54 protein-coding genes, 1 tRNA gene and 1 pseudogene are annotated in these 57,002 nt (G+C 70.8%); 34 read left to right on the top strand and 22 right to left on the bottom strand.

What is annotated here, in order from left to right; all coding sequences use genetic code 11:
* Window positions 1-2 precede the first annotated feature (2 nt).
* The 8 genes from ABD907_RS14195 to ABD907_RS14160 all read left to right on the top strand — a co-directional run bounded on the left by ABD907_RS14195 (window position 3) and on the right by ABD907_RS14160 (window position 4,270).
* Window positions 3-521, top strand: coding sequence for a gas vesicle protein (locus ABD907_RS14195; RefSeq protein WP_345216927.1), 519 nt, complete (start codon window positions 3-5; stop codon window positions 519-521).
* Entirely contained in the window at window positions 518-1,474 is a 957-nt protein-coding gene (locus ABD907_RS14190) for a gas vesicle protein (protein WP_345216926.1), read from the top strand. The genes ABD907_RS14195 and ABD907_RS14190 overlap by 4 nt, the downstream gene beginning before the upstream one ends.
* Complete coding sequence (locus ABD907_RS14185; protein ID WP_345216925.1) at window positions 1,471-1,794, top strand: gas vesicle protein K; 324 nt, start codon at window positions 1,471-1,473, stop codon at window positions 1,792-1,794. Before ABD907_RS14190 ends, ABD907_RS14185 begins: the two co-directional genes overlap by 4 nt.
* The gene (locus tag ABD907_RS14180; protein WP_345216924.1) at window positions 1,791-2,567 is read left to right on the top strand and encodes a GvpL/GvpF family gas vesicle protein; all 777 of its coding nucleotides are present in this window, start codon (window positions 1,791-1,793) and stop codon (window positions 2,565-2,567) included. Before ABD907_RS14185 ends, ABD907_RS14180 begins: the two co-directional genes overlap by 4 nt.
* Window positions 2,568-2,642: 75 nt before the next feature.
* Window positions 2,643-2,715 (top strand) — tRNA-Arg (locus tag ABD907_RS14175).
* A 219-nt stretch (window positions 2,716-2,934) separates the two neighbouring features.
* A complete protein-coding gene (locus tag ABD907_RS14170) occupies window positions 2,935-3,150 on the top strand; it encodes a PI-PLC domain-containing protein (protein ID WP_345216923.1) in 216 nt (71 codons plus the stop codon).
* A 220-nt stretch (window positions 3,151-3,370) separates the two neighbouring features.
* A complete protein-coding gene (locus tag ABD907_RS14165; protein ID WP_345216922.1) occupies window positions 3,371-4,024 on the top strand; it encodes a nucleoside hydrolase in 654 nt (217 codons plus the stop codon).
* A gap of 21 nt (window positions 4,025-4,045) precedes the next feature.
* The gene (locus ABD907_RS14160) at window positions 4,046-4,270 is read left to right on the top strand and encodes a hypothetical protein (RefSeq protein WP_345216921.1); all 225 of its coding nucleotides are present in this window, start codon (window positions 4,046-4,048) and stop codon (window positions 4,268-4,270) included.
* A 97-nt stretch (window positions 4,271-4,367) separates the two neighbouring features.
* Here ABD907_RS14160 and ABD907_RS14155 read toward each other — a convergent pair whose 3' ends face one another.
* The 5 genes and pseudogenes from ABD907_RS14155 to ABD907_RS14135 form a co-directional block, all read right to left on the bottom strand.
* Complete coding sequence (locus tag ABD907_RS14155; RefSeq protein ID WP_345216920.1) at window positions 4,368-5,510, bottom strand: LCP family protein; 1,143 nt, start codon at window positions 5,508-5,510, stop codon at window positions 4,368-4,370.
* Window positions 5,511-5,648: 138 nt separating this feature from the next.
* Complete coding sequence (locus ABD907_RS14150; protein ID WP_345216919.1) at window positions 5,649-5,978, bottom strand: cupin domain-containing protein; 330 nt, start codon at window positions 5,976-5,978, stop codon at window positions 5,649-5,651.
* A gap of 104 nt (window positions 5,979-6,082) precedes the next feature.
* Window positions 6,083-6,988, bottom strand: a complete 906-nt coding sequence (locus tag ABD907_RS14145; RefSeq protein ID WP_345216918.1) for a carbohydrate ABC transporter permease — start codon at window positions 6,986-6,988, stop codon at window positions 6,083-6,085.
* A pseudogene (locus ABD907_RS14140) lies at window positions 6,985-7,919 on the bottom strand (carbohydrate ABC transporter permease). Before ABD907_RS14140 ends, ABD907_RS14145 begins: the two are co-directional and overlap by 4 nt.
* Window positions 7,919-9,241 (bottom strand): extracellular solute-binding protein, encoded by a 1,323-nt coding sequence (locus tag ABD907_RS14135; protein ID WP_345216916.1) that lies wholly within the window; start codon window positions 9,239-9,241, stop codon window positions 7,919-7,921. The pseudogene ABD907_RS14140 and the gene ABD907_RS14135 overlap by 1 nt, the downstream one beginning before the upstream one ends.
* A 535-nt stretch (window positions 9,242-9,776) precedes the next feature.
* On the opposite strand from ABD907_RS14135, the gene ABD907_RS14130 reads away from it, so the two are divergent.
* The 6 genes from ABD907_RS14130 (at window position 9,777) to ABD907_RS14105 (ending at window position 15,618) form a co-directional block, all read left to right on the top strand.
* On the top strand, window positions 9,777-10,193 hold the full coding sequence (locus ABD907_RS14130) for an RbsD/FucU family protein (RefSeq protein ID WP_345216915.1): 417 nt from the start codon (window positions 9,777-9,779) through the stop codon (window positions 10,191-10,193).
* 485 nt (window positions 10,194-10,678) lie between these two features.
* Window positions 10,679-11,989 carry an extracellular solute-binding protein gene (locus ABD907_RS14125; protein ID WP_345216914.1) on the top strand — a complete coding sequence of 437 codons (1,311 nt, stop codon included), beginning with the start codon at window positions 10,679-10,681 and terminating at the stop codon, window positions 11,987-11,989.
* A gap of 49 nt (window positions 11,990-12,038) precedes the next feature.
* A complete protein-coding gene (locus tag ABD907_RS14120) occupies window positions 12,039-12,989 on the top strand; it encodes a carbohydrate ABC transporter permease (RefSeq protein ID WP_345216913.1) in 951 nt (316 codons plus the stop codon).
* Window positions 12,986-13,927: a carbohydrate ABC transporter permease gene (locus tag ABD907_RS14115; RefSeq protein WP_345216912.1), complete on the top strand. Its 942-nt coding sequence runs from the start codon at window positions 12,986-12,988 to the stop codon at window positions 13,925-13,927. Before ABD907_RS14120 ends, ABD907_RS14115 begins: the two co-directional genes overlap by 4 nt.
* 9 nt (window positions 13,928-13,936) lie before the next feature.
* Window positions 13,937-14,551, top strand: a complete 615-nt coding sequence (locus ABD907_RS14110; protein WP_345216911.1) for a hypothetical protein — start codon at window positions 13,937-13,939, stop codon at window positions 14,549-14,551.
* Window positions 14,548-15,618, top strand: coding sequence for a Gfo/Idh/MocA family protein (locus ABD907_RS14105; protein WP_345216910.1), 1,071 nt, complete (start codon window positions 14,548-14,550; stop codon window positions 15,616-15,618). Before ABD907_RS14110 ends, ABD907_RS14105 begins: the two co-directional genes overlap by 4 nt.
* Before the next feature lie 120 nt (window positions 15,619-15,738).
* Here the strand turns inward: ABD907_RS14105 and ABD907_RS14100 are convergent, their stop codons facing one another.
* Window positions 15,739-16,761, bottom strand: coding sequence for a LacI family DNA-binding transcriptional regulator (locus ABD907_RS14100; protein ID WP_345216909.1), 1,023 nt, complete (start codon window positions 16,759-16,761; stop codon window positions 15,739-15,741).
* 305 nt (window positions 16,762-17,066) lie between these two features.
* Here ABD907_RS14100 and ABD907_RS14095 point away from each other — a divergent pair, with 305 nt between their 5' ends.
* From ABD907_RS14095 to ABD907_RS14070, 6 genes are all read left to right on the top strand, one after another.
* Window positions 17,067-20,279: a rhamnogalacturonan lyase family protein gene (locus tag ABD907_RS14095; protein WP_345216908.1), complete on the top strand. Its 3,213-nt coding sequence runs from the start codon at window positions 17,067-17,069 to the stop codon at window positions 20,277-20,279.
* 184 nt (window positions 20,280-20,463) lie between these two features.
* Entirely contained in the window at window positions 20,464-20,841 is a 378-nt protein-coding gene (locus tag ABD907_RS14090; protein WP_345216907.1) for an L-rhamnose mutarotase, read from the top strand.
* Complete coding sequence (gene rhaI / locus ABD907_RS14085; RefSeq protein ID WP_345216906.1) at window positions 20,838-22,022, top strand: L-rhamnose isomerase; 1,185 nt, start codon at window positions 20,838-20,840, stop codon at window positions 22,020-22,022. Before ABD907_RS14090 ends, rhaI begins: the two co-directional genes overlap by 4 nt.
* A gap of 74 nt (window positions 22,023-22,096) precedes the next feature.
* On the top strand, window positions 22,097-24,154 hold the full coding sequence (locus ABD907_RS14080) for a bifunctional aldolase/short-chain dehydrogenase (RefSeq protein ID WP_345216905.1): 2,058 nt from the start codon (window positions 22,097-22,099) through the stop codon (window positions 24,152-24,154).
* A complete protein-coding gene (locus ABD907_RS14075; RefSeq protein ID WP_345216904.1) occupies window positions 24,151-25,692 on the top strand; it encodes a rhamnulokinase in 1,542 nt (513 codons plus the stop codon). The genes ABD907_RS14080 and ABD907_RS14075 overlap by 4 nt, the downstream gene beginning before the upstream one ends.
* Before the next feature lie 181 nt (window positions 25,693-25,873).
* Entirely contained in the window at window positions 25,874-26,533 is a 660-nt protein-coding gene (locus ABD907_RS14070) for a DUF1961 family protein (protein WP_345216903.1), read from the top strand.
* Between the two features lie 55 nt (window positions 26,534-26,588).
* Here ABD907_RS14070 and ABD907_RS14065 read toward each other — a convergent pair whose 3' ends face one another.
* Complete coding sequence (locus tag ABD907_RS14065) at window positions 26,589-27,419, bottom strand: alpha/beta fold hydrolase (RefSeq protein ID WP_345216902.1); 831 nt, start codon at window positions 27,417-27,419, stop codon at window positions 26,589-26,591.
* Between the two features lie 338 nt (window positions 27,420-27,757).
* On the opposite strand from ABD907_RS14065, the gene ABD907_RS14060 reads away from it, so the two are divergent.
* The 7 genes from ABD907_RS14060 (at window position 27,758) to ABD907_RS14030 (ending at window position 36,271) form a co-directional block, all read left to right on the top strand.
* Entirely contained in the window at window positions 27,758-28,480 is a 723-nt protein-coding gene (locus ABD907_RS14060) for a YesL family protein (protein WP_345216901.1), read from the top strand.
* Window positions 28,481-28,514: 34 nt separating this feature from the next.
* Window positions 28,515-30,056, top strand: a complete 1,542-nt coding sequence (locus ABD907_RS14055; RefSeq protein ID WP_345216900.1) for an extracellular solute-binding protein — start codon at window positions 28,515-28,517, stop codon at window positions 30,054-30,056.
* Window positions 30,057-30,117: 61 nt separating this feature from the next.
* Window positions 30,118-31,137 carry an ABC transporter permease gene (locus ABD907_RS14050; protein WP_345216899.1) on the top strand — a complete coding sequence of 340 codons (1,020 nt, stop codon included), beginning with the start codon at window positions 30,118-30,120 and terminating at the stop codon, window positions 31,135-31,137.
* A gap of 24 nt (window positions 31,138-31,161) precedes the next feature.
* The gene (locus ABD907_RS14045; protein WP_345216898.1) at window positions 31,162-32,040 is read left to right on the top strand and encodes a carbohydrate ABC transporter permease; all 879 of its coding nucleotides are present in this window, start codon (window positions 31,162-31,164) and stop codon (window positions 32,038-32,040) included.
* Window positions 32,040-32,690, top strand: a complete 651-nt coding sequence (locus tag ABD907_RS14040; RefSeq protein WP_345216897.1) for a rhamnogalacturonan acetylesterase — start codon at window positions 32,040-32,042, stop codon at window positions 32,688-32,690. Before ABD907_RS14045 ends, ABD907_RS14040 begins: the two co-directional genes overlap by 1 nt.
* Entirely contained in the window at window positions 32,687-35,503 is a 2,817-nt protein-coding gene (locus tag ABD907_RS14035) for an exo-rhamnogalacturonan lyase family protein (RefSeq protein WP_345216896.1), read from the top strand. Before ABD907_RS14040 ends, ABD907_RS14035 begins: the two co-directional genes overlap by 4 nt.
* Window positions 35,504-35,614: 111 nt before the next feature.
* Window positions 35,615-36,271, top strand: a complete 657-nt coding sequence (locus ABD907_RS14030; protein WP_345216895.1) for a ThuA domain-containing protein — start codon at window positions 35,615-35,617, stop codon at window positions 36,269-36,271.
* A gap of 445 nt (window positions 36,272-36,716) precedes the next feature.
* Here the strand turns inward: ABD907_RS14030 and ABD907_RS14025 are convergent, their stop codons facing one another.
* The 6 genes from ABD907_RS14025 to ABD907_RS14000 form a co-directional block, all read right to left on the bottom strand.
* The gene (locus tag ABD907_RS14025) at window positions 36,717-37,811 is read right to left on the bottom strand and encodes a sulfate/molybdate ABC transporter ATP-binding protein (protein WP_345216894.1); all 1,095 of its coding nucleotides are present in this window, start codon (window positions 37,809-37,811) and stop codon (window positions 36,717-36,719) included.
* Window positions 37,808-38,623, bottom strand: a complete 816-nt coding sequence (locus ABD907_RS14020; protein ID WP_345216893.1) for an ABC transporter permease — start codon at window positions 38,621-38,623, stop codon at window positions 37,808-37,810. The genes ABD907_RS14025 and ABD907_RS14020 overlap by 4 nt, the downstream gene beginning before the upstream one ends.
* Window positions 38,620-39,507 (bottom strand): molybdate ABC transporter substrate-binding protein, encoded by an 888-nt coding sequence (gene modA / locus ABD907_RS14015; protein ID WP_345216892.1) that lies wholly within the window; start codon window positions 39,505-39,507, stop codon window positions 38,620-38,622. The genes ABD907_RS14020 and modA overlap by 4 nt, the downstream gene beginning before the upstream one ends.
* A complete protein-coding gene (locus ABD907_RS14010) occupies window positions 39,452-40,270 on the bottom strand; it encodes an LLM class flavin-dependent oxidoreductase (RefSeq protein WP_345216891.1) in 819 nt (272 codons plus the stop codon). The genes modA and ABD907_RS14010 overlap by 56 nt, the downstream gene beginning before the upstream one ends.
* Window positions 40,267-40,677 carry a TOBE domain-containing protein gene (locus ABD907_RS14005; RefSeq protein ID WP_345216890.1) on the bottom strand — a complete coding sequence of 137 codons (411 nt, stop codon included), beginning with the start codon at window positions 40,675-40,677 and terminating at the stop codon, window positions 40,267-40,269. Before ABD907_RS14005 ends, ABD907_RS14010 begins: the two co-directional genes overlap by 4 nt.
* Window positions 40,678-40,755: 78 nt before the next feature.
* Window positions 40,756-41,877 carry a maleylacetate reductase gene (locus tag ABD907_RS14000; protein WP_345216889.1) on the bottom strand — a complete coding sequence of 374 codons (1,122 nt, stop codon included), beginning with the start codon at window positions 41,875-41,877 and terminating at the stop codon, window positions 40,756-40,758.
* A 141-nt stretch (window positions 41,878-42,018) separates the two neighbouring features.
* On the opposite strand from ABD907_RS14000, the gene ABD907_RS13995 reads away from it, so the two are divergent.
* On the top strand, window positions 42,019-42,516 hold the full coding sequence (locus ABD907_RS13995; RefSeq protein ID WP_345216888.1) for a MogA/MoaB family molybdenum cofactor biosynthesis protein: 498 nt from the start codon (window positions 42,019-42,021) through the stop codon (window positions 42,514-42,516).
* 63 nt (window positions 42,517-42,579) lie between these two features.
* Here ABD907_RS13995 and mobA read toward each other — a convergent pair whose 3' ends face one another.
* The 5 genes from mobA to manD form a co-directional block, all read right to left on the bottom strand.
* Complete coding sequence (gene mobA / locus ABD907_RS13990; protein WP_345216887.1) at window positions 42,580-43,188, bottom strand: molybdenum cofactor guanylyltransferase; 609 nt, start codon at window positions 43,186-43,188, stop codon at window positions 42,580-42,582.
* 7 nt (window positions 43,189-43,195) lie between these two features.
* Entirely contained in the window at window positions 43,196-43,666 is a 471-nt protein-coding gene (moaC, locus tag ABD907_RS13985; RefSeq protein ID WP_345217285.1) for a cyclic pyranopterin monophosphate synthase MoaC, read from the bottom strand.
* 2 nt (window positions 43,667-43,668) lie between these two features.
* Window positions 43,669-44,979, bottom strand: coding sequence for a molybdopterin molybdotransferase MoeA (locus ABD907_RS13980; RefSeq protein ID WP_345216886.1), 1,311 nt, complete (start codon window positions 44,977-44,979; stop codon window positions 43,669-43,671).
* 79 nt (window positions 44,980-45,058) lie between these two features.
* Window positions 45,059-46,471, bottom strand: coding sequence for a ThiF family adenylyltransferase (locus ABD907_RS13975; protein ID WP_345216885.1), 1,413 nt, complete (start codon window positions 46,469-46,471; stop codon window positions 45,059-45,061).
* Window positions 46,472-46,622: 151 nt separating this feature from the next.
* Window positions 46,623-47,834 (bottom strand): D-mannonate dehydratase ManD, encoded by a 1,212-nt coding sequence (manD, locus tag ABD907_RS13970; protein WP_345216884.1) that lies wholly within the window; start codon window positions 47,832-47,834, stop codon window positions 46,623-46,625.
* A 120-nt stretch (window positions 47,835-47,954) separates the two neighbouring features.
* Here manD and ABD907_RS13965 point away from each other — a divergent pair, with 120 nt between their 5' ends.
* From ABD907_RS13965 to ABD907_RS13950, 4 genes are read left to right on the top strand one after another with little or no spacing between them, the layout of a single operon-like run.
* The gene (locus ABD907_RS13965; RefSeq protein ID WP_345216883.1) at window positions 47,955-48,440 is read left to right on the top strand and encodes a MarR family winged helix-turn-helix transcriptional regulator; all 486 of its coding nucleotides are present in this window, start codon (window positions 47,955-47,957) and stop codon (window positions 48,438-48,440) included.
* Complete coding sequence (locus ABD907_RS13960; RefSeq protein WP_345216882.1) at window positions 48,437-50,266, top strand: MDR family MFS transporter; 1,830 nt, start codon at window positions 48,437-48,439, stop codon at window positions 50,264-50,266. Before ABD907_RS13965 ends, ABD907_RS13960 begins: the two co-directional genes overlap by 4 nt.
* Window positions 50,267-50,307: 41 nt before the next feature.
* Window positions 50,308-51,546 carry an O-succinylhomoserine sulfhydrylase gene (gene metZ / locus ABD907_RS13955; RefSeq protein WP_345216881.1) on the top strand — a complete coding sequence of 413 codons (1,239 nt, stop codon included), beginning with the start codon at window positions 50,308-50,310 and terminating at the stop codon, window positions 51,544-51,546.
* A 36-nt stretch (window positions 51,547-51,582) separates the two neighbouring features.
* The gene (locus tag ABD907_RS13950; RefSeq protein ID WP_345216880.1) at window positions 51,583-52,029 is read left to right on the top strand and encodes a MarR family winged helix-turn-helix transcriptional regulator; all 447 of its coding nucleotides are present in this window, start codon (window positions 51,583-51,585) and stop codon (window positions 52,027-52,029) included.
* Between the two features lie 54 nt (window positions 52,030-52,083).
* On the opposite strand, the gene ABD907_RS13945 is transcribed toward ABD907_RS13950, so the two are convergent.
* Together ABD907_RS13945 and upp are read right to left on the bottom strand one after the other, a co-directional pair.
* Entirely contained in the window at window positions 52,084-52,965 is an 882-nt protein-coding gene (locus ABD907_RS13945) for a PHP domain-containing protein (RefSeq protein WP_345216879.1), read from the bottom strand.
* Between the two features lie 50 nt (window positions 52,966-53,015).
* Window positions 53,016-53,654, bottom strand: coding sequence for a uracil phosphoribosyltransferase (upp, locus tag ABD907_RS13940; RefSeq protein ID WP_345216878.1), 639 nt, complete (start codon window positions 53,652-53,654; stop codon window positions 53,016-53,018).
* Window positions 53,655-53,721: 67 nt separating this feature from the next.
* Here upp and ABD907_RS13935 point away from each other — a divergent pair, with 67 nt between their 5' ends.
* Window positions 53,722-54,198 carry a nucleoside deaminase gene (locus ABD907_RS13935; RefSeq protein WP_345216877.1) on the top strand — a complete coding sequence of 159 codons (477 nt, stop codon included), beginning with the start codon at window positions 53,722-53,724 and terminating at the stop codon, window positions 54,196-54,198.
* Window positions 54,199-54,201: 3 nt separating this feature from the next.
* Here ABD907_RS13935 and ABD907_RS13930 read toward each other — a convergent pair whose 3' ends face one another.
* Entirely contained in the window at window positions 54,202-55,158 is a 957-nt protein-coding gene (locus ABD907_RS13930) for a class I SAM-dependent methyltransferase (RefSeq protein ID WP_345216876.1), read from the bottom strand.
* A 210-nt stretch (window positions 55,159-55,368) separates the two neighbouring features.
* On the opposite strand from ABD907_RS13930, the gene ABD907_RS13925 reads away from it, so the two are divergent.
* The gene (locus ABD907_RS13925) at window positions 55,369-55,635 is read left to right on the top strand and encodes an acylphosphatase (RefSeq protein WP_345216875.1); all 267 of its coding nucleotides are present in this window, start codon (window positions 55,369-55,371) and stop codon (window positions 55,633-55,635) included.
* 54 nt (window positions 55,636-55,689) lie between these two features.
* On the opposite strand, the gene ABD907_RS13920 is transcribed toward ABD907_RS13925, so the two are convergent.
* Entirely contained in the window at window positions 55,690-56,529 is an 840-nt protein-coding gene (locus ABD907_RS13920) for a Sir2 family NAD-dependent protein deacetylase (RefSeq protein ID WP_425555778.1), read from the bottom strand.
* Window positions 56,530-57,002: the final 473 nt, after the last annotated feature.

Genomic DNA, 57,002 nt, shown 5'->3' with positions numbered 1-57,002 from the left:
GCATGAGCGCGATCAGCAGCAGACAGGGCGGCCAGCTCGAGCCACAGCGTGAACGGGAGGGAACCCTCGCTCACGTCATCGAGACACTCCTGGACAAGGGGTTGGTGCTGAACGCTGACATCATGGTCTCCGTAGCCGGCGTCGAGCTGCTGGGCATCCGGATCCGAGCCGCGCTCGCCTCCTTCGACACGGCGGCCCGCTACGGCCTGGAGTTCCCGGCGGGTACAGACACGGAGACGAGTGCCTGGCGTCGTTCCGTCGAGCCGAAGGACACCTGTCCGAGCTGCGGGAAGACCGCGCCGACCCAGCAGCTGCTGGAGGAGTACTGCCCCTGGTGCGGCTGGCAGAGCGCGCGGGCGCTGCGCTCCGGTGAGCAGCAGGCCGTGACGGCGGGGGAGCAGGGACCTGATGACGACGAGGGCAAGGACGACCGGACCGACCAGCCAGACCGGGCCGGCCAGCGCCGGGCCGACCAAGCCCGCGAGAGCTCCGGTTCCCATCCGGGTGACCGACCCTCATGAGCGAGACGGTGACCGCCGCCCCCGCGGTGTCGAGGACCGGACCGAGGCCGTCCGCGCTGGAACCCACCCGGGACCCCGGCGCGACGCTGCCCGACCTGCTTGAGGTGCTGCTCAACAAGGGTGTCTACCTCGACCTGGACCTCATCATCACGGTCGCCGACATTCCGCTGATCGGTGTGAACCTCAAGGCGACGATCGCCGGGATCGAGACGATGCTCGAGCACGGCATGATGCGCAGCTGGGACGAACAGACCCGTGAGTGGGTCCGGCGATCCCTCTCGCGGCAGGTGCCCCTCGCGTCCGACGAGGAGGTCGTCGCGCGGATGGCCGGCGGGTACCGCCAGGAGGAGCCGTACCGCACCTGGCGGCCGGGGACGGTGTACCTGACCTCGCACCGGCTGATGGCGTGGCGAGCCGACCCCAGGGAGCTCCTCTGGCAGGTGCGTCTGAACGAGATCACCGGCGTGGACCTGCACACCGAACGGAGCATCGGTGGTGAGGAGCGCACGCGTCTGGCCGTGACGACGAGCTCAGAAACGGCCCTGCTCTCCGCCGCAGCCCCGCAGCGCCTGCACGATCTGCTCCAGGAGCAGGGCATCGGAGGCTCCGTCCACCAGGCCGAGCGCGAGGCTGACCGCGTGCTCGAGGACCGGGTCTGGTACCTGGAGGAGCTGTCCGGAGGAGCCGTCTGGCGCGGTGGGACCGGCATGCTCGACCGCTCGGACGGGCTGACCTGGAAAGGCGCGCTCGACCGACGGGCGGCGGTCCGGATCCGACCCGAGGAGCTGGTCTCGATCGACATCGAGCACGGGCGGTCGCCGGCGGGCACGCACGTGATCGTCGTGGCCGGACCCACGAAAGTGCGCATCGCCACGACCGACACGGCGCGCTGGGTCCGCGAGCTCAGGGACCTCCCGGGTGCGCACAGGCTGCCGGAAGGAGGAGGGACATGACGCTCAACGTCGACGAGACGAGCCTCAAGAACGGCGTCCTCACGCTCGTGATCACGCTCGTCGAGGTGATCGAGGAGTCGCTGGAGACGCAGGCGGTGCGGCGCATCGAGGGCGGCGAGCTCACGGATGAGGAGCAGGAGCGTCTCGGCCAGGCGCTGCTCGACCTCGACGACGCGCTGGAGCAGATCAAGAAGGACCACGACCTGACGACGTCGGTGGCAGATCTGCGACAAGGCCTCGATGACGTCGTCGACGAGCTGGTCGACAAGCTCATCAACCCGGCGCGGTGGGCCGAGGCATCCCGCGAGGAGCGCGTGTGAGCCTCTACCTCTACGGCATCGTGGACGGCGCACCGTCCGAGCTGGGCACCGGCATCGATGGGGCCGAGGTGCGGCTCGTGACGTCTCCCGACGGCGTCACCGCCATGGTCCACGACCACACCGGAGGCCCGTACCAGGGTCCCGACGATGACGTCCGGCGTTGGATCGTCGAGCACAGCGACGTCGTTGACCGTGTCTGGCAGGGCGGCACCACGGTGCTACCGGCAAGTTTCAACGTGATCGTGGCGGGGGCCGAGGAGGCGCCGCCGGAACGGCGGCTCGGGAAGTGGCTGAGCACCAACGCCGAGCAGCTTCGCACGAGGCTCGGCGTGCTGGAGGACCGCGCCGAGCTGCGGGTGGAGATCGGGCTGGACCAACGCCAGGTCGCGGAGGGGCACCCGGACCTGGACCCGCTGCGGGCCGAGCTGGAAGACCGACCGGCCGGCGTCCAGCGCCTGCTGCGCAAGCGGGTGGACCAGCGCGAGCGAGAGGCGACCGAAGCCGTCGCGGACGAGCTCTACCAGGTCTACCGGCGCCGGCTCGCGCGTGTGTCGGAGGAGCTGAGCGAGAATCGCAGCGCACGGCCGGACGCTGGTGTGGTCTCGGTCCTCACCGTCTCGCTGCTGGTCGCCAGGGACGACGTCCCAGCGGTCGGGCAAGAGCTCGCGGCCATCCAGGAGGAGCAGCCGGCCGCTCGGATCCGCTATCTGGGGCCTTGGCCCCCTTACTCGTTCGCGGACGTCCCGGCGATGGCTCCGGACGACGATGAGTGAGCACACTCACGGACCTGCGGGTTGGTCGGTCCTCGCCCGCCGCGCTAGAGTCGATCCCGGCCCGTTTGGGCCGCTGCGCCCGTAGCTCAATGGATAGAGCATCTGACTACGGATCAGAAGGTTGGGGGTTCGAGTCCCTCCGGGCGCACAGCAGTTCCATGTGAGAGGCCCTCGGCGATGCGGCGGGGGCCCGTCGAGGTGGTGCTCTCCGGCGAGCTGGCCAACCGGACCTTCGAGGACAAGGTCCGCTGGGCGGCCTCCCGACGGCCGGATCACGACCGCGCTCCCCCCCGGTGCCACGAGCGCCGACATCACCGTCGTCTCCGACAACTGGACCAAGCTGTTCTCCTGGCAAGGTGTGGGTGAGATGCCCGACGACGAGCGCGCGCAGCTCCAGCAGATCGTCGATGACGCGCACGCCGGCGGCTACCAGGTCCGCTTCTGGGCCACTCCCGAGTCCGTCACCGATGCACGGGAGGCGGTCTGGCGCGCGCTGATCGACGCCGGCGTCGACCAGATCAACACCGATCACCTCCCCGAGCTGGAGGCGTTTCTCAAGACCTACGACCCGACCGAGCGGTGACGATCCGGCCTTGACGCGGCAGGCGATCCGCCTCGCCGCACCGCTGATCGTGCGTCCAAAGCTGCAATTCCGAACTCTCTGGCGACTGGCCAGCTCAACGACCTCGCATCCTCGACACCATTCGTACGCTGGTCATCTACCCGACTTCCAGCGGTACTTCGTCAATGGCACGCTGGCCGGAGCGGTCAAGGGCTAGCCAGCTTGAGGAGAAGCGAATCGAGTGCTCAGCATCCATCCGGCGCAGGCGGGTCCGCGCATCAGGGTCATCGTCGACACCGATGCCAAGAACGAGGCGGACGATCAGTACGCGATCGTGCATGCTGCGCTGACCCCGATGTTCGACCTGCGGGGCGTGATCGCCGCGCACTACGGCACTCTGCGCCACCCGGAAAGCATGCGGCAGAGCCGCCTGGAGGTGGACAAGCTCTATGGCCTGTTGGGTCTCACACCGAACTATCCGATCGTCGACGGCGCCGAGAGGGCGATCCCGGACGAGACGACCCCGAGCCGGTCGCAGGGTGCCGAGCTCATCGTTCGCGAGGCGCTCCGTGACGACACCGACACGCCCCTGTTTGTCGCGTTCTTCGGCCCGCTGACAGAAATGGCTTCGGCGCTACTCACGGCGCCCGAGATTGCAGAGCGGGACGTGACGGTGGTGTGGATCGGTGGCGGTCCATATCCGGACGGCGGCCAGGAGTACAACCTCTCCAACGACATCGCGGCCGCCAATGTGGTGTTCGATTCGTCGGTGCGGCTGTGGCAGGTACCGTCGAGCACGTACAAGCTCATGGCGGTGAGCTATGCCGAGCTCATGGTGAAGGTCGCCCCGCACGGTGACCTCGGTGCCTATCTGGTGGACCAGCTGGTTGAGTGAAACGCCGGTCACGTCACGTCGATGATCGAGCACCGCTCGTTGGGTGACTCTCCGGCGGTCGGACTCATGATGTACCCGGATGCAGGGCGCTGGTACGAGCGGCCGGCGCCGCGGTTCGATGCCGAGCAGCGCTACGTCGACAACCCCGGGGCCCGCCCCATCCGGGTGTACGACACCGTCGACATCCGCTTCATGCAGGAGGACCTGTTCGCCAAGCTGGCGCTGTGGTCGCGCGGACAGAGTTGATCCCGACCCTCGAGGCCCCTCGTGTCCGGGCGGTGTCGCCCCTCGGCGGAAGCCACCGGCGCACCGAGGTTTGGACCTGGTTGCCTTCCCCTGCCCCTCAGCAGGCAGTGTCGAGCTCCTCCGCGGAGCTGCCGAACCCGCCGTCACCGCCAGGGGGTTCCGTTTCCGCGGATTCCTCCTCCACGGGTGACTCTGTCTCGTCGGCCGGGTCGCCCGTCGCCTCCTCCGACGACGTCTCGTCCTCGGGCTCGCCGGCCAGCGGCTCGTCTTCGCGCAGCCGCTCCCAGATCTCCCGCGTCTCCACCGTCCACTGGAGGCGGTTCGTGTCCGGGGGGTACGCCTCGGTCGGCGTCGTCACGAACGTGACGTCCGAGGACCGGAGGCCCTGGAGGCTGAGTCCCAGTCCGGCGAGCTCCCGCAGCGAGTTGAGGCTCGGGCTGACGCTGAGCGCCCGGAGCGCGGCCTCCGCCATCCCGTACAGCTCGGGTGCGTCGAGCAGGATGTTGTGGGACAGCGCGTCGTCGATGAATGCCGACATGAGGTGCTGCTGCCGTTCGATGCGCTCCGGGTCCGTCCCGTTGCCGATGCCGACCCTGACGCGCGCGTAACCCAACGCGTCGCGGCCGCCGAGCGTCTGCTGGCCCGCGTCGAGGACCAGCTGCGCCTTGGGGACGTCGATCGGCTCGGGGATGCAGATGTCGATGCCGCCCATGGCGTCGACCATGTCGATGAAGCCGCCCATCTCGACCAGGACGAACCCGTCGAAGCTCAACCCCGTGGTGCTCTGGGCGAGGTTGAGGTCACAGGCGACGGCGGACTCCCTGTCCTGGCCAGTCTTCCAGCCATAAGAGAAGGCGGAGTTGTACATGTCGAACCGCGCCGGGATCGTCGCGCCGGAGGTGGTGGTGCACTCCGGGATCTGGACCATCGTGTCCCGCGGGATCGAGACGAGCTCGACCCGCGACCGGTCGGCCGAGACGTGCACGACGATGTGCGTGTCGGCCAGCACCGTGGGGACGCTGTCGTTGATGCCGTCTGCACTGCGCGCGTCCGAGCCGATGAGCAGGATGTTGACGGGCTCACCGGCATTCGGGTCCTCGGTCCCGGTCGAGGTCTCCTCCTCGACGGTCGGCGGCGGATCCACCAGGGCCTCGACGTCGAGCTCGGTGACTTGGTTGCGCAGCTGCGCGACGACGGCGGTGGGCACGGCGAGCGCCAGCGCGAGGACGACGAGTCCCACCCGGCCGGCAAGCGTGGCCCCACGCCCGCGGACCATACGACGGGCATGACGTGGGTATCTGTGCTGGTCCGGGGCCACCGCGCCACACTATGCCCGAGAGTGCGGGGCGGCGAAGATTTCCTCGAAGGTCGCGCGGGCCTACTCGAGCCACTCGGTGACGAACCGGTCGTTCTCGTGGATGTGCACGCCGTCGTACAGCTCGTCGCCAATCGTGGAGAACTTGTGCGGCACCATGGCGGGGACCACGAGGATCTGGCCACCCACGGCCACGACCTGCTCGTCGCCCACGGTGAACCGGGCCGTCCCCGAGCGGATGATGAACGTCTCCGCGTAAGGGTGCCGGTGCAGGCGAGGCCCCACCCCGTCCTGCTCGGCGCGGTCGAAGATCACGGAGACCTCGGACCCGAACAGGTACCCCTCGAAGTTCCCGTTCTCCAGCTCAGCGGTCTCGATCACCTGGACGCCCATGTCTCCACCTTCTCCCTGCCGGCACGGGAGGGCAAGGCTTCTCGGTCCGCTCCTGTCGGTCCCGTCCCCGCCCCTGTCGGTCCCGTTCCCGGCGTCGGTCCGTATCAGCCCTTGACGCCACCGGCCATCGCGAACCCGGCACCGAGCCGGCGCCCCATGAGCAGGTACAGCACCACAACCGGCATCGAGTACAGGATCGAGAAGGCGGCGAGCTGGCCGTAGGCGACCTGCCCGTACTGGCTGGAGAAGGTGTACAGCGTAACGGCGGCGGGCAGCTTGTCCGGAGAGAGCAGCAGCATGAACGGGACGAAGAAGTTCCCCCACATCGTCACGAACGTGAAGATGGTGACGACCGCCGTCCCCGGGCGCATCAGCGGCAGCACGATCGACCAGAGCGCCCGCATCGTCGAGGCGCCCTCGGTCCAGGCGCTCTCCTCGAGCTCCTTCGGGACCCCGTCCATGAAGTTCTTGGTCAGGAAGATCCCGTACGGCAGCGACGACGTCCCCAGGAACAGGACCGCGCCGAGCATCGAATCGATGAGGTTCACCTGCACGAACATCGCGTACACGGGGATCATGACTGCCGTGATGGGCAACCCCGTCGCGAAGATGACCGTCAGCAGGAACGGTCGCTTGGCGCGGGACTGGTAGCGCGAGAGCGGGTAGGCCGCCAGCGCCGAGCAGACCACCGTGATCAGCGTGGCGCCGCCGCACAGCACCAGCGAGTTCCACATGGGGCGGAAGGTCGTCTCCTCGTTGAGGACGGCCCGGAAGTTCTCGGTCGACGGCGGATCGGGCCACTGGACGGACAGTCCGGCCTGCGGGTCGAGCGAGGCGAAGATGACCCAGAGCAGCGGTACGGAGAACACCGCAGCGATGAGGACCAGGATGCCGTTCGAGGCGGCGCCCACGGCCCGCCGTCGGGTGTTGCCCTCCTTGTTGGCTCCTGCGCGCGGTTCGCGCGGGTTCGTGCTGGCACGGGTGCTGCCGTCCACGGTCGCGCTGCTCATATCTTCTCCTCCCGCGGCAGCAGCTTGAGATAGACGATCGACGCCAGAGCACCGATGAGCAGGAGCAGCAGCGCAATGGCCGTGCCGTAGCCGAGCTGACCGAAGGAGAACGCCTGCTCGTACATGTACAGCGGCAAGGTCTGGCTCGAGGTGCCCGGCCCGCCGCCGGTCATGACGAAGATCAGGCCGAAGACCGACAGCGTCTGCAGCGTGATGAGCATCAGGTTCGTCATGATCGTCCGGCGGATGATCGGCACGGTGACGAAGAAGAACCGGCGGACCGCACCCGCGCCGTCGATCTCGGCCGCCTCTTCGATGTCGGGTGAGACCTCCGAGAGCGCCGCCGTGTACATCAGCATCGTGAAGGCGGTGCCGCGCCAGATGTTCGCGAAAGAGACCGCGATGATCGGCAGCGCGAACAGCCAGTCCTGCGGCGGCAGTCCGATGGTGGTGAGGATCTGGTTCAGCGAGCCGTCCTCACCGAGGAACGTGGTCCACAGGTAGGCGGCGACCACCTCCGGCAGGATCCAGGCACCGATCACGATCGCCCCGGTGATCGTGATGACCACCCGGTTCGACCTCCTCATCAGGAGCGCCAGGACCATGCCGAGGATGTTCTGCCCGATGATCGCCGACACGATGGTGAACACCAGCGTCAGCACCACGGAGTTCCAGAACTCCGGCGCCGCGAACGCCGTTGTGAAGTTCTCGAAGCCCACGAACTCGGTGCTGGAGGCGCCCTCGCCGCGCAGCGCCTCGTTGGTGAAGGCCAGGTAGACGCTGTAGACGATGGCCCGGCCAGGAAGAGCACCAGCAGGATGACGGACGGCAGCAGCGGCAGGCCACGCAGCGCCGTGCGCCGCACGTTGCGCTCCGGCTCCGGCTGCGCCGGTGCCGCCGACGTCGTCGGGGCGGTCGTTGTCGTGGCCATCAGCTCGCCTCCGAGGTGTTCTCGCGGCCGACGATCTCGATGACCTCTGCGTCGTACTCCGCCTGCGCCTGCTCGGGCGTGCCCTGGCCGGTCATGACCGTCTCCATCGCGGCCTGGATCTCCGCCGAGATCTGTGGATAGGGCGCCAGCGCCGGCCGGTACGAGGCACGCGAGACCAGGTCGGTGAAGAAGTCGATCGTTGGGGAGTACCCGACGTAGTGCGGATGCTCTGCGACGTCGGACCGGATCGTCACCTGGTTGTCACTCACCGCCAGGCGAGCCATGTTCTCCGTCGACATCATCTCTTCGAGGAAGGACCAGGTGAGGTCCGGCCTGCCGGCCAGCTTGGGCATCGCCCAGGACCAGCCGCCGGCCAGCGACACCATGCCGGGATCGCTGCCGTCCTGCGTCGGCATGGGCGCGACGTCCATGACGTCCGGCCACTCCGGCCACTCGGCGGCGCCGCCCTCGGCCCAGGAGGAGCTGATCCAGCTGCCGTCGAGGTTGACCGCGAGCTTTCCCCGCGGCAGCCACGTGTTGTGCACCAGGTCGGTCAGGTTCGGGTCGAGGGCGCGCGCTAGGCCCGGGGTGAGCTCCTCGCTGAAGATCGTGCGGATGAACTTCAGCGAGTCGAGGAAGCCTTGACTGCCCAGCACCCAGGTCTGGGACTCCTTGTCGTACAGCCGGTCGTCCGTGCCGTAGAGCAGCATCTCGAAACCCTGCATGCTGGCCTTCTCGCCCTGCGGCTTGCCGGAGTACACATTGATCGGGATGACGTCGGGCAGCGCCTCTTTGACGGTGCGCATGGCGTCGAGAATGTCGGCCCAGGTCTGCGGCCGCCAGGGCACCTCGATGCCGGCCTGCTCGAGCAGGTCCATGTTGTACCAGAGGCCGCGGGTGTCGGTGTGGGTCGGAACGGCGTAGACGCGGCCGTTCTGGCCGGTGACGGCGTCCTTGCCGGGTTCGTAGAAGTGCCGCCAGAGGTCCCAGCCCTCGACGTACTCGTCCAGTGGACGCAGGTACCCGGCCGCGACGTCGGACTGCAGGATGAAGGTGTCCTCGTAGACCAGGTTCGGCGCGGTCCGCGCCGAGGACATCATCAGCTCCGTCTTGGTGAAGTAGTCCTCCTCCGCCGCCACGAGCGGCACCAGCTCGACGGTCACCTCCGGGTGCCGGGCGCTGTAGGACTCCATCACGTTCCTGAGGTAGTCCCGCATGATCGTGCCGGAGCCGAACTGCTGGTAGCTGATCCGCAGCGTGTTGGGCGAGCCGTTGCCGTCGCCGCAGGCGGCCAGCGGCAGGGCGACGGCGGTGCCACCCACGATCCGCAGCATCGACCGCCGGCTCAGGGCCGTCCCCAGCAGATCGCTCGGATCGGAACGGGTTCGCCGGGCTGGTTCCGCCGGGCCGGCGCGCTCACGACGCACGCCGTTCCCATGGCCATCTCGTCGCATGAAGCCCCCCTCGGCCCCGCTGACGGTGCTTCTCGTCCCCGTCAACGTAGAGCTGACGCTGCCACGCGCCTCGACGACACGCGAGCGGGGGCAAGAATTTCGGACGGCGCCCACGGCGGCACCGCACCCCGCCTGGCGGCCCCAACCGCCGCCGGAAGGGTGCCCGGCGCATGCCCGCGGCGCCCCTTTCCTGCAGCGAGGGCGACACCCAACCACCGAGAGCTACTGGTGCACCTGTCGCCCTCGATGTTTCGGGGCGCCTTCGTTGCCCCCTACGAGTGAGCACTGCATCCGCCGAACAAGCGCTGACGTCCCGTCCTCGCCTGGGACGCGAAGCTAGGGCTTGTTGGGCCGGGCCACGCGGGCCGACGTACCGTCTGACACACCGACCACGAGGAGAACCATGCTGCTCGGCCCACTGACCCATCCCGACCTGCTCCACGCGCTCGCCGCCGCCGGCCACGGCTCGCAGGTGCTGCTCGCGGACGGGAACTATCCGCACGCGACCGGTGCCAACCCCGGCGCGCCCCGGATCCATCTCAACCTCCGGCCGGGTCTGCTCGACGTCGACCAGGTCCTCGAGGCCGTGCACGCAACGGTCCCGATCGAGGCGGCCGCCGTCATGACGCCCGACGGCGGGGCGTCGGTCCCGGCGCACGAGTCCTACCGTCGGCTGCTGGGGGAGCGGGTCGCCTGGCAGGAGCTGGGCCGGTTCGAGTTCTACGACGCGTGCCGGGGGCCCGACCTCGCCGCGGTCGTCGCCACGGGGGACCAGCGGCTCTACGCCAACCTGCTGCTGACCATCGGGGTGCGCGAGTAGCGCCGCGGTGACTGAGCCGTCGCGGTCCGACAACGAGAGTGTGATGTCGCGGCCATGACGACGACATCAACACTCTCGTCAGCCTCGTGAGCGTGCGCCGGCCGTGAACACTGCTGCGCGAGGCACGGTGCCCGAGCGGCTAGTTCTGTAACGATTCGGTTACAACTGAGCGAAGCGGCCCGCAGTGGTCCGCACGTGGCGAGCCTCTACCGAGGCGCCGCCGCAGGCGTCTGATCACCGGTTTTGCCCGGATTGTCGAGAAAGCGCTTACCGCCCCAGTGCCGGACTCGGCCGTCAGCGGGCGGGAAGGGGTTACCAAGCACCCTTGTTGGCGCCGTAGCACCGGTGTTATAACGATTCAGCCATCCGGGATCCCCAGAGCACGAACCGGGATCGCACCACTCAGACGAGCATCACACCGACGACCGACCGGCCGAGGGCTGTGCACGACAGCCGGCCGATGACCGAGCGAGGAGGCTCGATCGATGAAGAAGCACATGTTGAAGGTGGTCGCCGTGGCCGCGGCCGCGACCATGGTCGTGTCCGCCTGCGGCGGGAACGACTCCGGCGGGGAGGGCGACGGCGGTGGTTCCGGCGGTGGAGAGGTCACCCTCGGTTTCACCTGGTGGGGCAACGATGACCGCGCCTCCCGCTACGAGGAGGCGATTGCCCTCTTCGAGGAGGAGCATCCCGACATCACGATCCAGCCGACCTGGGTCGACTGGGAGGGCTACTGGACGCAGCGGGCCACGGAGGCGGCCGGCCGGTCTCTCCCGGACGTCATGCAGTTCGACCTCTCCTACCTGGCCGAGTACTCCCAGAACGGCCACCTGCTCGACCTGGCCCCATACATCGGGGAGCAGATCGACCTGTCGGGATTCGAGGAGGCGTTGGTCTCCTCCGGCGAGCTGAACGGCGAGCAGATCGGCATCCCGACCTCCACCAACACGCTGGCGTTGTTCATCAACCCGAACATCGTCGAGGAGGCGGGCGTCGAACCGCTGCCCGAGGACTACACCTGGCAGGACTACAACGCCTGGATCCGGGCTATCACCGAGGCGGGTCTGACCGCCGAGAGCGGTCAGCCGGTCTACGGCAGCGGTGACTACACCGGGGTCTTCTGGCTTTTCCTGCAGTGGCTCGTCCAGAACGGCACGGAGCCCTTCACCGACGAAGGCGGGCTGAACTTCACCCAGGACGACGTCGTCGAGTTCCTCAGCCTCACCGCCGACCTGCGAGAGAGCAACCTGCTCTTCCCGACCGAGCGTGCGACGCAGCTCGACCCGCTGGGCGGGTTCACGGCTCTGGAGGCGGCGTCCGAGTACAGCTGGGACAACTTCTTGGCCGGCTACGTGGCCGACTCCGGCGTGGAGAACCTCGAGATGAGGCCGATGCCCGTCGGTCCGGAGGGCGCCAGGTCGATGTTCTGGAAGCCCTCGATGCTGCTGTCGGTCGGAGCCAACAGCGAGCACCCGGAGGAGGCGGCGACCTTCATCAACTTCCTCCTCACCAACCCCGAGGTGGGCAAGATCTTCGGCACCTCGAAGGGCGTGCCTGCGGACCAGGCGCAGCGCGAGGCGATGGAGCTCGAGGAGGGCAGCATCGACGCCCGCGTGGTGGCGTACGAGGAGGCAGTCACCGAGCATGTGACCGAGCCCGCGCCCACCCCCGTGAAGGGCTTCGGCGCCATCGAGGCCGAATGGCTGCGCCTGGCCGAAGAACTCAACTACGGCAACATCACCATGGAGCAGTTCGCGGATCAGTGGTTCACCGAGGCAGAGATGGCGATGCAGTAGTCGCCCTCTTGTCACGTCCATCTGACCCACCTGATCGAGGGGAGACCCCATGGCGCTCGCCCATGAGGTGACCCGCGCGCCCGTCGCCCCGCCGCCGAACGCCGCCAGGCGTCGGCGGCGGGCGGCGGAGACGCGGGCCGGGTACGGCTTCCTGTCGCCATGGCTGCTCGGGTTCTTCGGGCTCACGGCCCTCCCGATGCTGGCGTCGTTGTATCTCGCGTTCACCGACTACGACCTGTTCAACACCCCGAACTTCATCGGTCTCGACAACTTCCGGCGCCTGTTCGAAGACCCGCAGTTCATCCAGTCGGCGAAGGTCACGGCTGTCTACGCGATCATCGGGACCCCGGTGAAGCTCGTCGCCTCACTCGCCGTCGCGATGCTGCTCAACAACAAGCATCACGGAAAGGGGTTCTACCGCTCGGTCTTCTACGCCCCGTCGCTCATCGGCGCGAGCGTGTCGGTCGCCATCGTCTGGAAGGCCATGTTCATCGACCAGGGCATCGTCGCCCGAGTCGGTGAGGTCATCGGCATCGAGTGGGGTGGCTGGGTCGGTGATCCGAGCAAGACCATGCCGATGTTCATCCTCCTCGCGGTGTGGCAGTTCGGAGCCCCGATGGTGATCTTCCTCGCCGGGCTGAAGCAGATCCCGAACGAGCTCTACGAGGCGGCCTCGGTCGACGGCGCCGGACCGGTCCGGAAGTTCTTCCGGATCACCCTGCCGATGCTCTCCCCGGTCATCTTCTTCAACCTCCTGCTGGAGACGATCGGCTCGTTCCAGATCTTCGCCTCGGCGTTCATCATCTCCAACGGCACCGGCGGGCCGGCCGGCTCGACCCTCTTCTACACGCTGTACCTCTACCAGCGCGGGTTCGCCGACTTCCAGATGGGCTACGCCTCCGCGATGGCGTGGGTGCTGCTCGTCGTCGTCGCGATCATCACGTTGGTCATGTTCCGCAGCACCCGGTTCTGGGTGCACTACGGAGGGGAGGAGAAATGACATCCAACCCCGTCACGACGGGCGTCGCCGGAGGTCTCGAGGCCGGCGGTGCGACCAGCGCCAGTCACGAGCGCAGCGCGGCACTGCGGCGCCGCTCCCGGATCCGCAAGAACGTCCGCTCCGCCGTGTTCCACGCCGCCTCGTTGCTGATCACCGTCGTCGTTCTCTACCCCGCAGTGTGGATGGTCATGTCGGCGCTCAAGCCGAGCTCGGAGATCGTCGGCGAGGTGAGCATCTGGCCGGAGCAAGCCTCGCTCGACAACTTCACCACCGCGCTGAGCGGCATCGCCGGCATCTCGTTCTGGACCTTCTTCGGCAACTCGACGATCCTCGCGCTGGCGTCGGTGGCCGGCGTCCTGCTGTCGTCGTCGATCGCCGGGTACGCGTTCGCGCGGGTGAGCTTCCCGGGAAAGGCACTGTGGTTCGGCCTCATGATCGGCACGCTGCTGCTGCCGTTCCACGTCGTGCTCATCCCGCAGTACATCGTCTTCAACAATCTCGGGATGCTGGACACGTTCTGGCCGCTGCTGCTCCCCAAGTTTCTCGCCTCGGAGGCATTCTTCGTCTTCCTCATGGTGCAGTTCATGCGCAACCTGCCCCGTGAGCTCGACGAGGCGGCGCGGGTCGACGGTGCCGGGCACATCCGCATCTACGCATCGATCATGCTGCCGCTGATGAAGCCGGCCCTCGTCACGGCGGCGATCTTCACCTTCATCTGGTCGTGGAACGACTTCATGGGACCGCTGCTGTACCTCCGGGACCCGAACCTGTTCCCGCTGCCGATCGCGCTGCGGCTGTTCGTCGATCAGACGTCCTCGTCCGACTACGGTGCCCAGATGGCGATGGCCGTGCTCGCGATCCTTCCCGTGCTGCTGTTCTTCATAGCCTTCCAGCGCTACATCGTCGAAGGCGTCGCGACCCAGGGCCTGAAGGGCTGAGTGGCCCCCGTGCGCTCGAACGAGAACCAGGACGTGCGGCCGGCCGGTCGCAGCCTCGGCGGCGGTGCCCGCTTCGCACTGTTCGGGGAGATGCTGCTCACCGGCGCGGTGCTCGCCGTCGTGAGCCTACCGGTGGTCACCGCGGTGCCGGCCCTTGCCGGCGGCGGTCTGCACCTGCGGCGGCATCTCGAGGGCTTGGACGACTCGACCGGCGAGCTGCTCCGGCACATCGCTCGGGCGTTGCGGGAGCTGTGGCCGGTCGGTGTGGCCGTCCCGGCCTTGCTGCTGCTCCTCGGGTTCGACTGGTGGCTAGTCAGCACGGGCGCACTTCCTGGGGGGACGGCCGTCGGCGTCGTGGTTGCCGTGGTGACCGCAGCCATCTGCGTGGTCACGCTGCGGTTCGTCGGGGGGTGGCTGCCGGGCGCCGCGGCCGGCCGCGCGATCCGCGAGGCGGCCCGCCGCTGCACCGCCGACGTCGCCGGCTCCGTGCTGCTCATCGCGGCGGTGGGCGTCGCCGTCACCGTGGTCTGGATGCTGCGGCCGATGCTGCTGGTGGTGCCCGGCCTGCTCGCGCTCGCTGCCGTCGCGGTCGAGAACCGCCGCAGGACGTGGGTCCGGCCGTGAGCGTACGGGTCGCCGTCGTCGGAGCGGGCTGGTGGGCCTCGAACCATCACGTGCCCTCGCTCGCCGCCTACGGGCCGGCGGAGCTCGTCGCGCTGTGCGACGAGGACCGGGGACGCGCCGCCGAGGTCGCCCACGAGCACGGCGTGCCCGAGGTCGTCACCGACGTCGACGAGCTCCTGCGGGTGGGTGCCGATGCGGTCGTGATCGCCACACCGCACGTCACCCACCATGATCTCGCGGCTCCGTTGCTGGATGCCGGCGTGCACGTTCTCGTGGAGAAGCCGCTCACCACCCGGGCGACGGACGCGTTCGACCTCGTGCGGCGCGCGGAGCGGTCGGGTGCCCACCTCGCCGTCGGTTACACGGACCAGCACGCGCCGACCGCGTCCCGGGTCCGGGATGCCGTGCGGCGCGACATCGGTGACCTCGTCCAGGTCATGGCCGAGTTCTCGTCCGGCACCGCGGGGCTGTTCGCCCGTGCCGAGGCCGACTCCGCCGAGGTCACGTCTGCCAGAGCCGGATCGGACGACGGCGAGCCCCACGACCAGCACCCCCGCACCTACGGAGCGGCGATGGGGGGCGGTCAGGCGCACACGCAGCTCACCCACGTCATGGGCATGGTCTGCTGGACCACCGGCCGCGAGGTCCGCGAGGTCGCAGCCTTCGTCGACCACCGCGGCCGCGAGGTGGACGTCGACGACGCCGCGGCCTTCCGTCTCGTCGGCGGCGGCACCGGCGTGGTGACCTCGACCGGCATGGCCGGCGAGGCCGGCGCCGAGCGGCGCCACGTGCGGTACCTCGGCACGCGCGGAAGCGTGGACCACGACATGACCAGCGGCGAGGCCACGGTCCGGTGCGTGGACGGGACGACGGCGCACCTCTCGCCACCGCCGGAGGAACCGGGCCGTCGGACGTGGGCGCCGGCGCGTGCACTGGTAGATCTCGTCCGCGGTGACGGCGAGAACCTGGCCCCCGGCGGCGCCGGAGCTGCCACGACGGCCTTCGTCGAGGCCATGCTGCTCGCCACCGAGACTCGCAAGGTCGTCGACGTCCCTCGTCTGCCGTGAAGCCGCCCGGTCAGTGCCGGTCCGTGCCGGTTCGTGCTCGTCGGTGCTGTGGTGGTGCCGTGATACACGGGCACTGTGGTGCCGTGCTACACGGGATATACGGGCACTGGTGGTGCCGTGCTATCCGGGCGCGCTGGACGCCCGGACGACGAGCTCCGGCTGGTAGACCACGTGACCGGGCTCGGCGGAGCTGAGCAGCAGATCTGCCGCACGCCACCCCATCTCGTGGGTCGGCTGGCGCACCGAGGTCAACGGCGTGGCCAGCTCGGGCGCGAAGTTGACGTCGTCGTAGCCCACCATGGCCATGTCCCGCGGTGCCTGCATCCCGCGCTCACGCAGGGCGCGCAGCGCCCCGAGGGCAGTGAAGTCGTTGACGCAGAACGTGGCGGTGACGCCGGAGCGGCCCTCGTCCAGCAGACCGCCCATCGCGCGGGAACCGTGGTCGGCGTTCAGCGACTCCAGAGTGATCTCGACCAGGGAGTCGGCAGGGTCCTTGCCTGCCTCCACGAGCGCCCGGATGACGCCGTCGCGGCGGTCTACGCACTGGCGGATGCTGACGGGCCCGTTGAGGAAGGCGATCCGCTCGTGTCCCTGATCCAGCAGGTGCGTCGTGGCCAGGGCCGCACCCCGGACATCGTCCACCGAGACCGAAGCCATGGTCGTGAGCGGGCTGGTGTGGTCCAGCAGCACCACCTCGGTGCCGCGCTCATGGATGCGGATCAGTGACTCCAGGCTCCCGCGCGAGGGCGTGACGAGCATGCCACGGACGCCGTGCTCCTCGAACAGCCGCAGCAGCCGGCTCTCCCGGTTCGGGTCCTCGTCGGAGCTGCCGAGCATGAGGGTGTACTCGTCCTGATCGAGCCGGTCCTCGATGCCGCGAGCCGTCTCCGTGAAGAAGGGGTTCGTGATGTCGAGGACGATCGCCCCGACGGTGTGGATGGTGCCCTCGCGGAGCTGGCGGGCGGAGGCGTTGCGCACGAAGGACAGCTCGTCGATGGCCTTCTGGACCTTCGCGCGGGTGTTCTCGGCCACCCGGTCGGGACGGTTCAGCACGTTGGAGACGGTGCCGACCGACACTCCGGCCAGCTGCGCCACGTCAGCGATCCCTGCCCTGCGCTGAATCGGCCGGCTCGTCGTCGTCATGTCCTCGTCCCTTGCCTCTCGGTCCCCGGATGCGGGGGTGGGTGGCCCTCGCCGTCGAAGGCACTGCCATGGTAACCGCGGCAACCGCTGTCATGAAACGATTCATGGCGCCGACCAGAAGTGTCGCGCACTGGACCGAGGCTATTCGCGCTCCGCAGGTACGTCCGTCACTGGCCGGGGCACCCAGGTGTGGTATACGCTTACCGGGCGTGAATCGATTCACGCACTCCATGAATGTCAATGTCGACTCGACCGGTCGCGAAGGTCCGGAACACTCGCAGCCCGGTCCCTTCTGGAGGGTTTCGATGCTCATCACTCACCGATTGCGCGTCGCCGGCACGGCCACCGCCGCGGCGCTTTTCCTGACCACCGTGACCGCCACCGGCGTGTCGGCGGCACCACCCGTGTCCCTCCGGTTCGACTTCCAGCCGGCTGGCGCACCGCTGGCCGAAGGCTTCACCGAAGTCACCACGGACACCGCGTACACCACGGACCTCGAGTACGGGTTCACCTCGACCGACGGACTCGGTGACCGGGACCGCGGCTCCGACCTCGACGCCCTGCGCCGCGACTTCGTGCTGCCCGTGTTCGACGGCAGCACCACCTTCGTGGCCGACGTTCCGAACGGGTCGTACCAGGTGACCACCTGGTCCGGTGACGGAATTGCGTCGAGCCGCACCTCGTACGTCATCGAAGGCGTCGAGCACGGTGACGACGGGGCGAGCGCGGGCGAGATCGTCGAGCGTACGTTCGCCCCCGTGGTCGTCGAGGACGGGCAGCTGACGGTCGTCGTCAGCGGTAGCTCGCCGCGGCTCAACGGGATCGAGATCCTCTCCACACTCCCTGCGCCGGCCGGGCTCACGGCAACCTCGCGGACCGAGCCGCCCGCCGTCGACCTGTCCTGGCAGGCGAGCGACGGGGCGACCGGCTACCGGGTCCACCGCACCGGCGAGAGCGGCGAGCCGACCGTCGTCGCCGAGCCGACCGGGACCTCCTTCACCGACACCGACGTCAAGCTCGCGGGAAGATACACGTACCAGGTGACCGCGCTCGACGAGGCCACCGGCCGGGAGAGCCAGGCCTCGGACCCGATCGAGGTCGCCGTCGTCGATCCGTCAGTCACACCGCCCGCCACGCCCAGCGGCCTGGACGCCGTCGACGTCGGCCGGAACCAGATCGACCTGGCATGGAACGCCGTCGAAGCTGCCGTTGCCTACGACGTGCAGCGCGCCACCAGCGCCGGCGGCCCGTTCACCACGGTCGAGCGGGTGGCCGGCGTCACCTACACCGACTCCGACGTGCTGACGACCCGCGAGTACCACTACCGCGTCGTCGCCGTGAACGCGGGCGGCACGTCGGCGCCCTCGGAGGTGCTGACGACGGAGGCGGTCACCACGCTCGTCCGGCAGGCCGAGCGCCTCGACCGCGCGCCGGTCGCGATCGCCACCGACGATGGCGTGCACGTCTCGTGGCGCCACCTCGGCACCGACCCGGCGGACATCGCGTTCCACGTCTACCGCGACGGCGTGCGCATCACCGACGCGCCGGTCACCGGCGCGACGAACCTGAGCGACACGAGCGGCACGACGGACTCCACCTACGTCGTCACCGTCGTCGGTGAGGAGACCGAGACGCCGGTGACCGAGGAGTTCGGCGTCTGGTCGGAGCAGTACCTCGACATCCCGCTGGACAAGCCGGCCGGCGGTGTCACGCCCGACGGCGTGGCGTACGAGTACGTCGCGGGCGACGCCAGCGTGGGCGACCTCGACGGCGACGGGCAGTACGAGATCGTCATGCTCTGGAACCCGACCAACGCCAAGGACAACTCGCAGTCGGGCATCACGGGGAACGTGTACGTCGACGCGCTCGAGCTCGACGGCACCCGGTTGTGGCGCATCGACCTCGGCCGGAACATCCGCGCCGGCGCCCACTACACCCAGCTCGTCGTCTTCGACCTGGACGGCGACGGCCAGGCCGAGGTGATGACCAAGACCGCCGACGGGACCGTGGACGGCCAGGGCACGGTCATCGGTGACCCGGAGGCCGACCACCGCAACGACGGCGGATACATCCTCTCCGGGCCGGAGTACCTGACGCTGTTCGACGGCGAGACCGGCGCCGCGGTCGACACGGTCGACTACGTGCCGGCCCGAGGCGACGTCGCCGGGTGGGGCGACGACTACGGCAACCGCGTCGACCGGTTCCTCGCCGGCGTCGCCTACCTCGACGGCGAGCACCCGAGCGCCATCTTCAGTCGCGGCTACTACACCCGCGCGGTGATCGCCGCCTGGGACGTCGTCGACGGGCAGCTGCAGCAGCGGTGGGTCTTCGACAGCGACGAGGCCGGCAGCCAGTACGAGGGGCAGGGCAACCACAACCTCTCGGTGGCCGACGTCGACGGTGACCAGCTCGACGAGATCGTGTTCGGGTCGATGACCATCGACCACGACGGCACGGTGCTGTACAACACCGGGCTCGGGCACGGCGACGCCCTGCACGTCTCGGACCTGAACCCGGCGCGGGACGGCCTCGAGGTCTTCGCCGTGCACGAGGACCTCGGCGCCTCCGGCGGCCGCGGCGCGACCATGCGTGACGCCGCGACCGGGGAGGTCCTCTGGGGCATCCCGGCCACCACGGACACCGGCCGAGGTGCGGCCGGTGACATCGACCCGCGCCACCCGGGCGCCGAGGCATGGGCGGTCGGCGGCGACGCGGCGTGGGACTCGCCGGTCGGGTACCTGATGTCCGCGGACGGCACCCGGATCGGTGACGAGATCCCCGCCGCCAATTTCCTCACCTGGTGGGACGGCGACCTGCTGCGCGAGATCACCGACCACGAGTACGACGCCGACAGCGGGAGCGGCATCCCCACCGTCTCGGACTGGGACTGGCAGGCCGATGAAGAGGTCGTGATCCTCCGGGACGAGGAGCTGCGCTCGAACAACGGCACCAAGGGCAGCCCCGTCCTCCAGGCGGACCTGCTGGGTGACTGGCGCGAGGAGCTGATCTTCCGGCACGCCGACTCGAGCGCGCTGCGGCTGTACACGACGACGGATCTGACCGACCACCGGATCCGCACCCTCATGCACGACCCGGTGTACCGGCTCGGTGTCGCCTGGCAGAACGTCGCGTACAACCAGCCGCCGCACACGAGCTTCTTCCTCGGCGAGGGCATGACGACCCCGCCGGCGCCGAGCATCGCGCCGGTGGGAGCACCGGAGGAGCCGTCGGCGGTCGAGCCGCCACGGGTCCACCTCAGGGTCGACCACGGTGATGCCCGGGGCCCGCACGACGGCGACCTCACCCTGCTCGCCTCCGCCCGCCGCGACGTCGGTGACGGGGCCGTGTGGGAGGTGTACGAGAACGGTGAGCTCGTCCACGCCGAGCTCGCCTCCTCCGGCACGCTGACCCACGAGGTCGTCGGCCGGGAGCCGGGCCGCTACCGGTGGGTGGTCGAGCTCGTCAACGACGCCGGCACCTCGGCGTCCAACCAGCGCACCGTCGTCGTCAAGCGGTGAGCCGGTGCAGGCGGGTTCCCGGAACGCCCGGGAGCCCGCCTGTCGGCGCGCCCGGACGCGCCGCGCCCGGACGCGGTCCGGCTGACGTGCACGACGCGCTCGAGGTCCGCGGCGCGTTGACAATGGACGCCACGGATCCCTAGAGTCCGGATGAAACGTTTCAGGATCGGGCTGGGAGGGCGCATTGGCGCGTGTCTGCTTCATCTCGAGGGTTCGTCCCGACCGCGTGTCCGAGTACCGCGACCGGCACGCGACCGTGTGGCCGGAGATGCTCGAGGCCCTGCGTGACTGCGGTTGGCGCGACTACTCCCTGTACCTCACCGAGGACGGCCTGCTGATCGGCCACCTCCAGACCGACGACTACGCGGCGGCGCAGGCCGCCATGGAACGCACCGAGGTCAACGGTCGCTGGCAGGCACAGATGGCGGAGTTCTTCGTCGGGGAGGGCCACCCGGACCGCGGATTCACCGTCGTACCCGAGATCTTCAACCTCGAGGACCAGCTCGGTGCGAGCGGTCTGCCCGTCGAGCCCCGGACGCCCGGAGAAGGAGCCCAACCATGACCATCGAGCTGCAGACTGCCGACACCACCGCGGTGCGCGAGGCGCTCGCCGCCCAGACGATCGAGCTGCCCTCCTGGGCGTTCGGGAACTCGGGTACGCGTTTCAAGGTCTTCGCCCAGCCGGGGGTGCCGCGTGACCCGTACGAGAAGGTGGCGGACGCCGCACAGGTCCACAAGTACACCGGGGCGGCGCCGCGGGTCTCCCTGCACATCCCCTGGGACCTCGTGGACGACTTCGCCGACCTGCGCTCCTACGCCGAGGGCCTGGGCGTCCAGCTCGGGGCGATCAACTCCAACGTCTTCCAGGACGACGACTACATGCTCGGGTCCCTGTGCCACCCGGACGCCAAGGTGCGCCGCAAGGCCGTCGACGCCCACCTGAAGTGCATCGAGGTCATGCACGAGACCGGCTCGCAGGACCTGAAGATCTGGCTCGCCGACGGACTCAACTACCCGGGCCAGGACAACCTGCGGGCCCGGCAGGACCGCCTGGCCGAGGGGCTGTCCGAGATCTACGCCGCGCTCGGCCCGCACCAGCGGATCATCCTGGAGTACAAGTTCTTCGAGCCGTCGTTCTACTCCACCGACATCCCCGACTGGGGCACCTCGCTGCTGCACTGCATGGCGCTGGGCGAGCAGGCGATGGTGGTGCTCGATACGGGTCACCACGCACCCGGGACGAACATCGAGTTCATCGTGGCCCAGCTGCTCCGGGTCGGGCGGCTCGGCGCGTTCGACTTCAACTCCCGCTTCTACGCCGACGACGACCTCATGGTCGGTGCGGCGGACCCGTTCCAGCTGTTCCGGATCATGAACGAGATCGTGGACGCCGACGCGCTGCGTCCCGACTCGGGCGTGAACTTCATGCTCGACCAGTGCCACAACATCGAGCCGAAGATCCCCGCCCAGATCCGATCGGTGATGAACGTCCAGGAAGCCACCGCCAAGGCGCTCATCGTGGACCGCGCCGCGCTGCACGAGGCGCAGCAGGCCAGTGACGTCCTCGGCGCCCACTCGGTCATCATGGACGCCTACAACACCGACGTCCGACCCATGCTGGCCGACCTGCGCCGCGAGCACGGCCTCGACCCCCACCCCGTCGGTGCCTACGCCGCCTCGGGCTACGCCGAGCGCATCGTCGCAGAGCGCGTCGGCGGCGCCCAGGCCGGCTGGGGCGCCTGAACCGGACCACGACCGCCGGGCCATGACCACCGGACCACGACCACCCCGCCGAACCACCCGACTCCTGGAGCACCATGAGCACTCCCGCCGAAGAACTGATCGACCGGTCGCACCGGCTCGGCGCCGACCCCCGCAACACCAACTACGCGGGCGGCAACACCTCCGCGAAGGGCGCCGGCACCGACCCGGTCACCGGTCAGGACGTCGAGCTGCTCTGGGTCAAGGGGTCCGGCGGTGATCTCGGCACCCTGAAGGAGTCCGGCCTCGCCGTCCTGCGCCTCGACCGGATGCGCGCCCTCGTCGACGTCTACCCGGGTGTCGACCGCGAGGACGAGATGGTTGCTGCCTTCGACTACTGCCTGCACGGCAAGGGCGGCGCGGCGCCGAGCATCGACACCGCGATGCACGGCCTCGTCGACTCCCCGCACGTCGACCACCTGCACCCGGACTCCGGCATCGCCCTGGCCACGGCGGCCGACGGCGAGGCCCGCACCCGTGAGTGCTTCGGCGACCGCGTGGTGTGGGTGCCGTGGCGCCGTCCCGGCTTCCAGCTGGGTCTCGACATCGCTGCCATCAAGGCGGGCAACCCCCAGGCCATCGGCTGCATCCTCGGCGGCCACGGCATCACCGCCTGGGGCGAGACCAGCGAGGAGGCCGAGAGGAACTCGCTCGACATCATCCGCACCGCCGAGCGGTTCATCGCCGAGCGCACCGAGGCCCTCGCCGGCGAGGGCGAGCACCCGTTCGGGCCCGTTCGGGACGGCTACGAGGCACTCGACGAGGCCGAGCGCCGCGCCAAGGCCGCCGCCCTCGCCCCGGTCATCCGGGGGCTCGCCTCCACCGACGCGCCGCAGGTCGGCCACTTCACCGACTCCGACGCCGTCCTCGACTTCCTCGCCCGGGAGAAGCTCGGCCCGCTCGCCGAGCTCGGCACCTCCTGCCCCGACCACTTCCTGCGCACCAAGGTCAAGCCGCTCGTCGTCGACCTGCCGGCCTCCGCCCCGGTCGAGGACGTCGTCGCCCGGCTGGGCGAGCTGCACGAGGCCTACCGCGCCGACTACGCCGCCTACTACGAGCGGCACGCGGACCCGTCCGGCGATACGCCGCCGATGAGAGGCGCCGATCCGGCGATCGTCCTCGTGCCCGGCGTCGGCATGTTCTCCTTCGGCCGCAACAAGCAGACCGCCAGGGTGGCCGGCGAGTTCTACGTCAACGCCATCAACGTCATGCGCGGCGCCGAGGCCATCTCCACCTACGCCCCCATCGAGGAGCGCGAGAAGTTCCGCATCGAGTACTGGGCGCTGGAGGAGGCCAAGCTTCAGCGGATGCCGAAGCCCAAGCCGCTCGCCACCCGCGTCGCCCTCGTCACCGGAGCCGCGTCCGGCATCGGCAAGGCGACGGCGACCCGGCTCGCCGCCGAGGGAGCCTGCGTCGTCATCGCTGACCTCGACCAGGACAAGGCCGACGAGGCCGCCACCGAGCTGGGCGGGCCGGACGTCGCCGTCGGGGTCCGTGCGGACGTCACGGACGAGGACGATGTCGCAGCCGCCGTGGCCGCCGCGTCGCTGGCCTTCGGCGGGGTCGACCTGGTGGTCAACAATGCCGGCCTGTCGCTGTCGAAGTCCCTGCTGGAGACCACCACGAAGGACTGGGACCTGCAGCACAACGTCATGGCCCGCGGCTCCTTCCTGGTCTCCCGCGAGGCCGCCCGCGCCATGATCGCCCAGGGCCTGGGCGGCGACATCGTCTACATCTCCTCGAAGAACTCGATCTTCGCCGGCCCGAACAACATCGCCTACTCCGCCACCAAGGCCGACCAGGCCCACCAGGTACGACTCCTCGCGGCCGAGCTCGGTGAGCACGGCATCCGCGTCAACGGCATCAACCCCGACGGCGTCGTCCGCGGCTCCGGCATCTTCGCCGGTGGCTGGGGCGCCCAGCGCGCCAAGGTCTACGGCGTCGAAGAGTCTGAGCTCGGCAAGTACTACGCCGGCCGGACGCTGCTGAAGAAGGAGGTCCTGCCCGAGCACGTCGCGGCTGCCGTCTTCGCGCTCACCGGGCCCGACCTGGTCCAGACAACCGGCCTGCACGTCCCGGTCGACTCCGGGGTGGCGGCCGCGTTCCTGCGATGAGCGTGCCCGCGGAACCGAGAGCAGCCGGCGGATCAGGCACCGACCGCGGCACGTACGTCGCCGTCGACCTCGGCGCGTCCAGCGGCCGGGTCGTTGCCGGCCGGCTCGAGGGCGGGCGCATGGTCACCGAGGAGGTCCACCGCTTCCCGAACGGGCCGGTGGCCCTGCGCGAGGGCGACCGGACCGTCCTGCACTGGGACGTTCTTGCCCTGTTCAACGGCATCGTCACGGGTCTGCGGCACGCCGCCCGCGACCGCCGGGTGGTCAGCGTCGGCATCGACTCCTGGGCCGTGGACTACGGCCTGCTCGACGCCGACGGCGCCCTGCTCGGCAACACCGTGAACTATCGGGACTGGCGCACCGACGGCGTGCCGGACCGGGTCTTCGCGCATCTGCCGGCCGAGTCGCTGTACGCGCGCACCGGCCTGCAGGTCCAGCCGTTCAACACCATCTTCCAGCTGGTCTCGGCCGCTGGCAGCGTGCAGCTGGGCGCGGCCCGGCGCCTGCTGCTCGTCCCGGATCTGCTCGGGCACTGGCTCACGGGCGCCGAGGTCGCCGAGGTCACCAACGCCTCCACGACCGGCCTGCTCGACGTCGCCGCTCGCACCTGGGCGACCGACGTCACGGACGGCCTGCGGGAGAGCTTCGGGGTCGACGCCGGACCGCTCCTGCCGCCGCTGGTCGAGCCCGGCACGGTGGTCGGCACGATCGACAAGGAGCACCTGCCGGGCTCGTCCGACGTGCCGCTGGTCGCCGTCGGCTCGCACGACACCGCCTCCGCCGTTGCCGCGGTACCGGCCGAGAGCACCGACTTCGCCTACATCTCCTGCGGGACGTGGTCGCTCGTCGGGCTCGAGCTCGACGAGCCGGTGCTCACCGAGGCCAGCCGGACCGCCAACTTCACCAACGAGCTCGGCCTCGACGGCACCGTGCGATACCTGCGCAACGTCATGGGCCTGTGGCTCCTGCAGGAGTCGATGCGGACCTGGGAGGACTCCGGCGGGGCGGACGAGGACCTCGACCTCTCGGCCCTGCTCGCCGCGGCCGCAGACGTCCCCGCGTTGAGATGCGTCATCGACGTCGACGATCCGGTCTTCCTCCCGCCGGGCGACATGCCGGAGCGCATCGTGGCCGCCGCCCGGGCGGCCGGGGAGCCGGTTCCGCAGTCGAAGGCCGAGATCGTCCGCTGCATCCTCGACTCCCTGGCTCTCGGCCACCGGCGCTCGATCCGCACGGCCGCGGAGCTGTCCGGGCACGACGTCTCGGTGGTCCACGTCGTCGGCGGCGGGTCGCAGAACGAGCTGCTGTGCCGTCTCACGGCCGACGCGACCGGACTGCCCGTCGTCGCCGGCCCGACGGAGGGCACTGCGCTGGGCAACCTTCTCGTCCAGGCCCGTGCCCTCGGCGACCTCGACGGCGGGCTGCCCGAGCTGCGCGGCGTGGTCGTGGCCTCCGTGGCGGACGAGCTGCGCCGGTACGAGCCGCCGTCGTCCCGCCTGGACTGGGACGCCGCCGAGGCCCGCCTGCCCACCCCCTGATTAACCCCACCCGTGAGATGTCACTTTCTCGCCGAGATGTCGCTCGCTCGCCGAGGTGCCCATGTGCCGCTGAGCCTGACGAAATGCCTGCCACGAACAGCCCTTTCGTCGGGCTCGGGCGGGTCGTCGGGCTCGGCCGGGGTGCAGGGGAAGATGCCGTGATCGTCGACAAGGAGATCTCGTGACCGAGGTGCTGTACACCAACCCGTTGACCACGCCGGAGGACGTCGCGGGCTTCCGCATGGAGGGCGACGGCGCCGCCTCCTTCCCGCGCGGCCGCATGCGGCTGGAGAGCCTGCGCAGGCCCGAGGACGGGCAGGCCGCGAACATCGTCTTCTGGTGCCCCGAGACCGTGGGGCCAGGCGTGGAGATCAGCTGGAACTTCTGGCCGGTGCACGAGCCCGGGCTCTGCATCCTGTTCTTCGCGGCCCGCGGTCGCGGCGGCGAGGACCTGTTCGACGATCGGCTCGCAGTCCGGACCGGTCCCTACGACCAGTACCACTCGGGCGACATCGACGCGTACCACGTCTCGTACTTCCGCCGGATGTGGGCGCCCGAGCGGGCCTTTCACACGGCGAACCTGCGCAAGAGCCATGGCTTCCACCTGGTCGCGCAGGGGGCAGACCCGCTGCCCGACGTCCTCGACGCCAAGGGCCCGTACCGGATGGCGCTGCGGCACGCGGACGACGAGATCACGTTCGCCATCGACGACGTCGTCTCGTTCCGGTGGCGCGACGACGGCACGCTCGGCGGCCCGCCCCACGGTGCCGGCAAGATCGGGTTCCGCCAGATGGCACCGATGATCGCCGAGTACGCCGACCTCACGGTTGCCCGCGCCTGACCGCCCGGCCACCGCGCTGCCTGAAGCCGGAACAAGCATCCATCCGAGGTGGGTACTACCCGAAGAAGCGCAGGAGGGCCTCCGCGGTGTCCCGCGGGTTGTCCTCCGCGACGAAGTGCCCCGCACCGGTGACGTCCTCGCGCCGAGCGGTGGGGATCGCGGCGGCGAGCCGGTCTCCCACGTCGGACCCGAGCCACCCGTCGTGCTCGCCCCAGAGCACCAGCGTCGGGACGGTGACGCTGTTCAGTCGTTCCACCGCTTCGCGGGTGTCGTCGAAGCGGACACTGGTGACCTGGTCGACCCAGCGCTGTTGCCCCTCGGTCCCCGACCACGGCGCCAGGTAGGTCTGGAGGACCGCGTCGGACATCTCGCGGTGCGTCGCGGTGCGCATGCGCGGGGTGATGATGTCGGCGAAGACGTCCGTGGGCATCGTGCGGTACGCGTCGGGGTGGCGTTGCATGTGCTCGGTGAACGGCGTGTTCCACGGACCGATGACCGCCGCGTCGAGGAGCGCCAGCCGTCGAGCGGGCATCCCGTCGACAAGATGCGCCCGCATGACGACGCCACCGCCGATGTCGTGACCGACCAGGTCCGGTGCAGCGAGATCCCAGTGCGCCACCAGCTCCGCCAACGTCCGGGACTGCCGGGCGATGGACGGGGCGACGCCGGGGTCGATCGTGGAGTCGCCGAAGCCCAGCAGGTCCCACACGTAGACGGTGTGCCGGCCGGCCAAACGACGGGCCACGTCCCGCCACAGGTAGGAGGACGCCGGAGTGCCGTGGACGAGGACCACCGGCGGGCCGGCGCCGAAGACGCCGGTCGCGGCCTCGCCGCCGGAGACCCGGATCCTGTCCGTCAGTCGCCACGTCGCGGTGTGCGTCGTCATCTTTCCCCGAAGTAATGGGTAAGTGCCAATGTGCTAGTTACGGTACCAGCTAGTAATGGGTATGGACATCCAAGACGGTTACACGTGGTGGCGCGGCGAGTCCACTTCCTCGCGACCTCGGGAGCTCCCCGCAGCCACTTCTTCGCCCGTCAGCGCGGCGATCGCAGGCTCAGATGACCGGCATCCGATCCCCGCCGATCGGGGTATTGACCCTTGAAAGGATTCACCCCTAGGCTCGCCGCAATCGACGAGCAACCCCGTCGCACTGCCGTTTCCAACGATGGAGAACCAGCGCGAGACGGGCTCAGCGCCCCACCGCAGCGGATGAGAGGGAGACCATGACGTCACGCATGTATGCGCTTTCCGAGTGGCTGTTCCGCGCCGTGCTCGTCAACGTGCTGTGGATCGTCGGCACGCTTGCGGGCGTGGTCGTGCTGGGGATCGCCCCTGCGACCATGGCCGCACACCACCTGGCTCGGCAGTACGCACGCGGCACCGACGATCACGCCGTGCGGACCTTCGCCCGGTGCTACCGGCAGGAGTTCTGGCGCGCCAACGCCCTGCTCGTGCCGCCGGCGCTGCTGGTCGCCGCCGCGCTCGCCGGCGCCCTGGTGCTGCGTGGCTCCTCCGTGCCGGGTGCCGGCGTCCTTGTCGTCGGCCCAGTGCTGGTCGCCGCGTGTGTCGGCCTGGCGCTGCTTTACCTGCCCAGCCTGGCCGTGCACTACGAGGTGCCGACCGTCCGGGCGCTGTCACGGGCCTTCCTCTTCGCGGTCGCGAACCTCCCGTCGACGCTCCTGCTCGCCGCCGTGCTGGCGGCCACCGTCTACGCCTCGATGCGACTGCCGGGTCTCCTGCCGGTCGTGTCGGTCGGCGCCTGGGTCTGCGGCAGCACGGCCCTGTGCTTGCGCTTCTACGCCCAGAACGACGACGCGCTCGAGCGGGCGAGCGCCGGCCCGCCGTCCGCCGTCGTCCCCGAATCCGCGATCGGCACGGCGGGCACGCCGGCCGACCGTCACCGCCCGTCCCGGACGGGCCGGCCCGTACTCGCCCACAACCGCTGACCAAGACCACCGCAACACGACCGAAAGGACCACCATGCCTGCAAAGAAGCAGCTGGCCGCGACCACCGGCGCCGCCCTGGCGGCGACGCTGATGCTCGCCGCCTGCTCGGGTGGCGACGAGGACGCGGGCGGATCGCTCGAGACGATCTCGATCATGGCCCCCCTGCTGAGCTCCACCGCACCGGACCCCGAAGGAGAGGTCCAGAGCGCGATCGAGGAGTACTCCGGTCAGGACCTCGACATCACGTGGGTGCCGAACTCCAACTACACCGACCGCCTCAACGTTGTCATGGCCTCGGACGACATCCCGCACGTCATGGTCGTCCAGGGGAAGACCGGCGCCTTCACCCAGGCGGCGGAGGCCGGCGCGTACTGGAACCTCACCGAGTACCTCGACGACTACGAGAACCTCACGCCGGAGAACGAGGACGTCCGCCTCGCGTCGAGCGTCAACGGCCAGTCCTACGGGATCTACCGCATGCGCGACGCCATGCGCGCCGCCGTCATCATCCGCAAGGACTGGCTCGAGAACCTCGGCCTCGAGGAGCCGCAGAGCGTCGAGGACCTCTACAACCTCGCCCAGGCCTTCACGGAAAACGACCCGGACGGCAACGGCAAGGACGACACCACCGGCCTGATCATCCCGCAGTGGAGCGGTTACGGGAACCACAGCCCCTACGACCTCATCGAGACCTGGTTCGGCACTCCGAACCGCTGGGGCGTCGACGAGAGCGGCGAGCTCTACCCGGCGTTCGAGGACCCCGCCTTCATCGAGGCCCTCAACTTCGTCAAGGACATGGTCGACAACGGCTACATCAATTCCGACTTCGCCACCATGGACTCTGCCACCTGGAACGACCCGTTCTTCAACGGCGAGGGCGGCATCATCATCGACGTCAGCTCGCGCGCTCTGCAGCTCACGGGCCTGTTCAAGGAGCAGTACCCCGACACCTACGGGGACTACGTCACGATGGTCGGCAACCTCGAGGGGCCCGACGGCCAGCTCAACGCCTACCCCACCTCCGGGTACAGCGGCTTCATCTCCATCCCGAAGGCGTCGGTGCAGACCGAGGAACAGCTGCACCAGGTGCTGAGCTTCCTCAATGACATGAGCGCCAAGAAGGGGCAGGTCCTGCTCAACAACGGCATCGAGGGCGTGAACTTCGAGGTCCAGGACGGGCAGGCGGTTGCCATCAACGCCGACGATCCCGAGGTCGAGGTCATCTCGAACGACACGACGGCGTTCGCTCAGATCGGCACCCAGTCCAACGGCTACCTGGCCTACCCGGCGAAGCCGGAAGGCGAGCCCGAGCAGGCCCTGGACGACAGGCGTACCGAGATGCACGCCTCCGACCTCGAGAGCGCGGTGTACGACCCGGCGGCAGCTCTGGTCTCGGAGACCTACACCGAGCGCGGTGCCGTGCTCGACCAGATCATCACCGACGCCCGCATCCAGTACCTCGCCGGGCAGATCGACGAGGAGGGCCTGCGTGCCGAGATCCAGCGCTGGCGCGACCAGGGCGGCGAGCAGATCGTCCAGGAGATGAACGAGCTCTACGCCGAGCTCGACAACTGACGCCGAAGCCGGGGGTGCGGAGCCGCGCCCGCACCCCCGGCGCCGACCGAAGAGGTCCGAGATGACTCAAGGCGCCGCCACCGGCAACCTGACCGAACAGTCCCAGACGGCGGGGATCACCGCGCAGAGCACGCGGGCGGCCGACCCGCCCACCGGCCAGCCGCCCGCCCGCCGCAAGCTGTCCTGGCTGACTCGCATGGGCCACAACCCGTGGCTGTACGTGATGCTCATCCCCGGCATCGTCTACTTCGCCGTGTTCAAGTACGCGCCGATGTACGGCGTGACGATCGCGTTCCAGAACTACCTGCCGTTCCTCGGTTTCGGCGGCAGCGAGTGGGTAGGGCTCGAGCACTTCGAGCGACTGTTCTCCGGCCCCGACTTCGCCCGCCTGATGGGCAACACGCTGATCCTGGCGTTCCTCAACATCGTCATCGCGTTCCCGGCGCCGATCGTCGTCGCCCTCATGCTGAACGAGCTGCGGGTGCACCTGGCGAAGCGGTTCGTCCAGACCGCGATCTACGTCCCGCACTTCCTCTCCTGGGCCATCGTCGCCGCGCTGAGCTACCTGCTCTTCGCCGTCGACGCCGGCCCGCTGACGGTCCTCGCCGACAGGCTGACCGGCCAGCAGTTCGAGTTCCTCACCGATCCCGACTGGTTCCGGCCGATCATCATCCTGCAGACGCTGTGGAAGTCGACCGGGTGGGGCACGATCATCTACCTCGCCGCGCTCGCCGGAGTCGACCGGAACCTCTACGAGGCCGCGATGATCGACGGCGCCGGCCGTGGCCGCCAGCTCTGGCACATCACCCTGCCGGCGATCCGCTCCACCGTCATCGTGATGCTCATCCTGACCACAGGGAACTTCCTGGACACCGGGTTCGAGCAGATCTACCTCATGACGAACGCGCTGAACCGTGACGTGGCGGAGGTCTTCGACACCTACGTCTACTTCGTGGGCATCACCCAGGGCGCCTACAGCTACTCGACCGCGGTCGGGCTGTTCAAGGGCGTCATCGGGCTGATCCTCATCTTCGGCGCCAACTGGCTCGCCAAGCGCTTCAACCAGACGAGCCTGTTCTGATGCCCGCCTCTTCGGGAGACCGCCATGGCCATTCGTAACAACTCCACCGCGGGTCGGGTCTTCGACGTCTTCAACGTCCTGTTCCTCACCGGCCTCGCGCTGACCACCGTGCTGCCGTTCCTCTACGTCGTGGCGGCCTCGTTCGCCATGGAGTCCGAGATCGCGGCCCGGCCGTTCTTCCTCTGGCCGGACAACCCCACCCTGGACACGTACCGGTACATCTTCTCCACCGGCACGTTCATCCGGAGCCTGATCGTCACGATCGGCGTCACCTTCGTGGGGACGCTCGTCCAGGTCCTGCTCACGATGCTGATGGCGTACCCGTTGTCGAAGCAGTACCTGGTGGGCCGCTCGGTCCTGCTGAAGCTGATCCTCTTCGCGATGGTCTTCTCCGGCGGGATGATTCCGACCTACCTGATCGTGCGGGAGGTCGGGCTGCTCAACACCTACTGGGCGCTGATCCTGCCGATGGCGATCAACCCCTTCTACCTCATCATCGTCAAGAACTTCTTCCAGGAGCTGCCCGACGAGCTCCAGGAGGCGGCCCGGTTGGACGGGTGCACCGAGATCGGCGTGTTCTGGCGGATCGTGCTGCCACTGTCGAAACCCGTCATCGCCACCTTCTCGTTGTTCTACGCGGTGGCGATCTGGAACGACTTCATGTCGCCGCTGCTCTACATCTCCGACTCGGACATGTGGACCCTGCAGATGTTCGTCCGACAGGTCACGATCACCACCGACCCCGCCTCCACGCTCGGCCAGCTCGACCCGAACTACGTCCCGCCGGCCGAGGGGCTGAAGTTCGCCGTGATCGTCGTCGCCACGCTCCCGATCCTGCTGATGTATCCCTTCCTGCAGAAGCACTTCGCCAAGGGCGTGCTCATCGGGTCGGTGAAGGGCTGATGGCCGTGCTGCTCGCCGGAGACTCCACCGTCGCCGCCTGCCCGCCGCACGAGGCACCCATGTCCGGCTGGGGCGCCAGCCTCGGCTTCTTCCTCCCGCTCGGCACGGTGGTGCGCAACTTCGCCAAGGGCGGGGCCACCACCGACAGCCTGCGGGCCGATGGGCTGTGGAACGCGCTGCTGAGCGAGCTTGAGCCCGCGGACCTCGTGCTGCTGCAGCTCGGCCACAACGACCAGAAGTCCGACGCGCCCGACGCCGTCGACCACTACCGGGACAACCTCGCGGCGATGGTCGCCGACGTCCACCGGCGCGCGGGCCGCCCGGTGCTGTGCACGTCGGTCCAGCGCCGCCGGTTCGACGGCGGACGGCTCGTGGACACCCACGGCGCGTTTCCGACGGCGGTGCGTGAGCTGGCGAGCGAGCTCACCGTGCCGCTGGTCGACCTGACCCGCCGGACGACGGCGCTGCTCGAGAGCCGGGGCGAGGACGGCTCGCGCCGGCTGTTCACCCACCTGCCGCCCGGAGCCCACCCCAACTATCCCGACGGCGTCGCCGACGACACCCACTTCGCGTACGCGGGTGCCGACGCGGTCGCCGAGATCGTCGCCCGAGAGATCCAGCCCTTCGTCGAGGAGAACGTCACCGTATGAGCGCCGCTGCCAGACCGTCCGCCACGTCGGACTCGACCACTCCAGCGTCCGCCGATCCCGGAACGGCCGCACCCGCGACGACGAGCCAGGCTCCGTCGTCGCCTTCCGGGGCGGTGCCCGCCCCGACGACGCAGGTGCGCTGGCTCGAGGGGCCGCCGGGCACGCTGGCCGGCGGGGCGACATGGGGAGTGCCCTGGCCACGTGGCAGCGTCCCCGCCGGGACGTCGTTCGCCCTCGGCTCGGCCGCCGGTGAGAGCATCCCCGTCCAGAGCTGGACCACCGCCACCTGGCCCGACGGCTCGGTGAAGTGGTCTGCGCACGCTGCGGCTCCGCCGTCGCCGGCAGCGGGTTACGCACTCACGCCCGGCGCCGCGCCGGCGGCACCCGAGCTCGCTGTCGGCGTCACGACCGAGGGGGCCGGGGCCGTCGTCGACACCGGGCGGCTCCGGGCCGTGCTGCCCGGGCCGGGCGAGGTGATCGTCTCCTCGCTCGAGCGTGAGGGGCGGCCGGTCGCCGTCGACGGCCGACTCGTCAGCGAGCTCGCCGAGGACCCGGACGTCCCCGGGCCCCGGGGCCGGCTGCGCGGCGCGGTCGAGACCCTCACGGTGGAGCAGGACGGGCCGGTGCGGGCGGTGGTCCTCCTCACCGGTCGGCACCTCGGCCGGGCGGACGGGGAGGGCGCACCCTCCGAGCTGCTCCCCTTCCGGGTGCGCCTGTACTTCTACGCCGGCTCGGACACGGTCCGGATGGTCCACTCCTTCGTCTGGGACGGGGACCCGGAGCGGGTCTTTCTCGCCGGGCTCGGTGTCCGCTTCGACGTCCCCCTGCGGGCCGCGACCCACGACCGGCACGTGCGCCTTGCCGGCTCGGCTGGCGGGTTCCTCACCGAGGCCGTCCGCGGCGTCACCGGCCTGCGGCGCAACCCCGGCGACGACATCAAGGCCGCCCAGGTCGCCGGCCGGGCCACCCCTGCGACGACGGAGTGGGACGAGGCCGTCTCCTCGCGGCTGCACCTGGTGCCCGAGTGGAACGACTGGACGCTGACCCAGCCCAACGCGGACGGGTACACGCTGCGCAAGCGCACCGGGCGCGGCCGCGGCTGGGTCACGGTCCCGGCCGGTACGCGAGCCGGCGGCTACGTCTACCTCGGCGACGTCTCCGGCGGCCTGGAGATGGGGCTGCGGGACTTCTGGAAGCTGCATCCCACCCAGATCGACGTCCGCGACGCGGCCACTGAGACGGGGACACTGACGATGTGGCTGTGGTCGCCCGAGGCCCGGCCGATGGACCTGCGCTTCTACCACGACGGCCTCGGCCAGGAGACCTACGCCGACCAGCTCGACGCCCTCGAGATCACCTACGAGGACTACGAGCCAGGCTTCGGCGACGCCCGCGGGATCGCGCGGACACACGAGCTCTTCCTACGAGGCGCCGAGACCACGCCGCCGAGCGGCGAGCTGGCGGCGCGGGCCGCCGCGGCGGCGCGACCGCCCGTGCTGACGGTGTCCCCGGAGCGTCTCCGCGCCGCCGACGTCTTCGGGCCCTGGTCCGTCGTCGACAGGTCCACTCCCGCCCGGGCCGAGATCGAGGACCGGCTGGACTTCCTCGTCGACTACTACACCGCGCAGGTGGAGCAGCGCCGGTGGTACGGGTTCTGGGACTACGGCGACGTCATGCACGCATACGACGGCGACCGGCACACCTGGCGCTACGACGTCGGAGGCTACGCCTGGGACAACTCCGAGCTGTCCCCGGACCTGTGGCTGTGGCTGTCGTTCCTGCGCTCCGGCCGCCCGGAGACGTACCGGCTCGCCGAGGCTCTGACGCGGCACACCAGCGAGGTGGACGTCTACCACGACGGCCCGTGGGCCGGCCTCGGCACCCGGCACAACGTCCAGCACTGGGGCTGCAGCGCCAAGCAGCTCCGGATCTCCACCCCGGCGTACCGCCGCTTCTTCTACTACCTGAGCGGCGACGAGCGGGTCGGGGACCTGCTCTCCGAGCTCGCCGACGCCGAGCAGCGCCTGCTCGCCCTCGACCCGACGCGCAAGGTCCGCCGCGACGCCTACACGCCGGACCCGTCCGCGGTCGCCGTCGGGCTCGGAACCGACTACTCGGCCCTGCTGGCCACCTGGCTCACCCGATGGGAGCGCACCGGCGACCCGAGCGCCCGTGCGAGGCTCGAGGGCACCATGAGCGACATCGGCGCCCTTCCGCAGGGCTTCCTCACGGGCGAGGCGCTCCTCGACCTGGCCGACGGGCGCTTCGACCGCGGCCGGGACCGGATCGCCGTCTCGCACCTCTCCGCCGTCTTCGGGCTCGTCGAGATGATCGCCGAAGTCACCGACCTGCTGGACGTGCCCGAGTTCGAGGAGGCGTGGCTGCAGTACTGTCGCCTCTTCCTCGCGACACCGGAGGAGCAGACCGCCGAGGTCGGGCAGCCGCTCGAGGGCATCTCGCTGGTCCAGGCGCACAGCCGTCTGGCCGCGTGGGCGGCGAACCGGACCGGAGATCGCGGGCTGGCCAGGCGGGCGTGGCGGGCGTTCTACGTCGACGCCGGCGACCAGCTCAACGTCAACGCGCTGTGCCGGCAGGAGAACTGGGGCCTCACCCGGATCGACGGGGCCGGCGTGCTCGAGCCGGTGGACGAGGCGCCGTATCTCTACACCAACGACGCCGCGCAGTACGGGCTCGCCGCGATCCAGAACCTCGCGCTGGTTGGCGACGTCCTTGAGGAGGCGCACGCGGAGGTGTTCGGTTCGGGTGACCGACCGCCGCACGACGGCACGGCACGCAGCGACGCCGAACGCTGAACTCGCTCGGCGCCTGCACGCCTTGCCGCAGCCGCCGCCCATTCATCATTCGCGTGCCGACCGGCATCGACGGACAGGCCAGCCCCTGTGGTCGTACGCCATAGTGAGGGCATGACCTCGAGCACCGTCCTCGTCTTCACCCGCACCACCGGCTACCGGCACGACTCCATCCCCGCCGGCGTCGAGGCCGTCCGGGCGCTCGCGGCCGACGACGGCCTGAGCGTCGACCACACCGAGGACCCGTCCGTCTTCACGGCCGATCGGCTGCGCGGCTACCGCGCGGTCGTGTGGCTCTCGGCGTCGGGAAACATCCTCGACGAGGACCAGCGCCGCGCGTTCGGCGACTGGCTCGCCTCCGGAGGCACGTACGCCGGCATCCACGCCGCGTCGACGGCGGAGCGTGCCTGGCCCGAATACGAACAGATCGTGGGCGCCCGGTTCACGCAGCATCCGCCGGTCCAGACCGCGACCGTCCATGTCGAGGACGCCGCCCACCCTTCGACGACGGACCTCCCGAGCGTCTGGGAGCACACCGACGAGTGGTACGACTTCGAGGTCAACCCCCGCGGGCGCGTGCGCGTGCTTCTCACCGTGGACGAGTCCACCTACGACGGCGGCCAGATGGGGCAGGATCACCCCCTGGCCTGGACCACCGAGCTCGGCAGCGGCCGCGGCTGGTACACCGCCCTCGGGCACGGGTCCGAGCTGTACGAGGACCCGACGTTCCTGACCCACCTGCGCGGCGGCCTGCGCAGCATCTGGCACTGATCGGCGGCTTCGCGCGCGGAGGCCGTGCCGCAGCAGCACGACGATGATCCACACCTCGCCCAGCCAGGAGCCCTTCGACTCTGCCGAACGGCTCCGAGACCTCGGTCCGGAGCCACGGAGCCACGGAGCCACGGAGCCCGTAGCTCAGACAGGGAGAGCGCGGCGGTGGGCCTGGGGGGCGCCCACCGCCGCGCAGCTGGCCGGCGAGCCGTGCCCAAGGCACTGCTGCCTCTGCCGAATGCACGGCAATGGCTGAGGCACTGTGACCCGCCGTTTCTCGACCGTAGGACGCGAACCTGGGTCCCACCCGCCAGCAACCTGGCAGAACGCTGGACGCGCCCGGTGCGGGTGCCGGGGCTGCCGCCGCGACCGCCGCCCCAAAGAATGTGCTCTTCTTGTCGTTGCGAACGACAAGAAGAGCAATCTTTCGGGTGACGCGGCCGCCTCAGGCCGGCGAGATGCGCACCTCGGCCGCCTTGACGGCGAGCACGACCGCCGTGCCGGGCGTCAGGTCGAGCGCCGCGACGGCGGCGGGGGTGATGTCCGCGGCCAGGTCGAGGCCGCCGTCGGAGGTGGTGCGCACCCGGACCAGCTCGCCCTGCCGCTCCAGCGACCTCACGGTGGCCCGGGCGGCGGTCCGCGGGCTGCCTCCCGGCGCTTGGCTGTGCACCGAGACTGCCCGTGGGGAGAACGTCGCGGCGACGGCGCCCCCCGGCTCGCACCCCGAGTCGGTCAGCCCGTGGAGCACCAGGCCGCCCGCCGCGCGCACCGAGCCCCGACCATCCAGCGTCCCGGCGACGAGGTTCACGCCCGCCAGGCCGGCGGCGAACGCCGAGCGAGGCCGCGAGAGCACGTCCAGAGCCGCCCCGCTCTCGACCACCCGCCCGTCCTCCAGCACGACGACGGAGTCCGCCACCGCCAGCACGTCCAGCAGGTCGTGGGTCACCAGCGCGGCCGGCCGGCCGGTATCTCGCAGGACCGTGCGCAGCACCTGACGTACCTCGGCCGCCGAGCCGACGTCGAGCGCGGACAGCGGCTCGTCCAGCAGCACGACCTCCGGGTCCGGAGCGAGCGCCCGGGCCAGCGCCACGCGCTGGGCCTGGCCACCGGAAAGCTCGGCGGGCCGCCGCCCGACGAGGTGGTCAGCGCCGACCATGGCCAGCAGCTCGCGAGCCGTTCGCTCGGCGTCACGCCTGGGCACGCCGGCGGACCGCGGGCCGAACGCCACGTTCCCGAGTACGTCGAGGTGCGGGAACAGCAGCGGCTCCTGGGCCAGCAGCGCCACCCCGCGAGCGTGCGGCGGGACCCAGGTTGCGCCGTCGGCCACCGTGCGGGAGCCGACGGTGACGGACCCGGCGGCCGCACGCAGCGTGCCGGCCGCCAGGGCCAGCAGCGTGGACTTCCCGGCCCCGTTGGCACCGAGGACGGCGGTGACCTCACCGGGACGGAGCTCGACGTGCGCCTCGAAACCGCGTGCGGGGACGGCGGCGCGCACGGCCAGGGCGGGCGTCGTCGTGCCGACCGCGGCCGGCGTGCTCACGTCCGGCTCCGGCGTCGGACGATGCCCTGCTGGGTGAGCAGCACGATCACCGCCGCGACCGCGAGCAGCAGCACCGCCAGGGCGAGCGCGGCGGCCGGGTCGGTCTCGCGCTGGAGGTAGATCTCCAGCGGCAGGGTCCGCGTGACGCCCTGCAGGGAGCCGGCGAAGGTCAGGGTCGCGCCGAACTCGCCGAGGCAGCGCGCGAAGGCCAGCGCCGTCCCGGTGCCCAGGGCGGGCAGCAGCAGCGGCAGGGTGACCCGGCGCAGCACCGTGCCCGGGCGGGCGCCGAGCGTGGCGGCCACGGTCTCGTACCGGGTGCCTGCCGTGCGGACGGCGCCCTCGACGGACAGCACGAGGAACGGCAGGGAGACGAAGGTCTGGGCGATGACGACCGCCGTCGTGGAGAACGCGATCGAGATGCCGGCGGCCTCGAGGTGGGCGCCGAGCAGCCCCGTCCGCCCGAGGGTGGTGAGCAGCGCGAGTCCGGAGACCACGGGTGGCAGGACCAGCGGCAGCAGGACGAGCGTGCGGACCACACGGCGCCCGGGCAGCCGCACCCGGGCGAGGGCCAGCGCGAGTGGCACCCCGAGCACCAGGCACAGCGCGGTCGCGGCCGCGGAGGTGCGCAGACTCAGCCCCAGCGCCGCCAGGGACGCCTCCGAGGTGAGCAGCGCCGGGAGCCGGGACCACGGCACCTCGACGAGCAGGCCGAGCACCGGCACAGCGACGAACAGCGCCCCGACGACGGCGAGCAGCAGCACCGTCCGCGGCAGTCCGGCGAGCCGGTCCGGTTGCGTGGTCGACGACCTCACGGGACCTCGAACCCGGCATCGGTCAGGGCCCGGCGGCCCGGTTCGCCGCTCAGCGCGTCGAGCCACGCGCGCGCGGCCACAGCGTCGTCGGTGCCGGCGACGACGGACGCCGGGTAGGCGTTCGTGACCTCGACCGCCTCGGGGACGGGGACCTCCTCGACGGCCGCTCCGCCGCGCAGCACGTCACTGCCGTAGACGATGCCGGCGTCGGCCTGGCCGGAGGTGACGGTGCCGAGGACGTCGGTGACGCTCAGCTCCTCGCTGGCGGGGTCGAATGTGACGCCGGCCAGGTCGGCGAGCTCGGCGGTGGCCGCGCCGCATGGTACCTGTGGCGCGCACACCACGAGCGTCGCGTCGGCGAGGGAGTCGTCGAGGCCGGTGACACCACCCGGGTTGCCGGCGGGGACGACGAGCGCCGGGTGGTTGCGGGCCACCACCGTGGGCTCCTTCACGACGCCGGCCTCCACGGCCCGGCCCATTGTCTCCCGGTCTGCCGTGACGAGGACGTCGGCCGGGGCGCCCGCGATCACCTGGGAGACCAGGTTCGACGAGCCGGCCGCCGAGACGGTCGCGTCGAGGCCCGCGTCGGTCGAGAGCTGCTCCGCGACCTCGGCGAGGGAGGCGGCGACGAAGACCGTGACCGGTTCGGCGGCCCCTGCCTCAGGGTCGGATCCCGGCTCTGACCCGGACTCGGGCTCGGCGCCACGGGCGTCGTCCGGGCCGGAGCACGCGGTGGCCGCGGCGGCGAGCGCGGTCAGCAGCGCCGCCAGCCGGAGGCGCCCGCGACGAGCGGCCGCTCGGCGCCCGCCCGGGTGGTGAGGGTGCGCCCTACGCACCGTCCGGCCCGGCAGCGAGCGCGTCCACCAGCTCGAGGTGCTCGGCAAGGGTGTCGTCGGCGGTGACGGCCCGCACGACCACCTCGTCGACGGCGCGTGCGTACGGCTCGAGTCCGGTGCGCAGCGCCGGGGCGTCCTCGGCGAGCACGACGGAGTCGATCGCGTCGAACCCCAGGCGCTCGAAGTTGGCGGCATAGGTCGGGATCGCGGCGTACTTGTCGGCCTCCTGGCGCAGCCGTTCGTGGGCGGACGGGAAGGCGCAGCGCACGTACAGGGCGAGCTCGGAGTCGTCGGCACCGGCACCGCCTGTGCCCCGCCCCCCGCCCCGGTCAGCGGCGATGTCCCGGTCGCGGTCCGCGGCGGCCTCGCGTGCGGCGTCGGGCGTGAGCCAGTTGAGCAGGATTCCGGAGGCCTCCCGCGCGCCGATCCTGCGCATCCGCGGGCCGAGGGCACCGACGACGACCGGTATGCCGAGCCCGTCGGTGATCGTGCGTGCGGCCTCGCGCACCGTGGTCACCGGGCTCGGCGGGCGGTGCGCCCCGATGCCGATCACGAGCCGGTCCGTGGGCAGATCGAGCTCGCGGACGCGTGCGACGACGTCCGTGGCGGGCACCAGGTCCATCGGGATGACGCCGCTGGCGATCCGCAGGGTCGTCGTGGCCCTGGCGGCGACGGCCATCGTGGCCAGCGCGTTCCCCTCGGCGCCCGGGTGGTTGACCCACAGGGTCCGCAGGCCGGCGCGTTCGACCGCCGGGGCGAGCTCGCTGACGACGCTCGCGTCGAGGGTGCTGGTGATGCCGTAGCCGATCATGTGGTGCCTCCCGGGGTCTCGACGATGACGGTCGTCGCCTTGACGACGGCGGTGGCCAGCGAGCCGGGCTCGAGACCGAGCTCCTCGGCCGCCTCGCGACTCATGAGTGAGACGACCCGGTACGGGCCGCACTGCAGCTCGACCTGCGCCATGACGCCGTCGACCACGACGCGCGTGACGAGGCCCGTGAATCGGTTGCGTGCGGAGCGGCCGACCCCGCCGTCGTCCGGGCGCTGGGAGCGCGCGGCGACGTCCTGGGCGTGCCGGGCCAGCGCGGCGCCGTCGACCACCATGCGGCCGGCGCCGTCGGTGGTGGCGGGCAGGGCGCCGCCGTCGATCCAGCGACGCACGGTGTCGTCGCTGACGCCGAGCAACTCGGCGGCGTCACTGATCCGAAACTGCGGCACAACGACAACCTTAACGCCGCAGCCGCGACTCGGACAACGGGATCTGTTCGCGTCTGCGTGACATGCGGTGCGAGAGGCCTACGCCACGTCCTCGCCGTAGGCCGCGGTGAGCACGGTGCGAACCTCGGGCTTGCCGACGGGGCGCGGGTTCTCGACCGGCAGCGCGGCCGTCACCCGGTCCACCGCTTCCTCGAGCCGCCGCAGCGGCATCCCGATCTGCGCGAGCGTGCGTGGCGCGGCCACCGATGCCGCCAGGCCGCGCAGCCCGCTGACCGCCTCCTGGGCGTCGAGTGCCCGGGCGATGCGCTCGGCGGTGTGCGGCACGGCCGGGGCGTTGAGCGCCAGCACGTGCGGCAGCACCACCGCGTGCAGCGCCGCGCTGGGCAGATGGAAGGCGCCGCCGAGCACGTGGCAGATCGTGTGGTGCAGGCCGGAGCTGGTGGCTGCGAACGTCATCCCCGCGAGGTGTGCGCCGTAGAGCAGCTGCTCGCCGGCCGAGAAGGGCGTGCCCGCCCAGGCACCGACGGGGTCGGCGACGGCCTGCTCCGGCGCCTGCGCCATCGCCAGACCTCGCGGACCGGTGCCGCGCATCCCTTCGGCGAGGGAGCGCATGGCCTCGTCGGCCAGCGCAGAGCTGATGGGGCTCGCGCCGGGGGACCAGTACGCCTCGACGACGTGCGCGACCGCGTTGAGGGCGGAGGTGATCGCCAGCTCTCGTGGCAGCTGGTCGGACAGGTCCGGGTCGAGCACGGCGGCGCGGGGCCGGACGGCGGGGTCGATGCCGGACTCCTTCCGGCCGCCGCCGTGGGTCACGCTCCACGACGGCGTGGCCTCGCTGCCCGAGTACGTGGTGGGGACGGCGACGACCGGCAGCCGCAGGTCGCGGGCGATGATCTTCGCCGTGCCGATCGTCGACCCACCACCGACGGCCAGCACCGTGTCGGCACGGGTCAGCCGCGCTCGGGCCACCGCCGCCTCCGCCGACGCCGCGGGGACGTGCTCCTCGATCTCGCTGAACCAGGAGACCACCGCGTCGTCGAAGGGCCCGGCGACGGCCTCCACGAAGGCCCGGTGACCGGCGTCGGCCACCACCATGACGCGGCTGCCGCCGATCCTGGCGATCTCGTCGGCCAGGGCGGTGCGGGCGGTGCCGCGCCCGAACACGACCCGGGCAGGTGCAGACTCGAAGGTGAACTCCACGATGACTCCTTCGCTCGTGCTGTCCCCACATTGTGGCCCTGTGCGGGCCGTTGTCGCGGGATGGCGCACGGGCTATCGGGACGGGGCCGCTCGCGGACCATAAGTGCAGCCGGGTGCGGGCACGCTCGGTAGCGTTGCCGCGTGCCTCACGGACCCGCGACACCCGCCGTCGTCATCACGGTCTCGGACCGTTGCGCGCGTGGCGAGGCGGAGGACCTCTCCGGTCCGCTGGCGGTCCGCCTGCTCGCCGACGCCGGAGTGTCGGCGGCCGTGATGGTCGTCCCCGACGGGGTCGCGAGCGTGCGGGATGCCCTGCGTTCGGCGCTCGACGGCGGAGCGCGGCTCGTGCTCACCACCGGCGGGACCGGCATCTCGCCGCGCGACCTCACGCCGGAGGGCACGCGGGAGGTTCTCTGTCGCGAGCTGCCCGGCCTGGCCGAGGCCATCCGTACCCAGGGCGCGGCGGCGGTGCCGACGGCGGTGCTCTCCCGCGGGCTCGCCGGGATCGCGCCGGGCCACGACGGTGAGGCGCTGGTCGTCAACGCGCCGGGGTCGCCGGGCGGGGTGCGGGACGCCGTCGCCGTCGTCGCGCCCGTGCTGCCGCACGTGCTCGAGCAGCTCGACGGCGGAGATCACTGACCGCGGCTCGACGGTCGCGCGTCCGGCGGGAGTGGTCGAGGGCACGCAACGGTGCGGGGCCCGTCAGCCGTCGGGCAGGTCGTCCCAGGTGTCGACGTCGTCCGCCTCGTGCTCCCGAGCGGGCACCCCGACCAGACGCAGCTGCGACACCAGCGCGTGCATCGACTCGCCGGTCTGCTCCCGTGCCTGCTCAGCGACACGCTCGCGCAACGCCACGGCTCGGTAGACCGCCGTGAGCCACTGCGCGCGGTCGTCGCCGTCGACGAGCACCGCGCCGTCCGGCTGGTCCTCGTCGTCGGTCCTCAACGCGGCGAGCAGGCGGGGGACCGCCGTCGCCACGTAGGGCCCGTCGCACGCGAGGACCAGGACCAGCTCGGCCGTGTCGCCGTCGCGGTCGTCGCCGCTGCTGCCGTCATCGGAGTCCAGGGCCGCCAGGCCGGCTGCCAGCCCGGCCACCGGACCACCGTGCGGCGGGTCCTCCAGGGTGCGGGTCACGCCGTCGGGGACAGCAACCGCAGCGGGGGCGACGACGACGACCCGGCCGGCACCCGCCGTCGCCTCGAGCGCGTGGTCGAGCAGGCGCCGCCCGGCGACGGCGACGTCGGGCTTGGAGACACCCCCGAGACGGCGCGCGCGGCCACCGGCGAGGACGATCGCGTCGAAGCGGGCCATCACCGGTTCACTCGGGCCGGCGCCAGTCGCCGGAGCGGCCGCCCGACTTCGCGACCACCTTGACGCCGGTGATCTCCGCCGAGCGGTCCACGCCCTTGACCATGTCCACCACCGCGAGCGCCGCGACCGAGACGGCAGTCATCGCCTCCATCTCCACGCCGGTGCGGTCGGCGGTGCGCACCGTGGCGGTGATGACCACCCGGTCCTCGGCGAGCTCGAGATCGACGACGGCGCCGTGCACACCGATCGTGTGGGCCAGCGGCAGCAGCTCGGGCGTCTTCTTCGCGGCCGCGATCCCGGCGATCCGAGCGACGGCGAGCACGTCGCCCTTGGGCACGGTGCCCTCCCGCAGCGCCGACATGACGTGCTCGCTGCAGCGGACCTCGCCGGTCGCGACGGCCTCGCGCACGGTCGGCTGCTTGCCGGTGACGTCGACCATGCGGGCGTTGCCGGCGTCGTCCAGGTGGGTCAGGCGCATGTTCACGGCACCATCATGACGCTCACCACGTCCCCCTCGGCCACCGAATCCACGTCAGCCTCGACGACGGCGAGCGCGTCGGCCGCCGCCAGCGACGCCACCAGGTGCGAGCCGGACCCGCGTGGGTTCGCCGGCCTGACTAGCACCCTGTCGTCGGCCGGCCGTTCGAGCACGACCGGCATGTACTGGCGCCGGCCGGGCGGACAGCGCCAGCCGGACGCGGCGACCGCCTCCAGCAGGACCGGACGGAGGGAGGCCGGCTCGTCCGGCGTGCCGCGCCCGGACATCACCCGGAGCGCCGGATCGACGAACACCACGAAGGACACGAACACGCTCACGGGGTTGCCCGGCAGGCAGAAGACCGGCACTCTGCGCTCGGCGTCGCAGTCGCCGTCGCCGGGGCCGTCGTCGGGGTCGTCGCCACTGCGGGAGAGGACGCCGAACCCCTGCGGCTTGCCGGGCTGCATCGCGACGCTCGAGAACGTCACGTCCCCGAGCGGGCCGAGCACCTCCTTGACGACGTCGAAGGCGCCCGCGCTTACGCCGCCGGTCGTGACGATCGCGTCCACGCGCTCGAGGTTGTCCGCGAGCAGGTCGCGCAGCTCCTCCGGAGCGTCGCCGACCGAGCCGAGCGGTACCGCCGTCGCGCCGAGGGACTCTGCGAGTGTGAGGAGCAAGGTGCTGTTGGAGTCCGGGATCTGGCCCGGCCCGAGCGGCTCGCCCGGTGGCACCAGCTCGTCGCCGGTGGACAGCACGCCGAGGCGGGCACGAGGCCGCACCGCCAGGGTGTCGTGACCGGTCGAGGCCGCCGTGGACAGGTGCCGCGGTCCCAGCTCGACACCGGCGCGTAGCACCACGTCCCCCGCCGTCACGTCTTCGCCGGCCCGCCGCACGTGCGCGCCGGCGGGCGCATGGATCGCGACGGCGTCCGGCACCTGCCGGCCGGGCCCCGGGCCGACCGGCTGGTCCGTGCGCTCGACCGGGACGACGGCGTCCGCGCCCGGCGGCATCGGCGCGCCCGTCATGATGCGGGCGGCCGTCCCGGCCAGCACCTCCGGTCGCTCGGCGCTGCCGGCCGGCACGTCCCCGACGACGCGCAGCCGCACGGGTGCTTCCTCGCCGGCCTCGGCGACGTCGCCGGCACGGACCGCGTAGCCGTCCATGGCCGAGTTGTCGAAGGGTGGAACGGCCAGGGACGCCGTGACGTCCTCGGCGAGCACGCAGCCGAGTGCCTCGCGGAGCGCGACGCGGCGCACGCCGAGCGGGGCGACCCCGGACACCACCGCGGCGCGATGCTCCTCGACGGTGATCATGCGGTCTCCTCCGGTTGTGGCTGCACAGCGGCCGGTCTCGGCTGCGTGGCGGCCCAGGCGTTCGCGGGTGGTCGGCAGGTCAGTAGGTGGGCAGCTCAGGGTCCACGTCGGCCACCCAGGCGAGGACGCCGCCACGGACATTGATCGCCCGGGCACCGGCGTCGGCGAGCGCCCGCACCGCCTGGGCCGAGCGCTGGCCGCTGCGGCAGTGGACGAGCAGCTCGCGAGCCACGCCGCCGGGCCGGTGCAGGTCGAGGCGGTGCACGACGCCGTCGGGATCGGTGAGCACCTCGCCCAGCGGGATCCCGACTGCGCCCGGGATGGCCACGATGGTGCGCTCGGGCTCCTCACGGACGTCGAGCAGGACGAAGTCGTCGGTGCCGCGCTCGCGGGCGGTGATCCGGGCGGCGAGCTCGGCGGCGGTGATGGAGCGCTGCTGCGCGTCTTGTCCGTCGCTCGAGACCTCCGGGGTCTCGCCCGAGCCCTCCGGAGCCTCGCTCGAGTGCTCCAGGATCGGGTTCCCGTCGCTGCCTCGGCGAGCCGGTACGTCATTGACGACTCGGTGAACGGGTGACGACTCGGCGCGCACGGTCGTGGCGGCCGGACGTGCGCGCACCGGAATCTCGCTCCAGCGCTGGGTCAGGGCGTCGAGCACGAGCACCCGCCCGAGCAGCGGCTCGCCGGTGCCGGTCAGGAGCTTGATCGCTTCCGTCGCCATGATGGAGCCGACCTGCCCGCACATCGCTCCGAGCACCCCGGCCTGCCCGCACGAGGGGGTCGTGCCTTCCGGGGGAGGGTAGGGGAACAGGTCCCGCAGGGTGACGCCCGCCGACGAGAGTGTCGATCCGGTCGCTATAGCAGCAGGATCAACACTCTCGTTGCGGCCCGGTGCGGGCACGGGCGTCCCGGAGGTGCCCGGGTTCCGTCCGCCGTCGGCCGGGTCGGGACCCGAGTCGGCCGGGACGGGACTCGACCAGAACACCGAGATCTGCGCGTCGAACCGCAGGATGGAGCCCCACACCACGGGCACGGCGAGGTCGGCGCAGGTGTCGGACACGAGGTAGCGGGTGGGGAAGTTGTCGGTGCCATCGAGGACGAGGTGGTGCCCGTCCAGGACCTGGCGAGCGTTGGTCGCGTCGAGGCGGCCGTGGGTGGACACCTCGACCTCCGGGTTCAGCGCACGGACCTTCTCGGCGGCGGAGTCGACCTTGGGCCGGCCGACGTCGGCCATGGTGTGGATGACCTGACGCTGAAGGTTGGAGGGGTCGACATCGTCGTCGTCGATGATCGTCAGGTGCCCGACCCCGGCCGCCGCGAGGTACTGCAGCACCGGTGCGCCGAGCCCTCCGGCCCCGACGACGGCGACCCGCGAGGCGAGCAGGCGGCGCTGGCCGTCGTGCCCGAGCTGGCCGAGCAGCAGGTGGCGGGAGTAGCGCTGGACCTGCTCGCGGCTCAGGGGCGGGCCCGGCTCGACGAGGGGCGACAGGCGCATGGCTCAACCATAGGTCCGGCCGCGGTCCCGCCCGCGGTCCCGCCCGCCGTCGGGCCCGAACGAGGGCTACTCCAAACACCACGGGCGCCAGTTCGGACAGTGGCCCTCGGTGTTTCGAGTAGCCCTCGCGCAAGTCTCGCGGGGACGCGCGTCACCAGTCGTGGATCGAGCCATCCAGGCGCCGCGCCACCGGCAGGTACTTCGGCTCGTACGGGAACTTCTCCGCCGCCGCCTCGTCGACCTCGACGCCGAGCCCCGGCTCGTCGGACGGGATCAGCAGGCCGGCTTCGAGCCGGTAGCTCGGACGGAAAACCTCGTGCGTGAGCCGCATGTGCGCCATGTACTCCTGGATGCCGAAGTTCGGCACCGTCACGTCCAGATGCACCGCCGCGGCGAGCGAGACGGGGGAGAGGTCCGTCGCTCCGTGCGATCCGGTGCGCACGTGGTACAGCTCGGCGAGGTTGAAGATCCGCCGCAGGTGGGTGATGCCGCCGGCGTGCGAGACCGACGTGCGCACGTAGTCGATGAGTTGCTCGGTGATGAGCTGCTGGACGTCCCAGATCGAGTTGAGCACCTCACCGGTGGCGATCGGCGTGGTCGTGCGGGAGCGGATGAGCCGGTAGCCGTCCTGCAGTTCGGCCGGCGTCGGGTCCTCCATCCAGAACAGGCCGAGATCCTCCACCGACCGCCCGAACCGGGCGGCCTCGTTGGGGGAGAGGCGGTGGTGGACGTCGTGCAGCAGGTGCACGCCCGGCCCGACGGCGTCGCGCACCGCGGCGAGGTACTTCGGCGCCTGGTCGAGGTACTCGGGCGTGGACCAGGCCTGTTCCTCCGGCAGTGAAGAGTCCGCCGGGTCGTAGACCTCTCCGCCGTGGCCGACGCCGTAGACCCCCGGGATGCCGGCGACGGCGGCCTGGGCCCGCACGGCGAGGTATCCCTCGGCACGGAAGCGTGCGACGTCGTCGAGCAGCTCGGGAACGTCCGCGCCGGCGGCGTGGCCGTAGACCATGGCGCCCTCCCGGGCCTTGCCGCCGAGCAGCTCGTAGACCGGCAGGCCGGCCACCTTGCCCTTGATGTCCCACAGGGCGAGGTCGACCGCGGCGATCGCCGTCATCGTCACCGGACCGCGGCGCCAGTAGGCCCCCTTGTACAGGTAGGACCACATGTCCTCGATGCGGGCCGGGTCCCGGCCGACCAGCAGCGGGCAGACGTGGTCCCGCAGGTAGCTGGCGACGGCGAGCTCGCGACCGTTGAGCGTCGCGTCGCCCCAGCCGACGACACCGTCGGAGGTGACGACCTTCAGGGTCACGAAGTTCCGGCCGGGCGAGCTGACGATGATCTTCGCCTCGGTGATGGTGCTCATGGGGTCTGTCTCCTCCGACGTCGCTGGCGCGGTCACGCTACCCGGCGTGTGACAGAGGTCGCTGCAGAGTCCGCCGACCTGAATAGATGCATGGTGCATGTAGGAGTACCCTGGTCTCCCGTGTCCTCCTCCCGTGCCGAAACCAGCGAGCGTCTGATCGACGAGATCGGCGCCTTCCTCCGCCGCAACCGCACCTCCGGGACGCTCGTCGCACAGAGCTGCGGCCTGCAGCCCACCCAGGTCCAGATCCTCTTCGCGCTCCGCCGGATCGGGGAGTGCCGGGTCGCCACCCTCGCCGAGACCCAGATCGTCGACCCCTCCGTCGCCAGCCGGCAGGTCGCGTCGCTGGAGAAGCTCGGTCTCGTCGACCGGCGCACCGACCCCGAAGACGGAAGAGCCGCCCTGGTCTCCCTGACCGAGACGGGCCACGCCAAGCTCCGCGAGGTCCGGCGACGGCACGCCGACGTCATCACGACGGCGCTGCAGGACTGGCCGGTCGAGCGCATCACCCGCTTCGCGGAGGACCTCGGCGAGTTCGTCGCCGCCTCGAGCCCCTTCTACGACGAGCTGGCCGGCCCGCGCGCCGGCGGCATGGAGGTTGTGTGAGACGCCCGCGCAAAGAGCTGACCAAACGGCGCGCCTACGCCGGCATGACTCTGGAGCAGGCGGAGGCGGCCCACGAGCAGCACCGCAAGGTGCTCCGGGTGCTCGCCGGCCTCCTGCTTGCGATGTTCGTCGGCAACCTCTCCGCCACGATCGTCGGCAACGCCCTGCCGGTGATCGTCGCCGAGATCGGCGGGAGCCAGCAGCAGTACACCTGGATCGTCACCTCCGCGATCCTCGCCTCGACCGCCATGACGCCCATCGTCGGCAAGCTGGCCGACCTCTTCGACAAGAAGAAGCTGCTGCTCGGCGCGATCGTGCTGTTCGGGGTCGGCTCGCTCATGGCAGGCTTCAGCGTCTCGCCCGAGATGCTCATCGCGCTGCGCGTGCTCCAGGGCGCCGGCATGGGCGCAATCATGGTGCTGGTCCAGACCACCATCGCGACGATCGTCCCGCCGCGGCAGCGCGGCCGGTACAACGGCTACCTCGGCGCGGTCATCGCCACGGCCACGGTCTCCGGGCCGTTGATCGGTGGCGTCATCGTGGACGTCCAGTGGCTGGGGTGGCGCTGGTGCTTCTGGGCGACCCTCCCGTTCATGGTGGGCGCCCTGGCCGTGCTGGTGAAGAACCTGCACGTCCCGGACACCCGGCGCCCCGGTGCCAAGGTCGACTGGGCCGGTGCGGCGCTCATCTCGCTCGCCACGACGGTGCTGCTGCTGTGGGTCTCCTTCGGCGGCAACGCCTTCCCGTGGGCGTCCTGGCAGACCGCGGTGATGCTCTCCGGTGTCGCCGTCCTGGTGCTGGGTTTCATCCTCGTGGAGCGAAAGGTCTCCGAGCCGGTCGTGCCGCTGCACATCCTCACGGAGCGGTCCACCGCGCTCGCCATCGTCGCGAGCCTGGCCGTCGGCACGGTCATGTTCGGCGCCAACATCTACCTCGCGCAGTACTTCCAGATCGGCCGCGGCTACAGCCCGACCATCTCCGGATGGCTGACCCTGCCCCTGATGCTGGGCCTGCTCGCGTCGTCGACGATCGCCGGGCAGCTCGTCTCCCGGAGCGGGCGGTGGAAGCCGTACGTGGTCGGCGGCCTGATCCTGCTCACGGTGGGGATCGGCCTGATGTCCACGGTCGACTCGGACACCTCGCTGTGGCTCATCGGCGGCTTCCTGCTGATCGCCGGCTTCGGCCTCGGTGCGTCGATGCAGAACCTGGTGCTCGCCGTCCAGAACAGCAACACGCTCTCCAACGTCGGGGCCGCGACCTCGACCGTGACGTTCTTCCGCAACCTCGGCGGCGCCATGGGCATCCAGCTCCTGGCGGCGGTCTACGCGCACCGGGTCACCGACCTGACGATCGACGGACTGGCGGCGCAGGGCATGGATCCAGGTGCCTTCGACGCCACGAGCGAGTCGATCGACCTCACCCGGCTGCCGGCCGGCGTCGCACAGGTGGTGCAGGACGCCTACGGCGACGGGATCGGCACCGTGTTCCTGGTCGCCGCCTGCGTCGGGCTCCTCGGCGTCCTCGCCGTCGTCCTCATGCGCTCCACCGAGCTGCGTTCCACCTGGGACTCGGCCACCCCGACCGCCAAGCCGCTGCGCGAGCAGCCTAAGGGTGTGCTGGACACCGGTCTGCGGACCGTCCCCGGTGACGCCACGCCCGCGACGACGGTGATGGTCGACGGCACGAGCAGCACGACGCCGGACGAGGCGATTCCGGGCGACGAACCGGCCGACGGCGAACCGGTCGACGGCGAAACGCGCACCGACCGACCGAACGGGTCTCAGCATCCGAACCAGGCGACGGGCAATCGGACGCGGTCGACCTGATCCGGCAGGATCGGACCTACCCGAGGCTTTGAGGAGTGGCTGTGCCAGAACTGCCGTGTCCGTCGGGCCCTGACGGCCCGGACCCTGGCGACTTCCGGCCGTCCACCGCGGCGGTCCGCGGCGGCCTGCACCGCAGCCCGTTCCAGGAGACGTCCGAGGCCCTGTACCTGACCCAGGGCTTCGTCTACGACACGGCGGCCGAGGCCGCGGCGGCGTTCGCCGAAGAAATCGATCGGTACACGTACTCGAGATACGCCAATCCCACGGTGACGACGTTCCAGGAACGTCTCGCGCTGGTCGAGGGGGCGCAGGAGTGCCTGGCGACGGCGACCGGCATGTCCGCGGTGTTCACCGCGGTGGCATCGATGGTGCGGTCCGGTTCGCGGATCGTCGCCGCCCGTGAGCTCTTCGGATCGACCCTGACCGTCTTCGACGGCATCCTCGCCGGCTGGGGCGTGGTCACCGACTACGTGGTCGGCACGGAGCTGGACCAGTGGGCGTCGGCGCTCAAGACCCCGGCGGACGTCGTCTTCGTCGAGTCACCGACCAACCCGATGCAGGACGTCCTGGACCTGCCGGAGATCTGCCGGCTCGCGCACGGCGCCGGTGCACTCGTGATCGTCGACAACGTCTTCGCGACGCCGGTCCTGCAGCGTCCGCTCGAGCTGGGGGCCGACCTGGTCGTGTACTCGGCGACCAAGCACATCGACGGTCAGGGTCGTTGCATGGGCGGCGCCGTCCTCGGCAGCCGCGAGCTGCTGGCCGGGCGGATGCGGACCATGCTGCGGATGACCGGGCCGACGCTGGCACCGTTCAACGCCTGGGTGCTCACGAAGGGTCTGGAGACCCTTCCGCTGCGGGTGCGTGCGCAGTCCGCGGTCGCCCTCGAGCTGGCCGCCTGGCTCGAGCGGCAGCCCGGCGTGGCCTCCGTGCGGTACCCGTACCTTCCCTCGCACCCGCAGCACCAGCTGGCGCGGTCACAGATGCGCGGGGGAGGAACCGTCGTCACCTTCACCCTCGATACTGACCGCGGCGACGTCGAGCCGACCTTCGCGTTCCTCGACGCCCTGCGTGTCATCGACCTCTCCAGCAACCTCGGTGACACCAAGTCGCTGGCCACGCACCCCGCGACGACGACGCACTGCCGGATCGAACCGGCCCTCCGAGAACAGATGGGCATCACCGGCGCGACGGTGCGGCTGTCCGTCGGCCTGGAGGACGTCGAGGACCTGCGCGAGGACCTCGGCTCGGCACTGGCGAGGTTCCGCAACGCTGCGTGACAGCCTGCTGTCACTGTATGACAGTATGCTGTCGATATGCCGAACGAAGCCGAGGCGTACCGCCTTCTCATCGGTGAGGTGAACGAGCTGGCCGCCATCTCACGCGGGATCGGCGAGCGGCTGGCGGCACGTCACGGGTTGACCGTGGCTCGATGGCAGGTCATGAGTGTGGTCTCCGAGGAGGACGCCACCGTCCCGGGGATCGCGTCGAGGCTCGGCCTGGCTCGGCAGAGCGTCCAGCGCGTCGTCGACATCCTGGTGACCGACGGTCTGGCGCTCAAGCGGGCGAACCCGCAGCACCGCTCGTCGCCGCTGGTGACGCTGACCGCCCGGGGGAGCGAGATTCTCGTGCGCCTGGCCGACGACTACGACGACGAGCTCGCCAGGCTGCTCTCCGCCCGCCACGTCCAGCGGCGCGAGCTGCTGGCGGCGCGGCGCACGGTCCGTTCGCTGCTTGCCCTGCTGCGCGCCCAGGACCGGTGAGGCAGCGATCCGCGTGCTGGCCGGTCGGCGGCTCGGCGCGCAGATCGGCGGACGTCACCGCGTCCAAAAGTCGGCGGGCCACCGGCCCGGCCGGAAGCCGTAGTGCTCTGCCATTGCCATGGCCTCGGGAAACGCCTTGGCGAGCAGCTGGGGCTCGTGGGCGTCGCTGCCGAAGGTGATGGCCCGCCCGCCTTCGTCGCGCCACCACTGGAGGATCCACGGACGAATCTGCTGCGCGAGGTTGATCTCGAGTGCGCGGCCGGAGCCGGCCAGGACTCGCATGGCCTGACGGAAGCTGTCCTCGAACTGTCCCGGGTCGAACGGCCCTACCCGCTCCGATGGCCAGTATCGGACCGCGTACTCGATGTGGCACAGCACCTCGAAGGCATCCGATCCGGCGATCATGCGGCACACCTCGTCGAGGTACTCCCGGACGACCCGCTCGGGCGGCCACATCCGGTAGAGGACGGACGGTTCGTGGCGGCGACCACCGACGGGCAGGGTGTGCAGCGAACCGTTGACGCGGTCGAGTGCCTTGAGGTCGCTGGCACCGACCTCACGGGCCGTGGTGTTCCGCGGCTCGGCCGCCGGGGCCGTGTCCACGTGCGGCTGCCCGAACTCCACACCGGTAAGGACATGCAGTTCGGGAAACTGCCGCCTACACCGCTCGACGCACTCCAGGTAGCCGGCCACGTCGAGCACCGGAGGATGGAACTCACCGTCCGGGTCGGCGTGCACCCGCAGATCGCCAGGAAGGTCCCGCTCGTCGACCACCCACGACGTGAGGTCCAGGTGCTCCGTGAAGATCAGGGTGGGCAGACCGATGCGCAGCGCCTGCCGGCAGGTCGCCTCCATGCTTCCGGCGGCAGCCGACGACGGTCCGCCGGTGTCCCACGACCATTCGCTGTGCACGTGCGTGTCGGCTGGTAGGGCCATGCTTCACGATCGCACGGCCTTCCCGACGGCACGCCCGGGAGGTGCGCCGCTCAGTCCACGACGCCGTACAACCGGTCGCCCGCGTCACCCAGTCCGGGCACGATGAATCTCTGCTCGTTCAGGTGATCGTCCACGGCCGCCGTCACGATCTGGACGTCGCCGCGCTCGCCGATGGCCTCCTCGACGGTCCGCAGGCCCTCCGGGGCGGCGAGCAGGCAGATCGCGGTGACGTCGACCGCACCCTTCTCGAGCAGGTAGTCGATGGCGGCGATGAGCGTGTGCCCGGTGGCGAGCATCGGGTCGAGCACGTAGCACTGCCGCCCCGACAGGTCGTCCGGCAGGCGGTTCGCATAGGTGATGGCCTCGAAGGTCTCTTCGTCGCGCTGCATCCCGAGGAAGCCGACCTCCGCAGTCGGCAGCAGCCGGGTCATCCCGGAGAGCATGCCGAGCCCGGCACGCAGGATGGGCACGACGATTGGCTGGGGCGACGCCAGGTGGGTGCCGTTCGTGGTCGCCACCGGGGTGGTCACCTCCACCTCGGTGATCCGCACGTCGCGCGTCGCCTCGTAGGCCAGCAGGGTCACCAGCTCGTCGACCAGCAGACGGAACGTCGGCGACTGGGTCGTCCGGTCCCGCAGGACGGTGAGCTTGTGGGCAATGAGGGGGTGGTCCGCCACGTGCACGCGCATGATGCCCAACCTACCGCCAGCAATCCGGCAGCCCGGCCGGCGGCCGACGTCCTGTCATCATGACGGCATGACCATGCGGCCGGCTCCGGACGACGCCGTTCTCGACGCCGCCATGGCCGAGGCGCTGGTACAGGCCCGCCGGGCCGCCGACGACGGCGACGTCCCGGTCGGCGCCGTCGTCCTCGGCCCGGACGGGTCCACGCTGGCACGAGGCCGCAACCGCCGGGAGGTCGATGGCGACCCCACCGCCCACGCCGAGATCCTCGCCCTCCGCGAGGCCGCCGGCGCGCTCGGCACGTGGCGGCTCGAGGGCTGCACGCTCGTCGTGACGCTCGAGCCCTGCACCATGTGCGCGGGCGCCGTCGTGCTCGCCCGCGTCCGCCGTGTGGTCCTCGGTGCGTGGGACCCCAAGGCGGGTGCCACCGGCTCCGTGCGTGACGTGGTCCGTGACGCGCGCCTGAACCACCGGGTCGAGGTGCTCCCCGGCGTCCGGGCTGACGAGAGCGGCGAGCTGCTCAGGGCCTTCTTCGACGAGCGGCGGTAGCGGCTACTCCTTCTCGAAGTCCCACACGATGAGCACCGGGTCGCCGTCGTACGCCGCGCGAGTGGCGGCGTCGGCCCACGGCATCATCTCCCAGATGTTCGGCGGCCGTGACGGGTCCTCGAACTGCATGCTCGCCGCGGGATCGAACGCCCCGGCGCCGCCGTCGGCCGCATCGTCCCGGCGGGCCTCCTCGGCACGTGCGTCCGCCCTCCCGCTGTACTCGCGGCAGTGACGCGGCCGGAGGCCGAGCGGCAACGCCGCCTCCAGGTACTCGCTCGTCGCGTGCCGCCAGTTCGGGATGTAGCCGAACTCGCCGTCCGCGCCCTCGACGAGCGGGTAGAGCGGCGAGCCGACGTAGTAACCGCGCGTGTCGGAGATGACGAGGTGCCCACCCGGCCGTAGCACACGCGCGAGCTCGGTGAACGCCGGGCCGAGGTGCTCGACGTGGCTCAGGGCGAGCGTGACCACCACAAGGTCGGCGCACGCGTCGGGCACCGGAAGGTGGTGCAGGTCTGCCTCGGCGAACTGGGCGCCCGGCACCTTGCCGCGGGCGATCGCGAGCATGTCGGCCGAGGTGTCGAATCCGAGGACCTCGTGACCTTGCTCGACGAGCCACCCTGTGTGCCGTCCGGTGCCGCACGCGGCGTCGATAGCGACGCCCGGTGGCACCCGCTCCATCAGGGGCCGGACGAGCGGCTCCTCCGTGCCCCAGAAGCCGTTCGGGCCGGCGTCGTACCGCGGCGCCCAGTACCGGTAGCCATGTTCGACGGCGATGGGCGGCACGTCGTGCCCGTCACCGAAGCGGTCGGCCGCGTCGAGCAGCCGGCGGATGTCGGCGAGCCTGGCCTCGGTGAACTCGCGATCGTGCTCGCCGGCGAAGGCGCGCATGAGAGCCACGCCTTCGAGGCCGACGAGGTACGCGAGCGGGTGCTGGTAGATGGTGGGGCGGGTGGATGACACGACTGGCGCCTTTCATCAGAGGAGACACGGCCGGTGGCCGACGGCGGTCCTCGCCGTCGGCCGGTCGGATGCGGTCTGCTCTCCCGCCATGGCGCCAACTTACCGACAGCCGTCCAGCCGTCCAGCCGTCCAGCCGTCCAGCCGAACGGCCCGACGGCGTCCGTCGCCGCCCGTGTGCATAAGCCGTCCGGCCGCACGAGACTTGTTCTCATGATTCGGCGCCATCTCGTGGTCCACGGCCAGGTCCAGGGCGTGGGATACCGCTACGCGTGCGAGGACGTGGCGGCCCGGCTCGGCGTCAACGGGTGGGTGCGGAACGTCCCGGACGGCACCGTCGAAGTCGTCCTGGAGGGTGACGAGACCGCCGTCGATGCGATGGCTGCCTGGGTACGCCAGGGACCGCGGCTGGCCGAGGTGACCCACGTGGACATCGAGGACGAGGAGCCCGAGGGCCTGCAGGGTTTCGTGACGCGATAGTCGGCGCCGTAGCTCAGGGTGTTCCGGCACTCAGGCGGTCCGGCGCTCCGCAGATCAGCCGTTCCGGCGCTCGACGAGCCTCGCCGCCAGCATCGGCAGCGCCTCCGACGTCCCCACGTGGACGCGCACGGAGGCGAGCTCGTCGCCCCGCGTCGCTCCCCGGTTCACCATGCCGACCGGGCGCTGGGCCTTCGCCGCCCGCCGGACGAACCGCAGCCCGCCCATCACGGCCAGGGAGGAACCGGCGACGAGCAGCCCCTCGGCCTCGTCCACGAGCGCATAAGCCTGCTCCACGCGTTCCTTGGAGGTGTTGTCGCCGAAGAAGACGACGTCGGGCTTCAGGATGCCGCCGCACCGCGGGCAGTCCGCGATCTTGAAGTCCGCCGTGGACTCCAGCACCACGTCGGCGTCCGGAGCCACCTCCAGGTCGGCGACGTCGGTGAAGCGCTCGCGCCAGTGGGGATTGAGCGCCACGAGCGTCTCGTCGTGCTCCTCGCGGCTGAGCACCAGGCCGCAGCGTAGACACAGCACACGGTCGTACCGCCCGTGCAGATGGATGACGTCGTGCGAGCCGGCGCGCACGTGCAACAGGTCGATGTTCTGGGTGATGAGGCCGGTGAGCAGGCCGGCTTGCTCCATCGCGGCGAGCGCGCGGTGCCCGTCGTTGGGCTCGGCCGCCTGCAGGTGCCGCCAGCCCAGGTGGTTGCGCGCCCAGTAGTGACGGCGGAAGGCCGCGGAGGAGACGAACTGCTGATGCGTCATCGGCCGCCTGGGGGACGATCCCGGCGAGCGGTAGTCGGGGATTCCGGAGTCCGTGGAGACGCCGGCGCCGGTCAGCACGGCGAGGCGTCGCCCGGCCAGCAGGTCCACCAGGGGTTCGAGCGCGGCCTCCAGATCCTCTGGGTCCGGGAGCCGGCCCTCCGCCGGTGGTGCGACCGCCGTCGGCCTGACCACGAGCCGCGGCGGTGCCCCCGTCGTCGGGAAGAGATCGGCGACCGTGTGATGCGCGCGCAGTCCTTCCGGACGGACGTTCTCGTACACCGGGACAGGGTACGACCGCAGCTCCGGGCCCGCCCGCACGGCCGGCTCTCTCGAGTGCCCGCCGAGCAAGCCCTGAGTTGCGGTCTGACGCCGCGGACGGGCAGTTAGGGCTTGTTCGGCACGGAGGCTGCCGCGTTACGAGCTCATCACGAACGGCGCGCCGCTGTCGCCGGGATCGCCGGACCGTTCTACCGTCATGTCAGTGTCAGGGTGAGTGTTGCCGCCCTTGTTGCGGTGGTTGGATCCTGAGCACCTGGTGTCTGGCTCATAGCCTCGTTGCCGACAGCGGTCTGGCATGCATGGGTTTTGCCGGCACCAGGTGTGAA

This window comes from Georgenia halophila, assembly GCF_039541595.1.
The sequence above is the reverse complement of the archived record's forward strand: the minus strand, read 5'-3'. Positions and strand labels throughout refer to the sequence as shown.

Coding starts and splice junctions, on each gene's coding strand:
- ABD907_RS14195 (WP_345216927.1), top strand. CDS start 3: ATGAGCGCGATCAGCAGCAGACAGGGCGGCCAGCTCGAGCCACAGCGT.
- ABD907_RS14190 (WP_345216926.1), top strand. CDS start 518: ATGAGCGAGACGGTGACCGCCGCCCCCGCGGTGTCGAGGACCGGACCG.
- ABD907_RS14185 (WP_345216925.1), top strand. CDS start 1,471: ATGACGCTCAACGTCGACGAGACGAGCCTCAAGAACGGCGTCCTCACG.
- ABD907_RS14170 (WP_345216923.1), top strand. CDS start 2,935: ATGCCCGACGACGAGCGCGCGCAGCTCCAGCAGATCGTCGATGACGCG.
- ABD907_RS14160 (WP_345216921.1), top strand. CDS start 4,046: ATGATCGAGCACCGCTCGTTGGGTGACTCTCCGGCGGTCGGACTCATG.
- ABD907_RS14150 (WP_345216919.1), bottom strand. CDS start 5,978: ATGGGCGTCCAGGTGATCGAGACCGCTGAGCTGGAGAACGGGAACTTC.
- ABD907_RS14145 (WP_345216918.1), bottom strand. CDS start 6,988: ATGAGCAGCGCGACCGTGGACGGCAGCACCCGTGCCAGCACGAACCCG.
- ABD907_RS14130 (WP_345216915.1), top strand. CDS start 9,777: ATGCTGCTCGGCCCACTGACCCATCCCGACCTGCTCCACGCGCTCGCC.
- ABD907_RS14125 (WP_345216914.1), top strand. CDS start 10,679: ATGAAGAAGCACATGTTGAAGGTGGTCGCCGTGGCCGCGGCCGCGACC.
- ABD907_RS14120 (WP_345216913.1), top strand. CDS start 12,039: ATGGCGCTCGCCCATGAGGTGACCCGCGCGCCCGTCGCCCCGCCGCCG.
- ABD907_RS14115 (WP_345216912.1), top strand. CDS start 12,986: ATGACATCCAACCCCGTCACGACGGGCGTCGCCGGAGGTCTCGAGGCC.
- ABD907_RS14100 (WP_345216909.1), bottom strand. CDS start 16,761: ATGACGACGACGAGCCGGCCGATTCAGCGCAGGGCAGGGATCGCTGAC.
- ABD907_RS14095 (WP_345216908.1), top strand. CDS start 17,067: ATGCTCATCACTCACCGATTGCGCGTCGCCGGCACGGCCACCGCCGCG.
- rhaI (WP_345216906.1), top strand. CDS start 20,838: ATGACCATCGAGCTGCAGACTGCCGACACCACCGCGGTGCGCGAGGCG.
- ABD907_RS14080 (WP_345216905.1), top strand. CDS start 22,097: ATGAGCACTCCCGCCGAAGAACTGATCGACCGGTCGCACCGGCTCGGC.
- ABD907_RS14075 (WP_345216904.1), top strand. CDS start 24,151: ATGAGCGTGCCCGCGGAACCGAGAGCAGCCGGCGGATCAGGCACCGAC.
- ABD907_RS14065 (WP_345216902.1), bottom strand. CDS start 27,419: ATGACGACGCACACCGCGACGTGGCGACTGACGGACAGGATCCGGGTC.
- ABD907_RS14060 (WP_345216901.1), top strand. CDS start 27,758: ATGACGTCACGCATGTATGCGCTTTCCGAGTGGCTGTTCCGCGCCGTG.
- ABD907_RS14055 (WP_345216900.1), top strand. CDS start 28,515: ATGCCTGCAAAGAAGCAGCTGGCCGCGACCACCGGCGCCGCCCTGGCG.
- ABD907_RS14050 (WP_345216899.1), top strand. CDS start 30,118: ATGACTCAAGGCGCCGCCACCGGCAACCTGACCGAACAGTCCCAGACG.
- ABD907_RS14045 (WP_345216898.1), top strand. CDS start 31,162: ATGGCCATTCGTAACAACTCCACCGCGGGTCGGGTCTTCGACGTCTTC.
- ABD907_RS14040 (WP_345216897.1), top strand. CDS start 32,040: ATGGCCGTGCTGCTCGCCGGAGACTCCACCGTCGCCGCCTGCCCGCCG.
- ABD907_RS14035 (WP_345216896.1), top strand. CDS start 32,687: ATGAGCGCCGCTGCCAGACCGTCCGCCACGTCGGACTCGACCACTCCA.
- ABD907_RS14030 (WP_345216895.1), top strand. CDS start 35,615: ATGACCTCGAGCACCGTCCTCGTCTTCACCCGCACCACCGGCTACCGG.
- ABD907_RS14010 (WP_345216891.1), bottom strand. CDS start 40,270: ATGATCGGCTACGGCATCACCAGCACCCTCGACGCGAGCGTCGTCAGC.
- mobA (WP_345216887.1), bottom strand. CDS start 43,188: ATGGCCCGCTTCGACGCGATCGTCCTCGCCGGTGGCCGCGCGCGCCGT.
- moaC (WP_345217285.1), bottom strand. CDS start 43,666: ATGCGCCTGACCCACCTGGACGACGCCGGCAACGCCCGCATGGTCGAC.
- ABD907_RS13980 (WP_345216886.1), bottom strand. CDS start 44,979: ATGATCACCGTCGAGGAGCATCGCGCCGCGGTGGTGTCCGGGGTCGCC.
- ABD907_RS13975 (WP_345216885.1), bottom strand. CDS start 46,471: ATGCGCCTGTCGCCCCTCGTCGAGCCGGGCCCGCCCCTGAGCCGCGAG.
- manD (WP_345216884.1), bottom strand. CDS start 47,834: ATGAGCACCATCACCGAGGCGAAGATCATCGTCAGCTCGCCCGGCCGG.
- ABD907_RS13950 (WP_345216880.1), top strand. CDS start 51,583: ATGCCGAACGAAGCCGAGGCGTACCGCCTTCTCATCGGTGAGGTGAAC.
- ABD907_RS13945 (WP_345216879.1), bottom strand. CDS start 52,965: ATGGCCCTACCAGCCGACACGCACGTGCACAGCGAATGGTCGTGGGAC.
- upp (WP_345216878.1), bottom strand. CDS start 53,654: ATGCGCGTGCACGTGGCGGACCACCCCCTCATTGCCCACAAGCTCACC.
- ABD907_RS13935 (WP_345216877.1), top strand. CDS start 53,722: ATGACCATGCGGCCGGCTCCGGACGACGCCGTTCTCGACGCCGCCATG.
- ABD907_RS13925 (WP_345216875.1), top strand. CDS start 55,369: ATGATTCGGCGCCATCTCGTGGTCCACGGCCAGGTCCAGGGCGTGGGA.